Annotated in this window: 35 protein-coding genes and 1 tRNA gene; 12 read left to right on the top strand and 24 right to left on the bottom strand. The window is 38.5% G+C overall.

Going from position 1 to position 44792, the window contains the following annotated elements; translation table 11 throughout:
- From J7K93_05370 to J7K93_05315, 12 genes are all read left to right on the top strand, one after another.
- Nucleotides 1-233, top strand: a 233-nt coding sequence (locus J7K93_05370; protein MCD6116422.1) for a chemotaxis protein CheW, incomplete at its 5' end; no start/stop codon positions are given.
- Between the two features lie 6 nt (nucleotides 234-239).
- Nucleotides 240-842, top strand: a complete 603-nt coding sequence (locus J7K93_05365; GenBank protein MCD6116421.1) for a chemotaxis protein CheR — start codon at nucleotides 240-242, stop codon at nucleotides 840-842.
- The gene (locus J7K93_05360) at nucleotides 842-1471 is read left to right on the top strand and encodes a hypothetical protein (protein MCD6116420.1); all 630 of its coding nucleotides are present in this window, start codon (nucleotides 842-844) and stop codon (nucleotides 1469-1471) included. Before J7K93_05365 ends, J7K93_05360 begins: the two co-directional genes overlap by 1 nt.
- Before the next feature lie 82 nt (nucleotides 1472-1553).
- Entirely contained in the window at nucleotides 1554-2201 is a 648-nt protein-coding gene (locus J7K93_05355) for an MBL fold metallo-hydrolase (GenBank protein MCD6116419.1), read from the top strand.
- On the top strand, nucleotides 2182-2961 hold the full coding sequence (locus J7K93_05350; GenBank protein ID MCD6116418.1) for a histone deacetylase family protein: 780 nt from the start codon (nucleotides 2182-2184) through the stop codon (nucleotides 2959-2961). The genes J7K93_05355 and J7K93_05350 overlap by 20 nt, the downstream gene beginning before the upstream one ends.
- A gap of 10 nt (nucleotides 2962-2971) precedes the next feature.
- On the top strand, nucleotides 2972-3286 hold the full coding sequence (locus J7K93_05345; GenBank protein ID MCD6116417.1) for a hypothetical protein: 315 nt from the start codon (nucleotides 2972-2974) through the stop codon (nucleotides 3284-3286).
- A gap of 102 nt (nucleotides 3287-3388) precedes the next feature.
- On the top strand, nucleotides 3389-5095 hold the full coding sequence (locus J7K93_05340; protein MCD6116416.1) for a hypothetical protein: 1707 nt from the start codon (nucleotides 3389-3391) through the stop codon (nucleotides 5093-5095).
- Nucleotides 5096-5151: 56 nt separating this feature from the next.
- The gene (locus J7K93_05335; GenBank protein MCD6116415.1) at nucleotides 5152-5694 is read left to right on the top strand and encodes a chemotaxis protein CheW; all 543 of its coding nucleotides are present in this window, start codon (nucleotides 5152-5154) and stop codon (nucleotides 5692-5694) included.
- A gap of 413 nt (nucleotides 5695-6107) precedes the next feature.
- Complete coding sequence (locus tag J7K93_05330) at nucleotides 6108-6962, top strand: protein-glutamate O-methyltransferase (protein ID MCD6116414.1); 855 nt, start codon at nucleotides 6108-6110, stop codon at nucleotides 6960-6962.
- Between the two features lie 90 nt (nucleotides 6963-7052).
- Entirely contained in the window at nucleotides 7053-8120 is a 1068-nt protein-coding gene (locus tag J7K93_05325) for a chemotaxis response regulator protein-glutamate methylesterase (protein ID MCD6116413.1), read from the top strand.
- A gap of 18 nt (nucleotides 8121-8138) precedes the next feature.
- Nucleotides 8139-9023, top strand: a complete 885-nt coding sequence (locus J7K93_05320; GenBank protein ID MCD6116412.1) for a HAMP domain-containing histidine kinase — start codon at nucleotides 8139-8141, stop codon at nucleotides 9021-9023.
- A gap of 8 nt (nucleotides 9024-9031) precedes the next feature.
- Nucleotides 9032-9493 (top strand): chemotaxis protein CheD, encoded by a 462-nt coding sequence (locus J7K93_05315; GenBank protein ID MCD6116411.1) that lies wholly within the window; start codon nucleotides 9032-9034, stop codon nucleotides 9491-9493.
- A gap of 67 nt (nucleotides 9494-9560) precedes the next feature.
- Here J7K93_05315 and J7K93_05310 read toward each other — a convergent pair whose 3' ends face one another.
- The 24 genes from J7K93_05310 to aspS all read right to left on the bottom strand — a co-directional run.
- The gene (locus J7K93_05310) at nucleotides 9561-10889 is read right to left on the bottom strand and encodes a cyclic nucleotide-binding domain-containing protein (GenBank protein ID MCD6116410.1); all 1329 of its coding nucleotides are present in this window, start codon (nucleotides 10887-10889) and stop codon (nucleotides 9561-9563) included.
- A gap of 81 nt (nucleotides 10890-10970) precedes the next feature.
- On the bottom strand, nucleotides 10971-11822 hold the full coding sequence (locus J7K93_05305) for a 2-oxoacid:ferredoxin oxidoreductase subunit beta (protein MCD6116409.1): 852 nt from the start codon (nucleotides 11820-11822) through the stop codon (nucleotides 10971-10973).
- Nucleotides 11797-13629, bottom strand: a complete 1833-nt coding sequence (locus tag J7K93_05300; GenBank protein ID MCD6116408.1) for a 2-oxoacid:acceptor oxidoreductase subunit alpha — start codon at nucleotides 13627-13629, stop codon at nucleotides 11797-11799. The genes J7K93_05305 and J7K93_05300 overlap by 26 nt, the downstream gene beginning before the upstream one ends.
- 23 nt (nucleotides 13630-13652) lie before the next feature.
- Nucleotides 13653-15767, bottom strand: coding sequence for an oligopeptide transporter, OPT family (locus J7K93_05295; GenBank protein ID MCD6116407.1), 2115 nt, complete (start codon nucleotides 15765-15767; stop codon nucleotides 13653-13655).
- A 198-nt stretch (nucleotides 15768-15965) separates the two neighbouring features.
- Nucleotides 15966-17210: a hypothetical protein gene (locus tag J7K93_05290; protein ID MCD6116406.1), complete on the bottom strand. Its 1245-nt coding sequence runs from the start codon at nucleotides 17208-17210 to the stop codon at nucleotides 15966-15968.
- A gap of 2 nt (nucleotides 17211-17212) precedes the next feature.
- Nucleotides 17213-20233 (bottom strand): hypothetical protein, encoded by a 3021-nt coding sequence (locus J7K93_05285; protein MCD6116405.1) that lies wholly within the window; start codon nucleotides 20231-20233, stop codon nucleotides 17213-17215.
- Nucleotides 20234-20408: 175 nt separating this feature from the next.
- Nucleotides 20409-21824 carry a GWxTD domain-containing protein gene (locus J7K93_05280; GenBank protein ID MCD6116404.1) on the bottom strand — a complete coding sequence of 472 codons (1416 nt, stop codon included), beginning with the start codon at nucleotides 21822-21824 and terminating at the stop codon, nucleotides 20409-20411.
- A 121-nt stretch (nucleotides 21825-21945) separates the two neighbouring features.
- Nucleotides 21946-22986 (bottom strand): PorV/PorQ family protein, encoded by a 1041-nt coding sequence (locus J7K93_05275; GenBank protein ID MCD6116403.1) that lies wholly within the window; start codon nucleotides 22984-22986, stop codon nucleotides 21946-21948.
- Between the two features lie 61 nt (nucleotides 22987-23047).
- Complete coding sequence (locus J7K93_05270; GenBank protein ID MCD6116402.1) at nucleotides 23048-26317, bottom strand: T9SS type A sorting domain-containing protein; 3270 nt, start codon at nucleotides 26315-26317, stop codon at nucleotides 23048-23050.
- A 111-nt stretch (nucleotides 26318-26428) separates the two neighbouring features.
- Nucleotides 26429-29416, bottom strand: coding sequence for a TonB-dependent receptor (locus J7K93_05265; protein ID MCD6116401.1), 2988 nt, complete (start codon nucleotides 29414-29416; stop codon nucleotides 26429-26431).
- 33 nt (nucleotides 29417-29449) lie between these two features.
- Entirely contained in the window at nucleotides 29450-30091 is a 642-nt protein-coding gene (locus tag J7K93_05260) for a hypothetical protein (GenBank protein MCD6116400.1), read from the bottom strand.
- A 981-nt stretch (nucleotides 30092-31072) separates the two neighbouring features.
- A complete protein-coding gene (gene clpX, locus J7K93_05255) occupies nucleotides 31073-32317 on the bottom strand; it encodes an ATP-dependent Clp protease ATP-binding subunit ClpX (GenBank protein MCD6116399.1) in 1245 nt (414 codons plus the stop codon).
- Nucleotides 32314-32925 (bottom strand): ATP-dependent Clp endopeptidase proteolytic subunit ClpP, encoded by a 612-nt coding sequence (gene clpP, locus J7K93_05250; protein ID MCD6116398.1) that lies wholly within the window; start codon nucleotides 32923-32925, stop codon nucleotides 32314-32316. Before clpP ends, clpX begins: the two co-directional genes overlap by 4 nt.
- A 29-nt stretch (nucleotides 32926-32954) precedes the next feature.
- The gene (gene tig, locus J7K93_05245; protein ID MCD6116397.1) at nucleotides 32955-34217 is read right to left on the bottom strand and encodes a trigger factor; all 1263 of its coding nucleotides are present in this window, start codon (nucleotides 34215-34217) and stop codon (nucleotides 32955-32957) included.
- 31 nt (nucleotides 34218-34248) lie between these two features.
- A tRNA-Leu gene (locus J7K93_05240) sits at nucleotides 34249-34331 on the bottom strand.
- A gap of 260 nt (nucleotides 34332-34591) precedes the next feature.
- On the bottom strand, nucleotides 34592-35245 hold the full coding sequence (locus tag J7K93_05235; protein MCD6116396.1) for a TrkA family potassium uptake protein: 654 nt from the start codon (nucleotides 35243-35245) through the stop codon (nucleotides 34592-34594).
- A 66-nt stretch (nucleotides 35246-35311) separates the two neighbouring features.
- Nucleotides 35312-36691: a hypothetical protein gene (locus J7K93_05230; protein MCD6116395.1), complete on the bottom strand. Its 1380-nt coding sequence runs from the start codon at nucleotides 36689-36691 to the stop codon at nucleotides 35312-35314.
- Nucleotides 36669-37973, bottom strand: a complete 1305-nt coding sequence (locus tag J7K93_05225) for an HlyC/CorC family transporter (protein ID MCD6116394.1) — start codon at nucleotides 37971-37973, stop codon at nucleotides 36669-36671. Before J7K93_05225 ends, J7K93_05230 begins: the two co-directional genes overlap by 23 nt.
- A gap of 120 nt (nucleotides 37974-38093) precedes the next feature.
- The gene (gene ybeY, locus J7K93_05220; protein MCD6116393.1) at nucleotides 38094-38540 is read right to left on the bottom strand and encodes an rRNA maturation RNase YbeY; all 447 of its coding nucleotides are present in this window, start codon (nucleotides 38538-38540) and stop codon (nucleotides 38094-38096) included.
- Nucleotides 38530-40812, bottom strand: a complete 2283-nt coding sequence (locus J7K93_05215) for an HDIG domain-containing protein (GenBank protein ID MCD6116392.1) — start codon at nucleotides 40810-40812, stop codon at nucleotides 38530-38532. Before J7K93_05215 ends, ybeY begins: the two co-directional genes overlap by 11 nt.
- Nucleotides 40809-41792 carry a PhoH family protein gene (locus tag J7K93_05210; protein ID MCD6116391.1) on the bottom strand — a complete coding sequence of 328 codons (984 nt, stop codon included), beginning with the start codon at nucleotides 41790-41792 and terminating at the stop codon, nucleotides 40809-40811. Before J7K93_05210 ends, J7K93_05215 begins: the two co-directional genes overlap by 4 nt.
- Before the next feature lie 173 nt (nucleotides 41793-41965).
- A complete protein-coding gene (locus J7K93_05205) occupies nucleotides 41966-42823 on the bottom strand; it encodes a LysM peptidoglycan-binding domain-containing protein (GenBank protein MCD6116390.1) in 858 nt (285 codons plus the stop codon).
- A 42-nt stretch (nucleotides 42824-42865) separates the two neighbouring features.
- Nucleotides 42866-43129, bottom strand: a complete 264-nt coding sequence (locus J7K93_05200; GenBank protein MCD6116389.1) for a hypothetical protein — start codon at nucleotides 43127-43129, stop codon at nucleotides 42866-42868.
- 125 nt (nucleotides 43130-43254) lie between these two features.
- The coding region (gene aspS / locus J7K93_05195; GenBank protein MCD6116388.1) for an aspartate--tRNA ligase at nucleotides 43255-44792 on the bottom strand (1538 nt) is incomplete at its 5' end.

Below are 44792 nucleotides of genomic sequence, written 5' to 3'. Positions count from 1 at the left end.
CTAAAATCAACGGGCAGCGAGTGGGCTTTGCTGTTGACCATATCATCGGCAAACAACAGATTGTAATCAAAACATTGGGCAATATGTACCGGGATGTAGAGGGATTATCAGGAGCAACTATTCTCGGGGATGGCACAGTCGCACTAATTTTAGATGTTCAACGGCTGGTGGAAAAGGTATTAGAAACAAAAAATAAAAAACTGGCGTTTTCATGTTTTGAAAATGAGGAATAAAGGATTATGGCATTTACATATTTTTTTAGAGATTTACATACACTTGAGCTGGGAGTAAAAAATATGGCCCCATTGGTGGCTGGGCGCAGTAATGTAAAAATTTGGGATGCCGGCTGTGCAATGGGACCGGAGCCTTATACTCTCGCTATCCTTTTTGCCGAAAACATGGGGAGATTTGCTTTTAAAAACCTTCAGATTTATGCAACAGATATTGATGGAAGCAACCTTTTTGAAAAAATAATTATCGATGGTGTCTATCCATGGGAGGAGCTTAAGCGGATACCAAAAGATTTGTTTGAAAAATATTTTAAACCAAATGGAAAAGCAGGACACTATCAGATTGATCATTTAATTAAAGACCGTGTTCAGTACCAAAGGCATGATTTGCTAACATTAGAACCGGTTGGTGAAAATTTCAGTATGATTGTTTGTAAAAATGTTTTACTTCATTTGAAATACGAAGAGCGGATTAAAGTTATCAAAATGTTTCATAATACACTGACTCCGGGAGGCTTTTTTATCACAGAACAGACACAGAGACTTCCCAAAGAAGCAGTTCATCTTTTTACACGGGTAACATCTGACGCTCAGTTATTCCGAAAGGTATAATGGAAATTATAAATTCAAAACTTAAACAAATTTTTTCAGAAGAATGGTCTGAAATTTTGGATATTTATAAAATCTTTGTGCAATCAATCGGATGTACGGATATTGCTGATAACCTTCTGTTTTCATTAGTCGAAATCGGTGTCAGATTCGGAGAACGACTATCAAAATTGACGGTGCCGGGATTTATTGAAATTGGGTGCGGCCTGGCAATTCCTTCATTGACACTTTCCAAATTGGGCCAAGTAAATGGAACAGCAATTGATATTGACAACAAGTCTCTCATTTATGCCGAAGATATCAGAAAGATGGTGAAGTGTGACCTCAAATTTCAATGTGCGGACGTATTTGAGAAAAAACCTGTATTGCAAAAAGGAGAAATATTAGTTGCCGAAAAACCGGCGAGTTACAAAAACAATATTCTGGAAATTGAATATAAAATAAGAAATTATTGCACAATTGAGGGTTTTAATCTTGCATTGATACCATCATATATGGGCACTGATACTATAGATTCATATTCTGATAGATGTGCGATGTATGAAAAAAAATTTAAACAGACAGGGTTTGAAGTTGAAAATCAACAGATATTAGAAATGCTGCCGTTCAGGTGGTTAATAGCAGTAAGGTAGCTGTTTGCTAAAAATTACCCGCGTGGAACCAGGAGAAAATATAAAACAGTTAAGATATAAATAAAAAAGTGAATGAAAAAATATGAAAATTACAAACTTAACAACTGCGAGTAAAATATATACAAGCAATGTCTACCTTGTTACGGGTACATGGAATTCTCTTGATGATATTAACACACTTGTTGATGTCGGCAGAGATTCATTAGTAATTGAAAAAATAAATAATGCCAGAACCGGAGTAGCCAAGCCAAAGGTAGAACAGGTAATTCTGACTCATTCTCATTACGACCATGCCGAGCTGCTGCCGCTGATTTGTGAAACATACAAACCTGTTGTTTACGGATTTACTCCTTTCCCGTCTCAATGCCAGCATCACAGAAATAAAAACGATTGCTCTAATTATAAAAAATTATATGACGGAGTAACCTTGAAACTTGGAGACAGGCTATTTGAAGTAATCTATACACCGGGGCATAGCAGCGATTCAATCTGTCTGTATTGTGAGGAAGATGGCGTTTTGTTTGCCGGTGATTCAAATATAATAATTGATTCGGTTGATGGAACTTATGAAAAAGGTTTTATTAGCGCGATGGAAAAACTTGTTCGCAGGGATGTCCGTGCTATCTATTTTGGGCACGGCAGTCCTATGTTTCAGAATTGTAATGCACGTCTGCGTTCTTCATTACTTAATGTGAAAAAGGCTGTTAATAATGCAAATTGTTTTTCATGAAAATTTTAAACATTCTGATTATGCTTCAAATAGCGCTTCAATACCGGATCGTATGGAAAGTATTATAGAAGCTTTAAAAGAAGAAAAACAGTATAAAATTATAACTCCCGAACCAGCTTCTTATCAGGATATATCACTAGCTCATTCACGGGATTATATTGAAGAAATCAAAAAGAAATCGAAGCTATTTAACATGGCCTCTCTATCTGCAGGCGGTGCATTACTAGCAGCTAAGATTGCTCTTAAAGATCAACCCGCATTTGCCTGCATACGGCCGCCGGGTCATCATGCCTCAAAAGATTCCGCATGGGGTTATTGTGTGTTCTGCAATATAGGCATAGCGCTTTTGAAATTGAAAGAAGATGGATTTATTAACAGCGCATTCCTGCTGGATTTTGATGCTCATACCGGAGATGGAAATATTAATGTGCTTTCAGGTTGGAAGGAGGCAAAAATTCTGAATCCGTATGCTGATAACAATAAAGACTATCTGAAAATTATTGAAGAAACTACTGCTGATATTCAGCATGTTGATATTGTTGCAGTTTCTGCCGGCTTCGATTCTTATGAAAAAGATGTGGGAAAAAAATTGACAACTTTTGATTTTTATCAGATCGGCAGAATTTTAAATAAATTCACAAAAAGAATGGGCCATAAACGGCGCTTTGCCATATTAGAGGGTGGATATTATCTACCGGACCTCGGTAGAAATGTATTGGCATTCTGCCAGGGGTTCGAATTATCCGGATTAAAATTATAAGGGAAAAAGAATGTCTGAAAAATTGACTTTTAAACTACTATCCCGTGAACAGCATAATTCTGATTTTGATTGGATGAACATTGATCGTGGTGAGACCCGGGTGGGCAAGGTCAGAGGTTTAATTGAGGGTAAAAAACTGACCATTAACTCGATAAATATTTTTCCGGAATTTGAAAGACACGGTTATGCTAAAGAAACGATTGAGATGTTTAAAAAATCGTTTGATACCATCATTGCAGACCGTGTAAGATTCACAGCAAAAGGATTTTGGGGAAAGATGAACTTTGTTGATGGCGGTAGCGGCAATTGGATTTGGAGAAAATAAAATTTAGTTTTATTAGCTTTTGTATACATTTTAATTATCAATAAAGATGGAGGAAAATTGTATGAACACCTTATTACGAAAGACTGATTGAAGATAAATTGAATGATTTATATCCAATTTATAAGTATTAATCTAAATTTAAAGGAGAACACAATGTTTGGATTACGAAAAAAAACAAACAATAATTTTCACAAACAACTGGGTGAGTTGGCCTCAGAAGTCGGAATGCTCACCAAAGCTGCGATCGAAGGCAAGCTTGATGTCCGGGGTGATGCCAGCAAATTCCAGGGTGAATTTGCTGCAATCGTAAAAGGTGTCAATGATACTCTGGATGCTGTCATTTCTCCTTTGAACGTGACGGCCGAGTATGTAGACCGCATCTCCAAGGGTGACATTCCTGAGAAAATAACTGATGATTATAAAGGTGATTTTAACGAAGTCAAGAACAACCTGAACGTCTGCATAGATGCTTTGAATGGATTGATCGATGAGTCAGCCCGTCTCGCAAATGCGGCAGTAGAGGGCAAACTTGATGTTCGTGGCGAAGCCGACAAGTATATGGGCGATTTTGGCAAGATCATCCAGGGCGTAAACAACACACTTGACGCAATTATCGGTCCTTTGAACGTGACAGCCGAGTATGTAGACCGCATCTCCAAGGGTGACATTCCTGAGAAGATAACTGATGATTATAAGGGTGAATTCAATAGGATTATAAACAACCTGAATATGCTTATCTACGCTGATAATGAAGTAATATCTTTGGCACAAAAAATTGCCGCTGGAGACCTGACTCAAAAAACAGAAAAACGATCTTCAGAGGATAAACTGATGATTGCCCTGCAAGAAATGCTGGAGAATATCTCAAACGTTATAGGAGAAGTTCGCTCTGCCGGTGAAAATGTAGCTGCAGGCAGTGAGGAATTGAGCTCCACTGCTCAACAGTTGTCCCAGGGAAGCACAGAACAAGCAGCTTCCACTGAAGAAGCTTCATCATCCATGGAAGAGATGGATTCTAATATTCAGCAGAATGCTGATAATGCACAACAAACCGAAAAGATTGCAGTGCAAGCTGCAAAAGATGCAATTGAAAGCGGCGGCTCAGTAAAAGAAGCAGTAAGTGCAATGGTTAATATTGCTGAAAAGATAAATATTATCAATGAGATAGCGCGTCAGACAAATATGCTGGCCCTAAACGCGGCCATAGAAGCTGCCAGAGCAGGTGAGGCAGGTAAGGGTTTTGCAGTTGTTGCTGCAGAAATACGTAAGTTAGCAGAGCACAGTGGTACTGCAGCAAATGAAATCAGTGATTTAGCAGGTAACACTGTTGATGTAGCTAAAAAAGCCGGAGAAATGCTTGACAAACTGGTACCAGATATTCAGAAAACAGCAGAACTTGTTCAGGAAATCAGCGCCTCCAGTGCAGAGCAGCGTACTGGAAGTGAACAGGTTAATCAAGCTATCCAGCAGCTTGACAAAGTGATACAGCAGAATGCATCGGCTTCAGAAGAAATGGCATCAACTTCCGAAGAACTTGCCGCTCAGGCGCAGCAGCTTCAGGCAACCATTGAATTTTTCAAGATTAGAGACAATGTCATTAGACAAAAGCAAACTAATAAAATGGAAATAAACAAACAAAAACATACAATTAATGTATCACATATAACTGGAAGAAATGGTAAAAAAACCAGAATAAAAACAGGTGAAAAAGAAGAATCAGGAGTTGTCATTGATATTGATAGTAATGGCAATGGCAATGGCAATGGCAATGAATATGATAATAAGGATAAGGAATTTGAAAAATTTTAAAACAGACAAAAAATTGAGAATTAAATATTGTCTTTAATTTTAATGGAGAAATTATTATGAATGTTGAAGGGCTTAGTAAACTCAACCAATACATTACGTTCAGGTTGGATAAAGAGACTTATGCCTTTGATATTGCCACAGTACAGTCTGTACTGGATTTTGACAAAATAACAAAAGTGCCTAAAACACCTGACTTTATGCGTGGCGTGATCAACCTGCGTGGTAGTGTTGTACCCATTGTAGACATGAAGAGAAAATTTGGAATGGGTTGTATAGAAAAAACAGTCGACACATGTATAATTATTGTCGAAGTAGAATTAGATGGAGATTTTACTGTTCTTGGCTGTTTAGTAGATTCTGTAAATGAAGTAATAGACCTTCTTCCTGATGATATTGAGCCTGCCCCTAAAATAGGAACACGGCTAAATACGGAATTTATCACTGGAATGGGCAAAAATGAAGAAGGATTTATAATTCTACTTAACCTGAATAAAATCTTTTCTGCTGATGAACTTACTATAGTTCAGGAAGCTGGTAGTTCAGGTAAAAGTAAAAAGAAAAAAGAAAAAAAAGTAGAAGCTGTTGCTGAAACAACTTAATCTGAATTAAGCACAAGGGGCTATCAAAAAAACATTTTTAAGATGTTTAAAACTTAGCAGGACTGGAAGAAAGACTTAATCTGAAAAAACAGCTTTAAGATAGCCCCTGAACATCAAGTTTAAAACAGATAGCTGATTGTATATGTCTGGTATCGTATAAGTTTTTTAACAATCAGAGGGAAAGGATATATACAAGTAGTGATTAAAAGAAACTAATAGGATGAATTATACAACTACGCGAACTAAAGAAATGTTAAAACTTTTAGTTAGGAGAATATCCCAGTTTTTATGATCAGACATACAGACAGAGTAAAATATGTAATTAGGCAGAATTCATAACTGTAAAAGATTAGTACATGACACGGAATCATGTGTAACCAAAGAATTATTGTATAAACAATAGAGTATATACAATGTATAAAGCCAAAACTACAATAATTAGAGATGTTGTACTTTCTGAAAATATTTTTAAAAAATTAGGAAGTTTTATCCAATCTGAGTGTGGAATTAAAATGCCTCCAGGAAAAAGGTTGATGGTTCAAAGCAGGCTTATGAAGAGACTCCGTGCTCTGGAGATAAGCTCCTTTGAAGAGTACTGGGCATTTATTCAGAGTACAGAAGATAAAGATGAAGTTATAAACCTAATAAATGCTGTTTCTACCAACAAAACAGATTTCTTTAGAGAACCAGACCATTTTAAATATCTGATTGACACCGTCCTCCCAGAGCTCATTAAAAACCGGCCATCAGAAATACGGGAGCCTTTTAAATTCTGGAGTGCAGGCTGTTCTACAGGGGAAGAACCCTACACTTTGGCAATGGTACTAAGTGATTTTGCAGAAAAAAACAGAAGTTTTAAATTTAAAATACTTGCTACAGACATATCAACTAAAGTAATAGAACATGGTCGTATTGCCATATACAGTAAAGAACGAATAGACCCAATACCAATGAAGATGAAACAGAAGTATTTGTTAAAAAGTAAAGACCCGGCAAATAAAGTTGTACGTATAATTCCAGAGTTAAGGTCAAAAGTGATATTCCGGAGACTAAACTTTCTTGATAATTTTCGACTAAAAGAAAAAGTTGAAGTTATTTTTTGCAGGAATGTAGTAATCTATTTTGATAGAGATATACAAAAAAAATTGGTTGAGAAATTTTATGAACAGCTTATCCCTGGTGGTTTTCTCTTTATGGGGCATTCTGAAACAATAAATGGTCTTAACACCAAGTTTAAAACTGTTGCTCCAACTGTTTATCAAAAATAAAATCATTCAACATGAGAAATAGTTGTGTGATAATATAAAGAATAAAATGTTCATTTGAACTTACCAGTCATTAACAAATACGGTGATGATATGAACAAAAAGATAAGAGTATTGGTTGTCGATGATTCAGCAGTAGTACGTCAGATATTGAGTGATCTAATCAATTCCGATCCAGAACTGGAAGTAATTGCTGCTGCATCTGATCCCTATTTTGCTGTGCAAAAAATTAAAAAGGAATGCCCCGATGTAATCACTTTGGATGTGGAAATGCCCAAGATGGACGGCATTACTTTTCTAAAGAAAATTATGTCACAACATCCAATACCAGTCGTTATGGTTTCCAGTCTGACTGGTGATGGTACAGATACTGCACTTCAGGCCATGAGGTATGGAGCTGTAGATATTATTACTAAACCCCAAATTGGTATTAAAGGGTTTTTTGAAGAATCGAAAATACACATTTGCGATACAATAAAGGCAGCTTCCCATGTGAATTTGAAAAAACTTGTAAAAGTACAAAAAATAGTGCCTAAACTCTCGGCTGATGCTGTAATACCAGCGATAACAGGACATGCAATGGCCAAGACAACTGAAAAGGTGATTGTTGTTGGTGCGTCAACAGGTGGAACAGAAGCATTACGTGTCTTTCTACAAGCAATGCCAATGGATTCGCCAGGTATAGTTATAGTTCAGCATATGCCTGAAAAATTCACTAAATCTTTTGCTGAAAGGCTGGACAGCCTTTGTGCCATCACTGTTAAAGAAGCTGAAAACGGCAACAGTGTCCTGCGCGGACACGCCTTGATTGCGCCTGGGAATAAACATATGCTGTTAAAAAGGAGTGGTGCTCGTTACTATGTTGAAGTTAAAGACGGACCGCTAGTGAACCGACACCGCCCCTCAGTTGATGTGCTTTTCAGGTCAGCAGCCAGATATGGCGGAAAGAATGTAATTGGTGTAATTATGACAGGTATGGGTGATGATGGTGCTAAAGGCATGCTGGAGATGAAAGAGGCAGGTGCATATAATTTTGCTCAAAATGAACAATCATGCATTGTTTTTGGTATGCCAAAAGAGGCAATAGCAGCAGGTGGTGTTGATAAAATTGTGTCTCTTGAGTCAATTGCATCCCATGTTATCAAAAGAGCCAAAAGTTAAGGCTTTCGGAGGTTTAAAATGCAACATATTAGTGATAATGACTTACTTCAGGAGTTAAACCGGAGATTTGAGGAAAACAACAGAACAATTGCTAAACTGAATGAAGTAAAAGAAAAACTCCTGATTATGAACCAAAAATTGGCCGATTCAGAAGCATTAAAGGGTAATTTTCTTTCCAATATAAGAAATGAAATTAATAATCCTCTTACTGCAATTCTGGGTATGGCCCAATATCTCATGGGAAACAATGAAATTGATACTAAAACTGTAAGTGAGATGAGCAGGATGATCTATGCTGAAGCATTTGACCTGGATTTTCAATTAAGAACAATATTTGCTGCTGCGGAGATAGAGGCTGGAGAGGCCTATCTTCACATTTCCAAAGTAAATATTACAGAGCTGATTTTAAGAACTGTTCAAAGTTTTAAACATATTGCTTTAAAAAAGCAAGTGGAAATAAAGTGTGATATTAATTTACCTGAGCAACAAGGGCAGCCATTTTTATTTACAACAGATTCTGAAAAAATACATTTGATATTTTCAAATCTTTTAAGCAATGCCATTGAGTATGGACAAACAAGTGATAAAATAGACATCAAGGTCTGGCTGCAGAACAACAATCTTACTATTTCTGTTAAGGATTACGGAATAGGTATTAACAAAGCAGACCATGAAAAGATTTTTGACCGCTTTGTGCAGCTCGATCAGGGAATAACCAAAGCACACAAAGGGCACGGCTTGGGGTTGTCAGTTGTAAAAAATACAATTGATTTTTTAGAAGGCACTTTAACTCTGGAAAGTGAAAAAAATAAAGGATGTCATTTCCTTGTTTCCATTCCAGAAGCTCAAGCTTTAGATAGCGATGAGGGTTTTTCCCTGGATGCTAATGAAGAATTATTTTAAAAAACAAAATGCCTTTAATTAAAGAACATTATCTTTATGGGGGGGCAATTTTTGCTGATCCACATCCTTATATTGTATCAACTGTATTGGGATCCTGTGTGGCTGTGTGCCTCTACGACCCAGTAAACCGAATGGGTGGTATTAACCATTATCAGCTTGATTTGTGGAATGGTACAGGGCTTGCATCACCAAAGTTTGGAAATATTGCTATTCAAAAACTTTTTGAAAAAATGTTAAAAATGGGATCAAGACAGTCTGATCTTCAAGCTAAAATATTTGGAGGTGCTTCTGTAATTGGCAACACCCAAAATTTATTTCAAATTGGAGAGAGAAATTGTGAAATTGCATTCAGTATGTTGAAAGAACTAAATATTCCTATAATTGCTTCTGATGTTGGTGGTAATCAAGGTCGGAAAATAAAATTCAACACCGAAACGGGTATTGTACTTATGAAAAAAATTAAAAAATAATTGATATTACTGAGCCATCATAACACCAAAACAAAAGAAATTCTCCTGCTCAAAAATGGGTATCGCCTTACAATATCGGCATGCTGATTGTAAAAACAGTTTTCCCCGGCCTGCTCTTTACACCTATATCACCGTTATAACTCTTTACAATTCTTTCAACTATTGTCAGGCCGAGGCCAAGTCCGAACGCAATACCTTTCTCCTTTGTTGTTACATCAGGCTGCCATATCTTCGGCAGTAGATCATTTGGTATTCCAGGGCCGTTATCTTCAATAGTAACAACAATTTTATTATTTTGCAAATAAGTGGATATAGACAATCTGCCGTTTTTTACCTTTTCCTGAGTTAAACTTTCCATTCCATTCTTAATAATATTTAACCATACCTGAACAAGTTCCCCCTTATTTGCATGAACCTTTGGGACATACTTAAAGTCCAATTTAACTTCCACTTTACGCAATGGGCTGCTTAATAAAGAAAGCGCTTGTCTAATTGATTCATTAATATCAACATCACTTCTTCTGGAACCCTTCTTCTCTGCAAGTGCACGTACTGATTTAACAACATGCACTGCATGTTTAGTAGCAATCTTGATATCATGAAAAGCGGAACCCATATCCCAAAAATTTAGAAGCTCTTCAATATCTTCTTGTTTTAAAGATTCATTTAAAAGAAAATCTACAGGGAGGCTCGTTTGTGCAATCTTGTTCGACAAACTTTCATTAAAGCCATACTTCGCTTCAATCTCTTTTGTCCTCTGCCTGACCTGCCTTGATGAAAACATTCTGCCTTTTTCTATTCCGATACGAAAATAATCAGCATACTGCTGGTTATTTTTGTCTATTAGTTCAGATATCTTTTTTCTCATCCACGCACAGTTTCTCCCAAATACTGATATTGCGTTGTTGAGTTCATGTGCAATTCCTGCTGCCATCTGCCCCAGGGATGAAAGCCTTTCAGCATCCTTCAACATCTTTAAAGCCTGCTCCTTCTCTGAAGCTATCTCAATCTCATGCTTTTGCCGCTGGAGCAGATTCTCAACAACTACAGGCATAAATTGCTCAAATAGATTCATTTCTCCGTGGTCAATATCATATTTCACATTTTGATCAATAAATGACACAGTACTATCCTGTACAGCAACAACAGTTGCAGAACTTTTGAATGTTTTCGAAAAAAAACTATAGACCCCGAGGAATTGATTCCTGTGAATTCTAAAAAGCTCCCTTTCACCGTTATTCCCTTCAATATAGCCTACAAACTCGCCCTCTTTTACAAAAAAAAGCCTGTCATTAAAAATTCCCTGCTTTAAAAACGTCTCACCTTTTTTTATTTTTATCACTCTTGTTTTGTCACTAAAAAATGCATCTATCAACACTTTTAGCTCTTTGTACATTCCAAAGCCCTCTTATAAAGAATGCCGTTTCCCTCCTATAAGAAACGGCATTCTCAATTAAAATCCAACTGTTTTTATGTATCAGACATAACTTGTAAGAAGCTGCTGAACAGTCATTTCATTATCATGTTCAACACTAACAGATTGTTCGATAATATTTGACAGCCTTTCATCAAGAGTAGGTTTCTGTTTTTGATAAAAAATGCCTGTATAAATAGATTCCGTATCATAAGCAAGTTTCATAGCGTTTATTTTATCATTACGATCATGATCTTCAGGTATGGGTTTGATAACTTCTTTTAAATAGTCATAACCCAAAACAGGGAAAGTAACACATGGAGACATTACATAAACTATAGAAAATCCCTTGTGAGTTATGGCTTCTTTTAAAATGCCCTCCATCTCATTTATCTGAAGACTTGATATCTTTGCAATAAATGACACATCGTATGCAAGAAACATTGCCACTGCATTTAATGGCTCTTCATAAACTCCATAAGGCGATGTTTTTGTTTTCTGATCAAGCGGAGTTGTTGGTGATGACTGCCCCTTTGTAAGGCCGTAAATCCTATTATCAATAAGGATATACGTAATATCTATATTCCTCCTTGCTGCATGAGCAATATGGCCGCCTCCGATTCCAAGGCCGTCGCCATCCCCTCCAACACATAATACCGTAAGATCAGGACGTACTGCTTTTACACCCAATGCAGTAGGAACAGCTCTTCCATGTGTTCCATGGAGAGAATATGTATTCAAAAAATGTGAAAATCTCCCCGAACACCCTATTCCTGATACAGTAGCTATGTTCTCCGGTGCAATCTCAAGCCCTGCCAATGCTTTTTCCAGGGACTTAAGTATTCCATAATCTCCGCATCCCGGGCACCATACCGGTTTGATGCTGCTTTTATAGTCCTGTGATGTTATCTTCATCTATAACCCTCGCTACTTTTTCAATTCCAACCAAAATTTCTTCCGGAGAGATCGGGATTCCTTCACACTTATGAATCTCAATCGGTTTTATTCCGAACTTAGCCTTAATAAAATGTGCAAACTGTCCTGTATAATTCTCTTCCACAATTATAACTTGCTTAAGCCCCGAAAGAAAATGTTTGATCTGTCTTTCCGGCAGAGGCGAAATCTCTTTGGGATGGAGATGCCTGATTAATACACCCCTATCTTCAGCAAGATATCTTGCTTCTCTAATAGCTCCTTCTGTAGAGCCCCACCCTATTATTCCTATTTCCGCATCTTCAGATCCATAATATTCAGGCGGATTCTCCTCAAAAGCTTTTGACAAATATTGTAATTTTCTAAACCGCTTTTTGGTCATCTTGAGATGATTTTCAGGGCCGTAATCAGCACGTCCGTCTTCTCTGTGTTCAAGACCTGTTGCAAGATACTGCCCCCCTTTAGTTCCGGGGATAGTTACAGGGCTTACTCCTGTTTCTGTAAACTTAAATCTCTTGTAATCTTTCAACTCATCTTCAGATGGAGTAGATCTTGATACAATTTCCATCATTTCAGCCGAAGGTATCAGAGAACTTCTTAATACATCGTCTTTTAATATCTTTTTAATATTGCTGAAATCAGGAATTTTGACCGTTGCTTTTCTATAACCAATGGACTGGTCCGTCATAAGAATAACAGGCATCTGATATTTCTCTGCAATATTAAAAGCTCTGATTGTTTGATAAAAACAGTCCTCAACATTGGTAGGAGCCAGAATACATCGCGGTGATTCTCCTGCAGTACCGTATATTGCAAATTTCAAATCAGACTGTTCTGTTTTAGTCGGAAGCCCTGTACTTGGGCCGCCTCTCTGAACATCAACAATAACCATTGGGAGTTCAAGCATTGCCGCAAGATTAATCTGCTCTGCCATAAGCTGAAGGCCCGGGCCTGAAGTAGGAGTAATTACCTTTTCTCCTGCAAAAGATCCGCCGATAATAGCTGATATTGAAGCAATCTCATCTTCCATCTGTATTGCCCTGCCTCCGACTTTCGGCATAAGTTTTGTCAGCGTTTCAAAAATAGGTGTTGCCGGAGTAATGGGGTACCCTGCAACAAATCTGCACCCTGCTGCTATTGCGCCGAGAGCAACAGCTTCATTGCCTGTAAGCATCATATAAGTTGGCTTATCCTTATCGGAACCAAGGCGATACTTCTTTTCCCATTTATTTTTCTCGCCAGCCATATAACCCTGAGTCAGGGCTCTTATATTCTTCTCAATAACTTCACTTCCCTTTTTACCGTATCTGTCTCTTATAAGTTTTTCAAGTACAGATTTAGAAATATCAAACATGCTTCCCAGAGCACCAAGTGCAACAACATTCTTACCAAGATTACTTCCTGTTGATTCTTTTGCCAATTTTGTAAGTTCTATCGGATATACAGCAGCATCAAGATTATCATCAATTTCAACAACATCCGGGTCATAAATCAGCATACCGCCTTTTTTAAGACTATCTATTGTCCTGGTATATGCATTCTGGTTAAACACCACAAGGTAATCAACCTTACTGCCCATTGAATAAATTGTCCAGTCACGCACACGGATTTGAATCATTGAAAATCCGCCTCTCATCTCAGAGGGATAGGTGATGTACGTAAAAACATGGTATTCAGTTCTCGACACAGCTTTCGCAAACATCTCACCACAGCTTATTGAACCTTCACCGCCTTCTCCTCCGATACGAACCGTAAAATCGACATCGCTTTTAAACTTTCTTTTTTCCATCCTTACTGTCCCATCCTAAAGAATTAATTTTCTTTTTTTCTTTTTCCATTTGCATAAAAATAACAAAACAGACAAATACTTAAGAAAGCCGCAAGGCTTATAAGCTGGCCTGTAATTGAATCGAAATAGGCCCTGTGCCCGCTGACAGTCCATATAGCTTTATTTGTCCCTGATAGAACACTGCTTACATATTTTGCACCTACTGATATAAATCTAATGGGTTTGCCTATTTCATTAAGATTGAGAAGCGCACCCACAACACCCATTAATGCTCCTCCTGCGATAAAACCAGAGGCAATAAGTGTACCACGCTCTTTCGGGCTGTCCCCCTTTTCTTTCTTACTCTTCTTTGAGGCTCTTATTACCATCCATGAAACAGCTCCGCCTACAAGCAGAGGCATATTGATCTGTATAGGCAGATACATGCCAAGAGCGAAAGCAAGTGAAGACACCCCTATCATCTCCAGTACAATCGCAATTAATGCACCAAGTGCATACAGAAGATATGGAATCTGAGATTTAATCATAAGAGACTTGATTATTACTGCCATCAAATTGCCCTGAGGCGCTGCAATTGCAGGATTCGGCACTCCGCCTTCCAATATGCTTCCTCCTATTGTAAATCCGTATGCTTTATGAATCAGCAAAATTGCAAGAGATACAGAAATTGCAGAGACAATAACACCAAGGAATTTCCATCTCTGCTGATTTCTCGGAGTACTTCCAAGCCAGTAACCAATTTTTAAATCAGTTACAAATGCGCCTGATGTTGACAGAGCAGTACAAACAACGCAGCCCATAATTAAGGCAACAGTCATCCCTGTTTTACCATCAAGCCCGATTGCAATAAGAATTATTGAAGAGATTATTAAAGTTATTAAAGTCATTCCAGATACAGGATTAACACCAACAATCGCAGTTGCACGTGCCGCCACAGGAGTAAAAAGAAAACTCAATATAGCAACTATAAGTAACCCTATACCTGCAACTTTTAGGGCAAAACCCGTTGTCCCGGCAGGTGATGCAAAAATCCAGAACGCAGCAAAAATAAAAACCATAACTGCAACTATAAGTATTATAACATTCTTAATGTTCATGTCAATATTTGTTCTGGGAACTGCTCCCTGTTCCGAACTTTTACCGTGTACAATTTCTTTTAACCCTATTGAGAAGGAAGATACAATAATTTTGCCCATTTTTGCAATTCCAAGAAACCCTGCCATTGCAATTGCACCTATTCCGATTTTCTGAACATATTCGGAAAAAATCTGCACTTCATTCATTTGCCCTATGGGTATTGAACCAGGGGGCAGTATTGAGGGGATATGCTGGCCAAAATAGTACACAAGCGGTATAAAAACGAGGAATGAAAGTATTGATCCTGCTGAAATAATTGAGGCATATTTAATACCTATTATATAACCAAGCCCGAAAAGAGCAGCCGTTCCGTCTAACTTAAAAACCAATTTGGCTTTATGTGCAATAGCAGCACCTGCCTTGCCAAAAAGTACATCAGTTCGCAACTGCTTAGGCCATACATGCATTGCTTCAACGAAAAAATCGTAGACCCCGCCAAGAATCATTGAAACCACAAGTACTTTTGCAGATTTGCCGCCTGACTCTCCTGTAGCAAGAATCTCTGTAGTCGCAGTCGCTTCCGGAAAAGGAAGTTTACCATGTTCTTCCGCAACAAAATATTTTCTTAATGGGATTAAGAAAAGTATACCGAGAAAACCGCCAAGACTTCCTGCAATAAATGTATGGAAAATAGTTATCTTAAGTCCAAGAATGTAAAGAGCTGGAAGTGTAAATATTGCACCTGCAACAACAACGCCTGATGCTGCTCCAATGGACTGAATAATCACATTTTCCAATATAGTGTTTTTTCTTGCAAACATCCCTGACATACCAACTGCAAGAATTGCAATAGGTATAGCAGCCTCAAAAACCTGGCCTGCAACAAGTCCAAGATAGCATGCTGAAAATGAAAAAAGCACTGCCATAATTACTCCGGTCAATACTGAACGGAGCGTTACCTCATAAACTGATTTGTCTGCCGGTATAAAAGGGGTGTAAACTTCTCCCTTTTTTAACGGACGGTATGCATTCTCCGGAAGAACCTTTCTCTCTTCTGCCATTATTCCCTCCCTTATTCAATGAAAAAACGCCAGTATCCCCAATAGATACAGGCGCTAAACGCATATCTCCAAAATCTTTAAAACTGGCAACATATTTTGATTTAGTTGCGACTCATTCACCTATCTTTTCCCCTGTAAATGCAGACAACCATTTTAATGAAATATAGCCTTTATGTCAAGTAAAAACTTAACTATATGCTATTTTTTCACAATCTTTTTCTTTCGGTAAGTTTTTACCTGCTCCATAAAAATTTCCAGGTCTCCTTCCAAATCAAAAGGCACTCCGTCAAAATAAAAAATCCTTACAGGCATGCTGCTGCAAAATCTGCTTATATTAGGATAAACAACCTCTGTAACAATTCCATTCATGCATGTAAAGGGACTTATATCTACTACTCCGTCGCACCCTTCTTTATAAAAAGATATGGCTTTACCCGAATTCAGAGTCATTTCTCCAAGCGCCATTCTTGCAGGCAGAAATCCCTCACTATTCAATAGTATTTCTTCTGTTTTTGCCTCTCTTCTATCTGAAAAGAACTTTTTAACAGGTTCTTTTAATCCATACTCATCAATTTTTTGAACTGTATGTCTTATTTTTATCTTTGCCATTTGAAAAGAAAATCTATTCCCCTTTTCTATTAATTTTCTTTTCTCCTCAAAATTTGTATACCACACCCATTCCGATATATCGGCAATCCAGGCTTCTGCACCTATCTTTTCCAATTTTCGTATGAGATACTGGTTGCTGAAATCATTAAATCTAAGATAAATCTCACCTACAATACCTACAAGGGGCAGAGTTCCCAAATTTTGTTTTACAGGCATTTTAAGATAACTGTCTCTTGCATTTTCAAGAACACCCTGCATTTCAGTCATCTGCTTCCTGAGAGTATATTCAGGATTACTTAAAACTTCTGCCATGTTATTTAAAGTTTTTCTGTGAATTTTATCTGCAGCGCCCTCTTCTTTCTCATAAGGCCTGACCATGTAAAGCATCTTCCTTGTAATATCCGCAGCAACTATTGATCTCCATGCTGTTCTTAAAAACCAGTTAACCTTTCCTGCAAAATCTTCATATCCGTTGCTGCTTGTAGGAGAAAAAACAACTGCTTCTTCATAACCAAGTTCTTTTATAATGGTTTTTAAAAGTGGTGAATACTGGCCGAATCTGCACGGCCCGTTTGATGTAGGCATTAAAAATGCATTTTTTTCAGGTATGAAATCATCCGCAAGAATAATTTTTAGAAAATTTCCAAGAGTAACTCTCTGTGGAAGGCACTCTTCTCCAGTTGTGAATTTTGCAGCTAGTTCCAGAGTACTCTCATCAGACTGAGGCGACGGCTGTGCTTCCACTCCCTGTGACCGGAAAGCTGCTGCTGTGAGCTCTGCGCCTTCATCGCTCATTCTCGGTATGTATAATTTTCTGCCTTTTAATACATTCATAATTAAACAATACTCTTACTTTCAAGATAAGCTTCTATTCTTGTCATAACTCCCGCATCATTTGCATGGCTGTCAAGCTGCAGAAAAAGATATGGGCCTCCGGCTGCTTCTTCCATGTAGTGCCGTATGTAAGAATCAGGCCCGCATTTAAAGTTACTTATAAAAATAATGTGGCTGTCTTTCAAATTACGTGTATATTTTGCAGCCTGCATAATTTTTCGTCCGTAATTCCAGAACATGTGGTCATTAATTTCATCTATATTTTGATCCTGGAATGGCAGGAAATCCATAGGTACAACAGGCACCCCGTATATATTGGACAATTTATCCGGTATGTGCAGATTCAGTTCAAAATCGTACATATTATACGGCCTGCCTACAAGTACAATAAATGGCTGGCCTGCATCATATATCTTTTTTAATGCTTTATCACCTTCTACAAGGAGCATTTTGGATAAATTCCCCTGTGCTGAATATGCAGATTTTACTGCTCTTCTATTTTCTCCTCTTTTAACACCGAACTTCCGGATAAAATCAAAAAGCTGTTTTTCAACAAAATCACGCCCTTCCCTGAACTGAATGTTCGGGTAGAGCAGCCTTTCTTTAAATCCGCTTAATGCAGGAGTATTTACGGCAACAAGTGATAATGTCTGGCCCCATGGGCATATATATGAAGATACTCCGTCCGTCGGGTCTTCTTCATTTATTACATTGGGATAAAAAACAAAAGCATCGCTGTTTTTAAAACCGTTGTACAGGTGCCCTAATGAAATCTGAACAGGAAAGCACGGATCTGCTGCTGATATCTCTATCCCTTTATTTCCAGTTGAATTGGAGCTTTTTTCACCTATAATTACTTCAAATCCCAATTCCTTAAAAAATGTATGCCAAAAAGGAAGTTTATCAATTATAAACAGAGTCTGCGGCAGAAATATTTTTTCTTTCTTTGTAATTTTTTTTCTGTTGTTTTTTTCTATTATCTCTTGAATCAAATCTTCTCTTTTTGTAAAAAGTGAATCTATTGGTGATTTTCTGCCGTTCTTTGATACTTTTCTGTATTTTACTGAACATTTATCGCCCCAGTAACTTTTTTCTCCCTCAACAGTAAATTCTTTAACAGTACAATTGTTTGAACATCCCTTACAAACGAATTCTCTTTCCTTGTAATCAACACCTCTTAAATCCCATCCACGGAAATTTGAGCTCTTTTTCTTATTCTTCTCCTTTGCAAGAAGAGCTGCTCCGATTGCACCGATTATTCCATTATAAGGAGGCACAATTATATCCTTTTCAAGTACAGTAGAAAATGCAGCGGCTACACTCCTGTTATATGCAGTTCCACCCTGAAAAAATATCGTATCTCCAATTCTTCGCTTTTTAACGACTCTGTTTAAATAGTTATGCACTACGGACAAAGCTATACCTGCTACAATATTTTCCAGAGGGATATCTTTCTGTAAATATAAATCTATCTCTTTCTCCATAAAAACCGTACATCGTTCCCCTATCTTCAGAGGTTGTTCAGCAGCCAAAGCAAGATTTGCAAATTCATTTTTAATACTTATTCCAAGCTTCTTTGCCTGCTCTTCAAGAAAAGACCCTGTACCTGCAGCACATGCATCATTAAGGCTGAAATCAACAACAACCCCATCAGACAGGGATATGAATTTTGAATCCTGCCCGCCTATCTCAAATATTGTATCTACTTTTTTCCCAATGTATCTGTCAGCTACAAACTGAGCACCTGTTTTGTGTGCAGTTATTTCATCCTTAACAGTATCAGCTCCTATAAGATGCCCAATAAGCTCTCTTCCGGATCCGGTTGTACCCACTCCATTTAATTTTATTTTACTGCCTGTTTCGGAAAGCATCTCCATAAGGCCGTTTTGTACAACTTCAACAGGCCTTCCTTTTGTCATCTTATATAATCCTGATATAAGATTGCCGTGTTCGTTTATAAGCGCAAAATTTGTGCTGATAGACCCTATATCCACACCGAGATAAAATTCAGTACCATCTAAATTGTGCGAATTTATTTCATCTTCAATAACCCGAACCCGCTTATTTGAAAGTTTTTTTGAATATGGGTAATATTTATTAACAGCATCATTATCTTTAATAGCAAGCTCTGTTTTATTGACAGCGCCGTCACTTAATCCAATTAACGCAGCACCTGCGGCACTGATCCATGCATGGTCTTCAGGCACAATTAAATCATCCGATTTCAAGTCAAAGTGTTCTTTAACCGCCTGGACAATTCCCTTATTAAAAGCAATCCCCCCTACAAAAGCAACCTTGGGAATTATCTTTTTCCCCTTTGTTATATTCCCGCTGAAATTTCTTACAATAGCATAGGCCAGCCCTTTAAGCACTTCATCAGGTTTATAACCTCTCTGCTGTGCATGTATCATATCAGATTTTGCAAAAACCGAGCACCTTCCAGCTATGGTGGGGTTTCGCTTTACATCAAGGATCATTCTTCCCGCCTCTTCAACAGAAACTTCGAGGCGTTCTGCCTGCTGATCAAAAAAAGCACCTGTTCCAGCAGCACACTCGCCGTTCTTTTCATAATCCTCAATTGTGAAACCATTCCTGCCAAATCTCTTTAAAAGAACATATTTTGATTTCTCTCCGCCAATTTCAAAAATTGTATTCACTTCAGGATAAAGTACTCCCACACCTTCTGCTACGGCCCTGAACTCATTAATATATTTTGCGCTAAGATATTTTAAAGCCTCTTTACCCCCTGCTCCTGTAACAAAAACAGATACTTTTTTATATTTGATAGATTTGGCTATACCTTTTATGATTTTTTCCACTTCAATTCTATGCCTGCCTGCATGCCTTATGTACGGAGAAAGATACAGATATAAAGATTCTTCAGACACGTTAATCAAACTTTTTCTGAGCCCATTTCTAAGCAGTTCATCCGAAATATTAATATCAGAATCAGATATAACAGCAGCCTTAATACTGACAGTCCCTATATCTATTCCGATGATTATTTTATTTAATGGGTTCATAGTCTGATAAATGTATAAATATTTTCTTTTAAATCAAGTATAATCAGCATAAATTGAACAAAACATTTAAAAAACTTATAATTTTTTATATTAACACGAAATCCTAAAATTAAAGCCATTAATTCGCAGAAACGAATTAATGGCTTTAAAGTTTTAATTATAATCTTATATTATTCTAATACTGATTATTCTGCATCATATTTCCCTGAGCGTTAAGCTCAATTAAATTTTCCCAATTAGCATTTTTTATTTCCCCGCGCTTTGTTGAATTCACAAGTGTAAAATTATTTGTTGAATTAAAACTTACAAACATAAATTCAACTCCGCCTTCAATATTATCATATCTCCAAATCTGAAATGCACGTCCACTTGCATTGGAATTATGGTGCTCAATATTATCGGGCTTTCCGTATAATATATAAACTCTGCCTCTGTCTGTCTGCCATCCGTCTATAAAATGCCCGAATTTTGCATTTGAATATGAAACCCTTTTAAGGTAAATTTTCCTGTATTCATTTACTACTGTTGAAAGGTCAGGGTCTCTTTTTTCCCAAAATTCCTTTAAAAATCTTATCTTTGCTTCCGAATTTCTAAGTTTTTTGATAATGTCTTTTTCTTGTTTTGTTGCAATATATACGAGACTTTTAATTTCAGTGTCTTCATCTATATCTCCGGCCAATTTCAATGCCCCTACACTTTCTTTTCTTCTCCTTGCAGATAGAACATTTTTTTCTTTTTTATTTCCTTCAGGATTATACAGAAAGAATTTTCTCCTGTTCTGTATAATTAATTTATTATCACAATCAAAAACCTGACAAACAAGCCAATAAGTTCCTGAAAACAGATCTTTTAAATCAATAGAACCATCAATCCTTTCCATCTTTCTCAAATCAACAATCTTTTCCTTTTTTGCGTATTTTTCTTTGTTTACCTCACTCTTATCATCATCAACATGATAGTAAATTTCTGCACTCTTGTTTTTCAACGTATCAAGCCCGTAAATCTCTATATAGAAATCAACACTTTTTTTTGATCCTCCATACATTCTTCCAGGATTCGGTTCAATATATAAATAACCTTTCTTAAAAAGGTCAGAATCTCCTTTTTCTATTTTTCTTGCCTGTGTGCAGAACATTATGTCGCTTATTTCAATTTTGTTCCCTTTATAAAATGGAACATTAAAATTAAAATCTACACTATCCGAATTTGCTATATTATTACTGTCAACTACTTTAAAAAATGCCTTGTACATTCCTTTTTTCATTTTGAATCGCAAAATATCAATTTTAGATTGATTACCTGAAGAAAGATTTTTCTTGTCATTAACAACCTTCCATGCAGTTCTGTAAATTATTTTATTGTCCTGAAAAAGCTCTAACTGTACAACTACCTGTCCCATTTCCTTACCGTTATTATCAGATTTATAAACCCACTCCGATGGATACAGTGCATAAGATAATTCTACAATATTTTCCTTGCCGGGCTCATAAAATACTGCATAATCAGCATCAATGTGCAGACTACTCTCCTGAGCAAATATTTTACTGAAAATAAAAATAATTATTGATATTCTCAGGGCACTATTTTTCAATTTCAAACTCCTTTTTAAATAATTATAAAAGGGATCAGGCCTAAAAGACCTGACCCCTTTTATCCTTTAAAGATTTTATCTCATTTAATAATCAAGATAAATCTTAAACTCCGTCAGATTTCTAGAACCCTAACTTAAGTGAAAATACATTTGAGCTAGAGAACATTTCAATCTGCCGCCATGCATAATCGAGATAAAGATCCATACCACCGGTCTTAAGATGTACACCACCGCCAAAAGTAAGCCCGTAGAGGTATTCAAAATCTTCTGGTTTATCCGGAGCCATTGTATAACCAACTCTTAGGAAGGCCATGTCTTTAAACGCAGCCTCTGCACCAAGTTTGCTCTCATCATCAGAGTAGTTGTTATTCTGGAACAGGTAACTTCCTGTTACAGATGCATTTTCTCCGATATTTCTTGAATATGAAAGACCAATCTCAAAAATTGAGGGCAAATCAAAGGAAGCAGCATCAATCTTCAGATAAGATATGGTTTTATCAGCATTAAAATCTTCAGCTTTTCTATACAATCCTGAACCGTCATACTTTAGCTGCGCACCAAGGTTTTTAATCACAATACCTGTGCTCAAACCTTCGATTCCGCCAAGATTTTTATACTGTATACCAATATCAACACCAACTCCTGATGCATTTACACGGCTGAATCTTTCGTTTATAAAATTAGCATTTACACCAACAAACACTCTGTCAGTCAATTGTCGTGCAAAAGATGCAGTGATAGTAAAAAATGTAGGTGTATAGGTTTCTCCGGTTCCATCGGGCATATCAGCAGTTGTTACATCAATTGCACCGATATTCAACACCTTCATGGATACTCCGAAGGTTCCCAACTGCCCGGCCTTTACACCAACTGCTCCGTAAGTAACACCGATATCAGCAATATATGGCATGTAGCTGAACATTGCCTGAGAATTACTTCCCATGGCTGCAAGTCCGGCTGGATTCCAGTAAATGGCTTCCACACCGGTACATACTGCAGAAGCAGCACCGCCCAGTGCGAGATATCGAGCACCTACAGGAATCAACAGCTGAACACCGGAAGATGTGCCGGCTCTGTCACGTCCGCCTGCGAATGCAGCTGAACTGATAAGCACAACAACAATCAGCGCAACTGCAAGCACTCGACCAGTTTTATTTATCATAACATTTCTCCTCATTCTAATTTATTTATCCTGCCGTTTTATTAACAAAGTACATTGCAGCTTAGAATATCTCAATGAACTGCTGCTGCTGTACAAGCGAAAGCTTAAGTACTTTTACTTTGCCAATCTCCGGCATGTTAATACGGATAATATAAATACCGCTTGCAACTGGTAGATCATTGTGATTGCGCAGATTCCAGCGGCAGAATTGAGACGGATCATCCTTTTCAATTGTATTAACCAGCTGTCCCGCAAGGTTGAAAATATAAATTGTTGCTTTTTGCGGTAAGTGGTTGAAACTGACGAATTTGTCTACGTTTGTTGTCTCCCGCGGATTTATGCCGTAATACGGGTTCGGATATACATTGATTTTTTCAACATCAGCCTGAGCAGCATCTTTACTGAAATTTACTCCCTCTGTTGTAAAGGAGAAAACATCATTTGCTGTATTAGGCTTGTTTGTAATAAACCAAACCTTGTTACCAATCGGCAATGTTGCATTATCAAGGTACATAGTGAACAGAGTAGCAGTTATAAACGGTAGATTAATCGGCCCTGTTGCACTGCCCCAAGTTGTATTTGCAGAAGTATACAGATCATTATCCGTCTCATACTGTGCATTATTTGCAGGATCATAACTTATTCTGTTTCCAGATGCATCATATCCAACCCAGGCGTAAACAGGTTCGTATGAAGGTGCACCGAAAATAGCACCTGCCCAATGGGCTCCATCAACATTCCAGGTACCTGTTTCATCATAATCCCAGAAACCTGCAAACAGCCTTTGATCCTCACCTGTAGAGAAGAGATGACGATGTACACCGAAAGGTGCTATATAGGCTTCATTAGTAGCAGCATCAAAATGCACTGCCTCGGAGATGTAATCCCAGGTCAGAGAATTTTCTGCAAAATTATACTCTACATCATCCATTCCCCACAAACCAAATCTGTCAAAGCATCTGCCGCTGTTTGGCTCACCTGCTCTGTTTGAGATAATGTAACCTGTTGTTCCGAGACTTGGATGGTCAAACAAACCGAATTCTGTTACTGCATTATCAAGAACATTATTATCCTGGTCTGTTTCCCAAACTGCCTTTACACCGGCAGGCGGGCCTACTACCTTAACCTGAAGGCCGTCAACAGTCAGATAATTGTCATCTCCGGACTGATTTGTCTGTCCGCTGAGTTTTACCTCATCCAGCGTAGAGTCAACAATACTCCATGTATATCCGCCGTTTTCAGCATCTTCAGTAAATTTGACATTATAAACATGTCCAGTTGTTGCAGTAGGATCAACTACAGTTACCAGAACAGAACCATCGCTCGGGCCATAATGTACAGCAGCGACTGTATCGCCGACAGTATATGAGTAGCTGTAACCCGGATCCGGCATCTGAGGAATTGCAGTCTTTGTGTTTAAAGCACTCTCAAGGCTGTGAATAGGTACATTCTGATCACCATTATAAGAGTATGCTGTTACTGCAAAATAGTATCTCCTGCCGTTAACAAGAGGCTGGTCTGTAAAAGCATCCTTTGTTATTGTAATATTACGCTTAACACCAGTATTCTTGCCGATCTGCACAGGAAGCTGCAGAATCTGCCCTGACACAGGATCAAATTTTGAATCAAGAATAGTAGTAATTTCATTGGCAACATCATAGGTTGCAACCAACTTTGCATCTTCTTTTGTAGCAGCAGCATTGGGAAGCTGATAAACATTGTAACCTTCAAACAGATACCCTTTCTGTTCTGCTTCTGTAGCTTCAACTCCTGGCCCGTCCCAGCCCCAGTTAAGGAGAACCTTGTTGTCAAGGTTTGTAACCTTAAGCAGAGGTTGTTGAGGAGCTTTTGCAAGCTCAAACAGATTATCAAAAGCATACTGAGCTGAAATGTCATTATATTTCAGAACAGAAAGACTTGACAGCCTGTCAGCTCCAAGCCCTGTAAGCAGAGCAACAACAACTTCCTGTGTGTCGCCTACAGCCATATTAATCGGTCCGGTAACCATACCGAAACGCCTGTCAGATGCTGACATTAAAACACCATCAATATTATAATCACCTTTAACAGGGTCGCCCGAAAGCGGGAATTTTGTAGGATTACCGTAGTTATCCAAGAAAGGAGTTCCTGCTCTCGGCAATAGCCCGTTCATCAGATTGTACCACTGCAGAGTTCCATCATATACCTTTAAATCAGGATCGGATATTGAAGTTCCTGCAGCAAAATAGAGAAATCCTGTCATCCCAAAATTTTTATACCCCGGTTTTTCCTTCATCATGAATATTGCTTTATCATTCGGGTCATCTGATTTTACAACAGGGCCCTGAAGAAAATCATATCCTGCTGAAGGAGGAGCAAGGCCATAAGGTACAAATTTTGAATCCTGAGTTACTGAATTGTACACAAAACCAAGTCCTGCAGTAGTATCACAACCAACATAATCACTACTGTAATCACCAAGGTCAGGATCTGAAAAGACAGCTACAAACATACTGTCAATTGTTGCATCTGCAGGTGTGGAAGAAGTACCTTTATAGATAAACCTGTATCTCTTAAAGGCAACATTCCCAAGCGCATCTGTCCTGTTATAACCCCACAGGGTTACCTGAACTTCCATACCGATCGGAGGCGAGCCTGCAAGCTGAAAGCACTGGCTGGAATTTAGATCATTTGCAGTAAACCATATAACCTGATCAGCGCCTGCAAAGCCGGGAGTTTCGTCACCATCCATGATACCATTTCCATTAGCATCATTAAACGGTGCGCCTTTCTGCCACGGCCATTCATTCCAGTCTGTCTCATATTGAGCTCTTACAGCAGCAACATCAGCATCTGTAATGTTTGATAAGCCGGCATCCTGAAGTTCTGCAGCATCTCTTTTGAGATCAGCAGTTTTATAATCAGGCCTTATACGCCATATCCTTACATCCGGTGCATTGGGATCTTCTGCTACACCCTTTGAAACAATTGCACCTCTCTGCAGGCCTGTATTGTATGTTGTTCCGCCAACGCGAAGTTCAGGGCTCGAACCATCCTGTACAAAACCTCCCCAAACAAGGCCGTCGGTGTAAATAACACCGGCACCATATGTGCCCCGCGGAAATATAACACCACTTCCGTTTGTATTAGGATCATGCGCAGATATACCATCTGCGAACATCCAGTGGGCCAGCAGATTGATGTTGAGAAGTGTTCTAACAGGCGTACCTGTTGGTTTCAACATCTGCGTCTGCACAGCCGCATTATTGTTTTCCCGAGCTACTCCGATTCCTGCTGATACTAACAGCAGTACCGTGAGAAGACAGGGTATAACAAATTTTTTTAACCTCATCTTATCCTCCCACATAGGGTTATCTTTCCTTTCACAACTTTATAACAGATGTGAAAGTTCCCGGCTGTATTGGAAGTTTCCAGCCAGCCGATTCAGAATAAAATTTCTTTCTTACTGAAAATTAATCATTATACCAGCACGAATTCTTCGCGGAGTACTCCACAAATCGCTTCCATTGAACTGGCCCCAATAATGGAGGCGGTTCAAATCATTGAATAAATGATACATATATGCATATCCTGCACCGCCCTGAGACGCTATAACTTTGCTGCTCAGATTAGGATCATTCAGGAATCCGTCAACATCGCTTCCCGTACGGGGGTAGACATTGATAACATTCTTTGTATTAAGAACATTCTGTGCATATACATAGACATTAATATCAAATTTACCGATTGTGAATGTCTTGTCAAGCCTTGCATCGAGATTGAACTGCCAAGGTGTAATTGAAGCACCTATTGGTTCAAGTGGAGAACGGCTTCGTGCATCCGTATCAGGCAGAGTTGCTCCCTGAGTCGCATTATTCTGGCCGGCACCGCCTGTGCTAAGCGTGTATGGATGGCCTGAGCTGAATGTAAACATTACATTTAATCCTGCACGCTCAAGAACCGGGCCTCCGTCGCCTTTAGCAAAACGGTAATCAACTGTCAGGCTTCCTGTGTGTTTCTGATTAAAATACAGCGGAGAAATAAGAGTCATCTGAGATGTTGCCTGATCAAGAGAGGCACTTGCCTGATTCTGGTAAGAACCTGTACCGCGGGCATCAGCATAAGTATAATTTAACCAGCCCTGTACTCTGTTGGTTCTGCGCAGAGTCAAACGCAGCTCAAAACCCTTTGTAGTGGCAAAATCACCATTTTTGGTAACATCATAAGTAGTAACTTCCGCATCAGAAGCTGTAAAAATCCTTCTTGTCTGAAGCTGATCTTTAATATCTTTATAAAATACTGTTGCATCAAAAGAAGCCGAACTGCCGAGCATTTGGCCTATTCCTACCTCGTACTGTGTTGTACGTTCAGGCCTTGTAGAAAGTGCTGTCGGGTTAGTGTAGAAATAACCGCCATGCATAACACCAAAAATAGTTGACATACTTCTGTATGCCTGGCTCATCTGAGGCATCTGTACAAATTTACCCCACTGTACGTGGAATGTTGTGTTATCTGAAACAGGGAAACTAAAACCGAGTCTCGGGCTTACTGTCTGGAAAGCCTTGACTTCGTGCCAGTCTTTTTTCACGAGAGTTGCAGTCTTTGCATCAATCTGAGGATTGGCATAATCATTTGGTTCCCACTGATCCATCGAGTAATAATCGTACCGCAGACCTGCATTTATAACCAGGTCTTTGTACTCATATCTGTCCTGAATGTACGCAGAACCGATTGTAGGATGTTTTGCATTATTCCACGGATAGGTATCATCATTTAATTCATTACCAAGACGATCATAGCCATAAACATTCTGTGAAACGGTTCTGGCCCATGTCAAAAACTTATCTTTATCCATAGCAACATCAGGAGTATTTCTCAAGTAGGTAAGGTTGCCGATAAAGCTAAAATTTCTGAGAGTCCAGTATTTAAACTCACCGCCGAACTCGATCTGGTTATGTTTAAACTGGTGTGTAAAATCAAGCTTTCCGGATATATAATTTCTCTTCCAGTATGAGTACCAGCCCTGCCTTGTACCAGGCCTGTCAAACCCGAAACCGTTAAAATCATAATTTCTCGGTCCCCAGGTATATTTCTGATACTGCCATCCGAGAGCTTTATTAGCAACACTGTCCTGGTATGCCCACACATTGTCCTTAAAATCAGGATCCCATGCTTTTCCTCTTGCATCATAATAAGATGCACTTACTTCGTAGTAAGTTTTCGGGGAAAGTACATGTGTAATCTTTCCAGTGTATGTACCGTCACTGTACTGGTTTTCCTGAAAACGAGCAGTAGTAAACTGATTATAAAAACCGTCTGCTCCTGAAGTATAGGCTGAATATGTACCTATACCGGAAAAACGGAATTTAATACTTTTAAAATCACCTGTTATAACACTGTTATAATAGAAAGGATTTCTTGCTCTTCCGTTTTTATGTACACCGTACATATCAATTCTGTCAACTTCTTCGCCGACTTTACCGCCGCGAATACCTGTATCTGCAAGTTTAATTACAGAACCGTCAGGAAGAACTGTTTTGCCGTTTACAATTTCAAAAGGGCTCCAGAATCTTGGAGTATTATCCCTTGTAAATGTATTACGGCCTGCAAAGAAGAAACGGAAATTCTTCAGCTTCGGCACAGGGCCGCTTGCAGTAAAAGTATAATCAGAGTATCCGTATGTATAGGTATCTAAGAACTTTTCACCGTATTTTGCAAAATTATCAGTCTCAGCTCTCAAACTAAACTTATAGTTCGGTGAACCTGCCCTGATAGCCATTGCAACAATACCTGAGTTAGCTCCGCCGTATTTTGCGCTGTATCCGCCTGCCTGAATCTGCATCTCTTCAAGAGCTTCAGGAATAACCTGGCCTCTTGTATTACCTGATACAACGTCTCTTATACTTGCTCCGTCTACATATGTTTCAACTTCGTCGGCACGGCCGCCACGGATATAAATATTATTATCCTGAGCAACAATACCCGGCTGCAGAGTAGCAACTGCATTAACGCCGCGGACAGGCAGGTTTTTCATGTCTTCACCGTCGATAATTCTGCTGGCATTTGTTGAGGTTTTCTCAATCATAGGACGCTCTGCAGTAACCTGAACAGCTTCAGCCTGAATTGCCTTAGACGATAAAGCAAAATCCTGTCTGTAGGTGAGGCCTATACGTACCTTAATATTACTGATAATATAATCAGCATATCCCATATACATTGCTTTAACAGTATAAATGCCAACAGGTACATTTAGGACCATATACTCACCATCTATATTTGTTGCTGCACCGTAATTTGTCCCGACGACCACAACGTTGGCACCCACAAGGGGCTCCCCCGTCTCCTTGTCAAACACCTTACCGGAAATTCTACCAGAAGTCTGGGCAAAAATCGCAGCAGATGCAAAAACAAGGGTCACCAGAGCAACAATTAAAAAACATTTTCGATGCATCTTTTTCCCTCCAATGATTAAACTTGAATGATTTTACAGCTTATTGTTAAAAACCTCCGTTTTAACAGCATCTGCAGTTCCGTAAATAAGCAGTGTTGAACTTGTACCTGCAGCCAACGTCGGAGTTACTGTAGCCAGTGTATCAACTCCTGAAATCACATAGAATGAATGTGATTCTGACGCCAATAAAACATTTGGCTTTATATCTTTAAAACCATATATTGTTGCTGTTTTTGCGTCAACGCCAATTTTAAGATCATCCGTTGGCACTAACTGAACGATACTTACATGTACCATTGTATCTGCTACAACTTCGTTTGCATATGACCAGTGTTCTCTGTGTTTCAAGAACCTTCTGTCAGCAGCATTAACTTTCGGGACAACATAGTAAGTCCCTGAAAAATCCGTATCCACAACTAAACTGTCAACCATTGTGTCAGGATCCGCCGGGACATAAAAAGCATGTGTGCCAGCCTTTACACTTGTGTAAGAATTGGCCTGTCCGACTGATAGTGTGCCAACACTTGTACCATCGAAAAGTACTGACGTCTCGCCAACATCACTAGCTGCGTTGATGAAACGGATGGTGCCAGTAAAGTTTGGTAAGCCATGCCCTTCCGTTGGTATTTTTACGCAGCTTACTGCTAATACCGTTACTAAAACGATACTAAGCAATAATGCATAAAAATTTCTCATTTTCATAAACTCTCCTTCCTTTCAACATTTGAGTTTTTAAACCCACTAATACAATCTTCTGCAGGAAGTTTATTACAGAAGATTTTCCTCTCCATCCTCCACACCAAACAATCTCGTTTTCCTCTCCAGAACCACCTCCTTCCAGAAACAAAATTCACAGTTTTAAAAAATTTTTAATTTAAATACGAAAAACATTCATCCTTACACAGAATTTAATTTCTATGTGTAATTCAGAAATCTTTCTTTATAACTTGGAAATAAAATTGATAGCCCATACATCATTATTATATATAAGTATAATCAAAACTGAAACCCTTATGCAAATAACAAAAAACCACCCTAAACAGGGACATCATTAAGATGCCGCGTTACGGTATTAAACCTTTGATTACTACTTTTCTTAGGAAAGGATACCTCTTATTGTATCATTATGGTAGGTTTAATCTATAAAATCTCTTTGATTTTGTCAAGTCTTTTTTGTAAAAACCTGCATTGTAAGGACTTATTAAGGATTATTTTTATGAAATTTGATATTTTTTAATAAATTTCGCAGGCTAATACAATATTGCAGTACTGCTTAATCACTCTTTCTAAAAAAATCCAGAAAGAAAGTGAACCGCACTGCTCTTTCCCTGGAAAAATTCATCCGATTAACACATTAACAAAACAGATAAACTTACAGGCTTAGTATCCGTTTTTTAATTTATACAGACACCCTTCAGTATTTTACCAACAGTGTCATTCTAAATATTTTTTTAACGATCATCTATTAAGTAAAATATTACTGCAGCATAACTTTCACATATTCACTGTTTTCTGCCATAAACTTTACAACTTTATAACTTTATAACTTTATAGCTTTATAACTTTACAGCTTTCAACCCGAAATCTTCAGTTCTCTTAACAAAAAAAGGGTGCTTGACTGAAACACCCTTCACAACAGATATTTTATAAGCCTGTTTAAGCCGTAGCTCTCTTTGACTCCGATTTTTTTTCAATCAACTGGGGCTTTTTCCCCTTTGTAACAACATCTTTTGTAATAATGCACCGTTCTACATTCTTTTTTGACGGGATATCAAACATAATATCCATCATAATATTTTCCATGATAGACCTTAATGACCTTGCACCTGTTTTTTTCTTCATTGCCTCTTCCACAATAGCACTGAGAGAGTTTACCTTAAATTCCAGGTCTACTCCATCAAGCTCCAACAGGTGTTTATACTGTTTAATCAAAGCATCTCTCGGTTCAAGAAGTATCTTCATCAATGCCTCTTCGCCCAGCTCGTCAAGAGTTGTAATAACAGGCATCCTTCCGATCAGTTCAGGTATAAGCCCGAAATGCAGAAGATCGTCAGGCTCTGCAAATTTAAGTATCTCTCCGATACTCTTTTCCTGGCGAGATGTAACAGAAGCACCGAAACCCATTACCTTTCTACCAATACGTGATGCAATTATTTTCTCGAGCCCTACAAAAGAACCTCCGCATATAAAAAGAATGTTCTTTGTGTTAATATTTATCAGGCTCTGCTCAGGATGTTTTCTGCCGCCTTTGGGAGGCACAGATACAATGGATCCCTCCAGTAGTTTTAAAAGCCCCTGCTGTACCCCTTCTCCTGAAACATCTCTTGTAATGGATGAATTTTCATCTTTACGCGCAATCTTGTCTATCTCATCAATATATATAATTCCGTGTTCCGCTTTTTCCAGTTTATAGTCAGCAGCCTGAAGAAGCCTTACCAGTACATTTTCCACATCCTCGCCTACATATCCGGCTTCTGTCAATGTTGTGGCATCAGCAATTGCAAAAGGAACTTTTAAAAAGCGCGCCAGAGTCTGAGCAATCAGAGTCTTACCTGTTCCTGTGGGGCCTATCATAAGGATGTTGCTCTTTGCCAGTTCAACATCACCCACTTTCTGCTCGTTGTTTATCCGTTTGTAGTGATTATATACAGCAACTGATATGGCCTTCTTAGCCTGCTCCTGCCCTATTACATAATAATCAAGTTCAGCTTTTATTTCGGCAGGGGTAAGAAGAGGCTGTACAATGGAAAGAGATCTCCTGACCATGTCCGATTTAATAATCTCTTCAGCATAACGTACACACTCATTACAGATATTAACTCCAGGGCCTGTAACCATTGCATCAACTTCTTCAGAACTTCGGCCGCAGAATGAGCAGACATATTTATTCTCGCTCGTCACGATGTCCCCTTCTTTTTCTTCTTTTTGTCTGTTCTAACCAGAACTTCATCTATAATTCCGTACTCCTTTGCTTCCTGTGCAGACATGAAAAAATTTCTGTCAGTGTCACTCTCAATCTTTTTAAGGTTCTGGGCAGTATGTTTTACAAGAATACCGTTAAGCTGTTCCCTGAGCGTAAGTATCTCTCTCGTCTGAATCTCTATATCAGTAGCCTGACCCTGAGCTCCCCCAAGAGGCTGATGTATCATAATTCTCGAATGAGGAAGAGCTGAACGTTTACCATGTGTACCTGCAGCAAGAAGCAGTGCACCCATGCTTGACGCCTGGCCCATACAAATTGTAGCAATATCCGGCTTTACATACTGCATTGTATCATATATTGCAAGGCCTGATGATACATGCCCCCCCGGAGTATTAAGATAAATATAGATATCCTTGTCAGGATCTTCGGCTTCCAAAAATAAAAGTTGCGCAATAACAAGGCTTGAAACCACATCATCAATCGGAGATCCTATAAAAATTATTCTCTCTTTAAGCAGGCGGGAAAATATGTCAAAAGCACGTTCGCCTCTGCCTGTCTGCTCCACAACAATAGGCACTAAACTCATTTTGCCCCCGTTTGTTATTTAATGATTAACTACTTCTGCTTTTTCTGTTTTACTTCTTTAATCTTTGATTTACTCTTCAAAAAATCAATTACTTTGTTTACGAGAAGCTCTCTAACAACACGTTTGCGATTTGAGCTGTTTTTAATATATCTTCTGAATTTTTTTGCTTCTTCTTCAGATGTCTCTTCAATCTTCTTTGCATGCTCTTCCATATCTTCATCAGTGATTTCAATTGCTTCTTTTTCAGCTATCTTCTCATAAAGAATATCCCATTTAAGATTCCATTCAACAACCGGTTTATTGCTCTTTCTGAAATCATCCTCTGATATGTCTGTCTTTTCTTTTTGTTTGTAATCTTCCCATAAATTGTCAAGCCCTGCTTCAACAAGAGAAGGCGGGAGCTCAAAATCATTATGTTTGATAACTTCATCGATTATTCTTGTTTCAAGAGCTGATTCCGACCTGCTCTCATTTTCTTTTGTAAAAGTATCTCTTATGTGGGCCTTTAAAGCATCTATGTTGCCAAATGGGCCGAATTTCTTTACAAATTCATCATCCGGTTCAGGAAGTTTCTTTTCAAAAACAGCATCAACTGTTATGGAGAATTCCACTTTCTGCTGCTCTCCATCCTGTTTTGGCACAAGCAGGGAAAATCTCCGTTCATCTCCCTTTTTCACACCTTTAAGCTGATCCAATGAATCATTAATAATCGGCGGTTTTCCAAGTTCAAAAACCTGATCATCCCATTTTTTGCCGACAATCGGCATTCCGGACTCATCCACTTCCTGTACTGTCCCGCGTATAATAAATCCTTCCTGTGCAGCATCATCGGTTTCATTAATTGATGCAGCTTCTTCTCTCAGCTGCATTATCGTATTATCAACATCCTCATCAGTGACAGGAACAATATCCTTTTCAACCTTAAAGCCTGTATATTCATTTACATCTACTTCCGGCGTAACTTCAACTTCTGCCGAAAACTCCAGATCCCTGCCGTCATCATATTTAACATCTGTTATTTTCCCCGGAGCAACGATATCTATCTTGTTTTCAAGTATGGCTTTTTTAAAAAATTTATCAATGCAGTCATCAACAGCATCCGCTTTTAATGCTTCGCCAAAACGTTTTTCAATTAAAGATACAGGTACTTTGCCCTGCCTGAAGCCGTCTAACTTTGCTTTCTTTTGATACTCTTTAATTTTATCCTTTGTTTTGTTCTCTACTTCTCCGGAAGGAACCGTAACATCTAACTTTTTTTTCCATTCATTAACATCAGAAACAACAACTTTCACAGTTTTCTCCATTTGCATTTAAAAAATATCGTGCGAGAGGAGGGACTCGAACCCTCACGTCGAAACGACACTAGATCCTAAATCTAGCGCGTCTACCAGTTCCGCCACTCTCGCATAAGTAACGCTTAAGATACAATATTTTCAGCTAAAATCAAAAGTATTTTTAGTATTATGGCTATTTGAATAGTCCCGGTAAAATTTTTTCCTGAATACTATCCGGTAATTTACATTCGGGATATAGAGACATAAAAGATATAAAGGAATAGAGAAATAAAGGGTCGGGGGTGGACTATTCACTATTCCCTTTTTACTATAAAACTTTATAACTTTCAACTTGATAACTTTATGAACTAAACTATCACCCTGAAATATTTTCATTTAAGGTTTTTTATCTTTTCCAGATCTTCATCTCTCCCTATCATTACAAGAACATCACTGTCTTTTATTACATAATCAGCCATAGGTACAAGTACAACATTCTGGGGTACAAGCTCCTTAACAACAATCACCTGCACTCCGTACTTCCTTCTTAAATCAAGCTCTCCGAGAGACTTCCTTAAAAATGAAGCAGGCGGTGCAATCTCAAATATGCTGTATCCTTCAGCAAGAGGAATATGATCAAGAATATTCTCATGCACTAAAGTTCTTGCAGCCCTCTTTGCCATATCCCTTTCAGGGAAAATAACATCTGTAGCGCCAATCTTTTTCAGAATCTTTTCGTGCTCTTCAGACAGCGCTTTTGCAATAATATTCGGAATTTTAAGCTCCTTAAGATGGAGTGTAGTCAGGACACTTGATTCTATCTGGCCGAGGCTTACAACAACTCCGTCAAGTTCATCAAGGCCAAGTGTTTCCAAAACCGTCCGGTCAGTAGCGTCTGCAATAACCGCTTTGTTTACATAACGTTTTATTTTCTCTATTTTTTCTTCATCCAAATCAATTGTCATGATTTCTATACCCTGATTTACAAGTTCCAAAGAAAGAAAATATCCGAAACTTGAAAGGCCTATAATTGCAATACTTCTCACTTTTTACCTCCGAATCTGACTTTGCCAAGTAGTGAAGGGCAATTTATTTGAAATTTGCCGGAATTTTCACCCAACCATTATCTCGCCTTTTGCATACTTGTAGTTAACTCCATACTTCGGCCGTTCAAGAGCAACTGCAAGAGTAAGCGGGCCTAATCTCCCTATGAACATAAGCAAAATTATTAATATCCTCCCGATTTTTGTAAGCTCGGGAGTAATACCCATGGAAAGCCCCACTGTACCAAATGCTGAAATAGCTTCAAAAAAAAGGTTTATAAAATCCGGCCTGGTTGCACCCGGAGACTTACTCCAATCTTCGGAAAGAAGCAGGCCGTAAAAAATAAGGCCTATTATTAATACTGAACTCAGTACGATTGTAAAAGCCTTACTGGTCATCTGCGGCGATATTGTCCTGTTAAAAATATGAGGCTCATTACTGCCTCTCAATTTTGAAATGAACAGGTTAATGAAAATGCCCAAAGTAGTAACCTTTACACCGCCTCCGCACGACCCCGGAGCAGCTCCGATAAACATTAAAAACATTATTACAAACAATGCGCCGTTTGTTAAAGAACCTATATTCAGAGTATTAAAACCTGCTGTCCGGGCTGTAACAGACTGAAACATTGCAGTCATAAAGCGTATACCCGGACCAAGGCTTTTAAGGGAATGGCTGTACTCAACCCAGTAAATAAAAAATGTGCCTGTTACAATCAAAAAAAGAGATGTTGTTAATACGATCTTCGAATGGAAAGACAGGACATTTTTCCACGAACCAGGGCTGATGCCGAGCATTTTTTTAAGTTCAAGCAGCACAACAAAGCCGACACCGCCAAGAATAATAAGTACCATTATTGTACTGTTAATCCAGATGTCAGACCTGTATTGTATGAGGCTTGTCGAGTAAAGGCTGAACCCTGCATTACAAAATGCAGATACAGCATGAAATACTCCATGATAAATCGCTTTTTTTAACGGATAATATGAAAGCAATCTTACTGTAATTACTCCGGCTCCTATGGATTCCAACGTGAAAACAATAACCATAATTTTTACAATTAATCTTCCAATATTCTGAACAGGCGTGTGGATAAGGGTAGAACCTATAACATCCCTTTCCCGTAATGAGAGCCTTTTCCCGAGAAGATAAATAAAAAAAGTAGAAAACGTCATTATGCCGAGGCCGCCGAGCTGTATTAAAATCAGCACAACTATCTGTCCGAACATAGTAAACTCTCTGCCGATATCTACAACTGTAAGCCCTGTAACACAGGTCGCTGATACTGCTGTAAAAAGTGCATCAATAAAACTTAACCTGGTCCCCTTTACAGCCCAGGGTAATGAAAGAAGAATGGCTCCAACAATAATAATCACAAGAAAACTGAAGATTATCATATGTGTTGGTTTTGCAGTCTGCCCTATTCTATTGTTCTTCCTGCCTGCCACTTGTATTTTCCTTTTTCACTGTCACTTTAACCCGTTTGATCCGCTGCTTCTGAACTTTTTCTACTATCATCTCTACGTCTTTCCATATAACTTTCTCATCTTCAACAGGGATATGCCCCAAGTGGGCAAAAATAAAACCTCCGAGACTTTCATAACCCTCATCTGCAGGAATATCAAGATTTGTTTTATCATTCAGATCTTCTATGTCAATCTTACCTTCAACAACCCAGGTATTATCATCAACTTTACGGAGAAGGGGCTTTTCCATATCAAATTCGTCTCTTATCTCGCCTACAATCTCCTCAATTACATCCTCCATTGTCACAAGGCCTGCTATGCCGCCGTATTCATCAACAACAATTGCCATATGCATACGCTCTTTCTGGAATTCTTTTAACAGCTCGTCAATCCTTTTACTCTCCGGAATAAATAAGGCACGATGCAGCAAATTTTCTATCCTGGGCAGATTTCTCCCTGCTTTCATAAATGGAAGCAGGTCCTTTACGTACAAGAGGCCTTTAATATTATCAATATTCTCTTCATATACAGGTATTCGGGAATGCCCGTATTTTTTAATTATTGAAAGAACTTTTGTGATAGAAGTACTGATATCGAGACAAATCATATCCGTTCGGGGTATCATCACTTCTTTTGCCGTTGTTTCTCCAAACTCGAAAATAGAATGGATCATCTCCCTCTCTGCTATGTCAAGCGTACCCTTTTCAGTTCCTACGTCAATAAGAGCTTTAAGCTCTTCTTCGTTCATAAAGGGCATCTCCTTTTTTACTTTCAGAGATCGAAGAAGCACAGACATTACCCACTCAATTAAAACAGTAACCGGTGTGCCAGCTATCACAACGCCTTTAATCGGAAGAGAAACCTTATCGGCAAAACGTACCGGCTCCTTGACTGCAAATATTTTCGGTGAAACTTCACTGAACATTAAAAGGACAAAAGTCACAACTGCTATTTCAACAATAATACCCAGAGCACTTCCTGAGCCATTTCCAGGAATAACAGATGCAGAAAAAAAAGCTGCCGTTGTAGCGGCCCCTACATTAACAATAGTATTGCCGATCAATATTGTCATTAACAACCGCCGCGGCCTTTTAAGCAGCCATAAAATCCGGCTTTCCCCGCGTGATTGTTTTTTATCATCCTTAATTTTTGCTAACTCATCATCAGGGATTGAAAAAAACGCGGATTCCGAACCGGAAAAAAATGCAGACAACCCAACAAGAATTACAAAAACCGTTAAAAGCAGCCAAGAGTCTGTTTCCAAAATCCCAACTCCTCCTTTCATGCTTAATCAAAGATGTTCTTAATAAAGAAAAAATAGACATACTCACGTAAAAATCAAGCGAATTCATCTTTTTTATTAAAATGATAAATATATAATTTTTCAGATTAAACCTGATTTTTGCAGATAAAAATCTTCTTTATGCCTCATCTGTTCCCTTAAATCATCTGTGGAATCATCCCACCCTGCCAGATGAAGCATTCCGTGCACAACGAGTCTCATCACCTCGGTATTGAAAGCGCTTTTATAAATTTTTGACTGAATTTCAGCCTGCTCCACACTTATATAAATTTCACCCCGGATATTATCATCCTGTATAATCTCATCTTCATCCATTGAGAATGCTATTACATCCGTAGGCCTGTTTTTTTTTAAATAATTTCTGTTAAGTTGGGTTATTTTTTTATTATCACAAAAAATAATATTGATTTCACCGCTGCCCCTGTACTTTTCCGACTTTAAAATATCTTCTGCAGTACGTTTAATATCCCTGTTCTTAAGCGGGAAAGCATCTCTTACATTATCTAATATATAAATATTAATTCTCACTTATAGATAAATCCTTTGCTTTTCCCTTTGACAAATCCGGTGCAGACGGATATTCAAGCCTCGTATGATATATTCCTGCAAGAATCTTTAAAAATCCTTCTTTAATTCTTTCCAGATCCCTCAGAGTCAACGGCGATTCGTTCAGCTCCCCGTCACTGAATTTCTGGTCAACGATTTTTCCTACCAATCCCTTGAGCCTGCTGTGAGAAGGATCTTTTAGCGACCTTGAAGCAGCCTCTACAGAGTCAGCAAGCATCACTATTGCCGCCTCCTTTGTCTGGGGCCTCGGGCCGGAATAGCGGTAATCCTCTTCCGAAAGCCCTGCTTGATTTTCTTCTTTTGCCTTATTATAAAAATATGTCATCAGTGATGTACCCTGATGCTGTGCAATAATATCCTTAATTCTCTGAGGAAGTTTGTACTCCTCTGCAAGCTCAAGCCCTCTTTTCACATGATTGGCAAGTATCAATGCACTCATGCGTGTTGCAAGCTTTTCATGGGGATTCTTAACGCCTTTTTGATTTTCAATAAAATACTCTGATTTCTCTATTTTGCCCACGTCATGATAATATGACCCTACTCTTGCAAGAAGAGAATTTGCTTTGATTGCCTGGGCTGCAGCTTCGGCCAGATTTCCGACATTGATAGAATGGTAATAGGTGCCCGGAGCAGCAAGAGAAAGCCGTTTTAACAGCGGGTGGTTTAAATCTGATAATTCCAGAATTGAAAAATCAGTTGTAACTCCAAAGACCAACTCAATTAAAGGAAGAAGCCCGTATGCAACAACAGGTGTTATTAATCCTGTAAAAGCGCTGAACGGCAGCTGATGAAAAATTATCTTATAATGAATTGCCCTTAAAAAACTCATTGATATTATTGAAAAACCGTACGCTGCAATAAGATAAACTATTACAAGAACAAGCTGCCTTCTGTCCCTTACACGTTTTATTGTGATAACACCTACAATTCCAACAATAAAGGAGATTACGGTAAAATTAAATTCATTACCCCACAAACCTCCCACTAAAAGGCTCAACACAGCAGAGCTAATAAATCCCACATTCAGGCCGAATAGAGTTGTAAGAAGCATTGGGCCAAGTGCAGTCGGCACAAGATATTCAGACGCATTAAGGCTGTGAATAACAAAAGTCATAGTCGCCACAAGAAGGATAATCAAAGCAACAAGAACCATCAATTTCGTGTTTTTAAAAATCTCAGGTTTGTCAGATTTAAGAAACAGCCCGAAAATCATAATAATAGAAAAAACAAAAAACATTCTTCCGATAAAGGGCGTTACACTTTTTAAACCGCCTTCCTGTTTTCTCTTTTCTGCTGTTACAGTTGCAAGAGATACAAGTTTTTTTCGTATATCCACTGTTATACGTTCGTTTCTGTCAACAATTTTCTCATTCTGATATACAAATCCGCTGCTTCTCGGCACAGTTGCCCGTGCTTCCTGCATTCTTTCTTCATGGAGCTTTTTAAGATAAATAAGGTCAGGCCTGATAAAATAACTTGCCAGCTTGTATCCGGCCCGCGCCATTTCAATATCATTTGCATATATTGTAGTAAATCTTTCAGCAGCCTTGGGAAGCGCTTCAGATATATCATAATAATCCTGCAAAGGAAAAACTTTTTCCCTGCCTCCGGAAGCTATCATGATATTATGATCATTATTATCAATGCTATTTTTATCAACACTAAGCACTCCCACAGCAAGAACGTCTCTGACAATATTGATCACCATTTTCTGAAGTTTTTGTATGTCGCGTTTTTTGAATCCCCTGTCAACCTTAATAAACATTGACCACAGCTTGTCGCTTTTGGCACTTACAGGATACTTTTCTGAAATAGAATCAATTAAAACAGACACATCCATACGGCTTCGCTGATATTTAAATCTCGCAGAATAGATTTCAGAAAAAAAATCGTTGATTCTGTTTTTAATCTCTCCAAAATTGTTTTTCTTTAAAAAAACGGGGTAAACCTTTTCTACTGCTTTTTTAATATCATGATTATACTCATCTTCTGTTTTTAAAATCTCGAAGCTGAACGGAGCAACAATTCTTCTCGCTGATATGCTGCCCTCAACCATATCAGCAAACTGAGGTGTCTGTCCCTTGGGGAACATAAGGGTGATAAGCACAACAAGTATAATAAAAATAATATATCTTATGCTTTTATTGTAATGGCGGGTAGCAGCTTCTCTTTTTTCTTTTTTGAACTTTTTTAAAACTTTCATAAATCTTTTTACAGTTTTCAGATTTATCATGAAGAAGGCTCCTCCCCTTTGTTCTGCCCGTTATAATCCTCGTATGCTTTAATAATCTCTTTAACAAGACGATGACGGACAACATCCTCTTTTTTCAAAGATACAAATTTTATGCCTTCAATTCCCTGCAGAATTTCCTGAATCTGTACAAGCCCTGATACGGTTTTTACAGGCAGGTCAATCTGCGTTGTATCGCCGGTAACAACAGCCTGGGAATTTGCAGCAAGCCGGGTTAAAAACATCTTCATCTGCATAGGTGATGTATTCTGCGCCTCATCAAGAATAACAAAAGCGTTATTAAGTGTCCTGCCCCTCATGTACGCGAGAGGGATTATCTCAATTATTTTCTGATCAAGATATTTGTTTATTTTTTCCGAAGAAAGCATATCAAAAAGAGCATCTGTAAGCGGCCTGAGATACGGATCAACTTTATCCATTAAATCACCGGGCAGATACCCCAGGCTTTCTCCAGCTTCAATGGCAGGCCTGCACAATATTATACGTGCAATCTCCTGATTTTTAAGCTTTTGAAGCGCAGTTGCAACTGCAAGATAGGTCTTGCCTGTTCCTGCAGGTCCCTCTGCAAAAACAATATCATTATTCAGCATCGCTGAAAAGTATATTCGCTGCCCTGAAGTTTTCGGACGTATCACTCCTTTTTTCCCGTAAAAAATAACCGGAATATTTTCCATGCCGGATTCTTCAGGCGCATCCACGCCTTCCTGTCCGGCAATATTCAGGACAGTCAATACATCATTTCTGTCAATCGCCTGGTTTCTGCTCGCAAGATAAATCATCTCCTTAAAGACTCTTTTAAGAGCAGCTATATCTTCTGGGCCGGCCTGTATTGAGACTTTATCCCCTCTTGCAACAATCCGGGCATCAGGGAATGCCTCTTCAATAATAAGAAGGAATTCATCATGTGCACCAAACAGTTTTACAAGTTCTACATTCTGAAGAGGAACTATTTCCTTTTTCATCTTAAGCCTTATTAATCCTGAAATACAATCAAGATGTTTTTAATAAGATAAAAGAAAAAAAGCTCCCGTCACCTTCTTATAGCTGAAGGAGCCGAGAGCTTTTATGTATTAATAATATTAAATCATCATGAGGTCACAACCAGTTCCCTTATAAGGGGCAGTTGACCAAAAAGTTATTCACCCTTTGGAATTGTCAATACCTGATAAGGATAAATCAGATTGGCATCACCAATGATGTCTTTATTGGCCTCATAGATCTTTGTCCATTTTGTCGGATCATTAAATACTTTAGCACATCCGGCAATCTTTGACAAATACTCACCCTTTACAACAAGGTGTTCATCTCTTCCGACACCGCGGGCAATATTAAAAATCTGCTCCGGGTAAATAAGATCGGGATTTTTAATCTGATCTTTGTTAACCGTGTAAATTCTTATCCACTGGTAAGCATTGCCGTAGATATCATCTTTTTTGGCAATCTTCCAGAGATAGTCGCCATTTACAACAGTGTATTTATCATAAATGTTTTCGGGAATCTTTGCCTTTAAAGCTGCGAGTTTGCCGTCAAGATCAGCAAGTTTTGTTTCCATCTCTGTTAAGAGCCCAATTTTGCTGCCCTTTGCTTCTGCAATCTTTGCTTCAATGGCATCAACCTTGTCTCTGCTTCTGAATAACTCTTCAGGTGAAAGGGAAGCAAGACCGTCAATTTCACTGTCTATACTTTCCAGATCTGTTTTGTATGCTTCGTAACCAGCCTTATCCGTGCCGACCAAAGTATAAACAGAATTCCATTCATTGTCAATCTCGGTCTCAACGCCTGCAATCTGATTGTTCAAGTCTTCAATTACTTTGTTGAGGGAATCAATTTTCGCGGTTGCCACTGCTTCTCTCTTCTGCCACTCAGCTAATTGAACTTTGTACTCACCGGTCTTGATTTTTCTTGCATCCTGACTGAAAACAGGTGAGCTGAGTGCGAGAAGCAGAACAAAAATCAACGCGAGAACAGTAATAACATTACCATTTACTTTCATTCTCCAATCCTCCTTACTCAATAAAAGCCGTCTAACTCCGTTTTAGAGTTTAGACTGTACTTTACCCTTCTCTTCTTTTACTTTCTGCAGTTCCATCTGCTTCTCTGACAATTTTTTCTCAAGTGATGCTTTTTTCTGATCTGTATCTTGAGCAGTTTTCTCTGCTGACAAAGCAGCAGCTTTTGTCTCGTCTAGCGTCTTAAGCTGTTCGTCGTTGGCATACCGAGTACATCCAACAAGAACGAAAGAAGCAAGCACAACAACGGAAAAGAACGCAACGAAAACTTTCCTAACGCCTCTTAACATTCCCTACACCTCCTTTTTACTTTTACCATTTTGGTAGCTTAAATCGAATCAAATTAATTATAACAAATATTTCGTTTATTGTCAAGGGAAAATTAACTGCCATTATCTGCTTAATTTATATCTATTTACTCATTTTTGACGATAGAAATACCAAGCTCCTTCAATTGTTTATCATCAACTGCTGAAGGAGCACCGTCCATTAATGAAAAAGCGCTGGTAGTCTTTGGAAAAGGAATTACATTTCGTATTGATCCTTCTCCTGCAAGCATTGCAACCAATCTGTCGAATCCGAATGCTATTCCTCCGTGAGGCGGAGCTCCGTAAGTAAGTGCATCAACGAGGAATCCGAACTTATGTTTAATTGTATTCTCATCCATTCCAAGAGCACGGAAAAGTTTCTCCTGAACATCACTTCTGTAATTCCTTATGCTCCCGCCTGCGATTTCAGTTCCGTTAAGCACCAGGTCATACGCTCTTGCCATTACTTTTTCCGGCGCACTCTCCAGCTTCTCAACATCTTCTTCTTTCGGGGATGTAAAAGGATGGTGCATTGCAACAAGCCTCTTGTCTTCTTCATCAAATTCAAAAAGCGGGAAATCAACAACCCAGGTAAAAGCGAATTCATTCTCAGGAATGATTCCTATATCCCCTGCAATCTTTTTCCTAAGGCTTCCAAGAGAAACTCTGCACACCTGTTTTTCCGCTGCAATAATAAATACAACTCCTTTATCCCCTCCTCCGAAAGTCTTCCATATTGTAAGGAGGAGATCATTGCCGATGTGTTTTTTTATCGGCGAAACCAGCTCTCCGTCACGCATCTGTATTGTGATCAAACCCTTTGCACCGTATCTCCTGGCAAATGCTGTCAAATCATCTGTGCCTTTTCTTGATATACTATCCATATCAGGAGAATAAATACCTTTAACAGCTCCTCCGTTTTCAAGCACACTCGTAAATATGCTGAAATCAGAATCTTTAACTGTTTCAGAAAGATCGTGAAGTTTCATATCAAACCTGATATCCGGTGCATCAGACCCGTACATATCCATTGCAGAATTGTAAGACAGGCGCCGGAACGGAATTTCAAGGTCTATATCAAGCGTCTCTTTAAAAAGCCGCTTCATAAGTTTTTCTACAATTTCAATTATATCATCCTCTTCAATAAACGACATCTCAACATCTATCTGCGTGAATTCAGGCTGTCTGTCTGCTCTTAAATCTTCATCCCTGAAACAGCGGACTATCTGAAAATATCTGTCAAAAGAAGATATCATTAATATCTGTTTGTAAGTCTGGGGAGACTGAGGAAGCGCATAAAATTTACCGGGATGGTTCCTGCTTGGTACAAGATAATCCCGTGCGCCCTCAGGTGTGCTTTTCATGAGAAACGGAGTCTCTATTTCAAGAAAATCATTTTCATCAAAAAATCTTCTTACAATTTGTGCGGCTTTGTGCCTTAATATAATGTTCTTCTGCATCTGCGGACGTCTTAAGTCAAGATATCGGAATGTAAGTTTAAGCTCCTCTGTGGCATCAACTTCATCACTTATCAGAAAAGGAAGGGGTTTTGAAGGATTAAATATTATCAAGTCATCTGCATAAACTTCTATTTCTCCTGTATCCATGGATTTGTTAATCATGTTTTCCGGCCTTAATGATACCT

This window comes from bacterium (genome assembly GCA_021158245.1).
In the GTDB taxonomy this organism is placed as follows: Bacteria; Zhuqueibacterota; QNDG01; order QNDG01; family QNDG01; genus QNDG01.
The sequence above is the reverse complement of the archived record's forward strand: the minus strand, read 5'-3'. Positions and strand labels throughout refer to the sequence as shown.

What these genes read in the sequence shown, in the direction of transcription:
- J7K93_05345 (MCD6116417.1), top strand. Translation starts at nt 2,972, where the DNA reads ATGTCTGAAAAATTGACTTTTAAACTACTATCCCGTGAACAGCATAAT.
- J7K93_05355 (MCD6116419.1), top strand. Translation starts at nt 1,554, where the DNA reads ATGAAAATTACAAACTTAACAACTGCGAGTAAAATATATACAAGCAAT.
- J7K93_05285 (MCD6116405.1), bottom strand. Translation starts at nt 20,233, where the DNA reads ATGAACCCATTAAATAAAATAATCATCGGAATAGATATAGGGACTGTC.
- J7K93_05325 (MCD6116413.1), top strand. Translation starts at nt 7,053, where the DNA reads ATGAACAAAAAGATAAGAGTATTGGTTGTCGATGATTCAGCAGTAGTA.
- J7K93_05335 (MCD6116415.1), top strand. Translation starts at nt 5,152, where the DNA reads ATGAATGTTGAAGGGCTTAGTAAACTCAACCAATACATTACGTTCAGG.
- J7K93_05295 (MCD6116407.1), bottom strand. Translation starts at nt 15,767, where the DNA reads ATGGCAGAAGAGAGAAAGGTTCTTCCGGAGAATGCATACCGTCCGTTA.
- J7K93_05315 (MCD6116411.1), top strand. Translation starts at nt 9,032, where the DNA reads ATGCCTTTAATTAAAGAACATTATCTTTATGGGGGGGCAATTTTTGCT.
- J7K93_05350 (MCD6116418.1), top strand. Translation starts at nt 2,182, where the DNA reads ATGCAAATTGTTTTTCATGAAAATTTTAAACATTCTGATTATGCTTCA.
- J7K93_05330 (MCD6116414.1), top strand. Translation starts at nt 6,108, where the DNA reads ATGTATAAAGCCAAAACTACAATAATTAGAGATGTTGTACTTTCTGAA.
- J7K93_05305 (MCD6116409.1), bottom strand. Translation starts at nt 11,822, where the DNA reads ATGAAGATAACATCACAGGACTATAAAAGCAGCATCAAACCGGTATGG.
- J7K93_05200 (MCD6116389.1), bottom strand. Translation starts at nt 43,129, where the DNA reads ATGTTAAGAGGCGTTAGGAAAGTTTTCGTTGCGTTCTTTTCCGTTGTT.
- J7K93_05215 (MCD6116392.1), bottom strand. Translation starts at nt 40,812, where the DNA reads ATGATAAATCTGAAAACTGTAAAAAGATTTATGAAAGTTTTAAAAAAG.
- J7K93_05265 (MCD6116401.1), bottom strand. Translation starts at nt 29,416, where the DNA reads ATGCATCGAAAATGTTTTTTAATTGTTGCTCTGGTGACCCTTGTTTTT.
- J7K93_05270 (MCD6116402.1), bottom strand. Translation starts at nt 26,317, where the DNA reads ATGAGGTTAAAAAAATTTGTTATACCCTGTCTTCTCACGGTACTGCTG.
- J7K93_05205 (MCD6116390.1), bottom strand. Translation starts at nt 42,823, where the DNA reads ATGAAAGTAAATGGTAATGTTATTACTGTTCTCGCGTTGATTTTTGTT.
- J7K93_05365 (MCD6116421.1), top strand. Translation starts at nt 240, where the DNA reads ATGGCATTTACATATTTTTTTAGAGATTTACATACACTTGAGCTGGGA.
- J7K93_05275 (MCD6116403.1), bottom strand. Translation starts at nt 22,986, where the DNA reads ATGATAAATAAAACTGGTCGAGTGCTTGCAGTTGCGCTGATTGTTGTT.
- J7K93_05320 (MCD6116412.1), top strand. Translation starts at nt 8,139, where the DNA reads ATGCAACATATTAGTGATAATGACTTACTTCAGGAGTTAAACCGGAGA.
- J7K93_05340 (MCD6116416.1), top strand. Translation starts at nt 3,389, where the DNA reads ATGATTTATATCCAATTTATAAGTATTAATCTAAATTTAAAGGAGAAC.
- J7K93_05290 (MCD6116406.1), bottom strand. Translation starts at nt 17,210, where the DNA reads ATGAATGTATTAAAAGGCAGAAAATTATACATACCGAGAATGAGCGAT.
- J7K93_05310 (MCD6116410.1), bottom strand. Translation starts at nt 10,889, where the DNA reads ATGTACAAAGAGCTAAAAGTGTTGATAGATGCATTTTTTAGTGACAAA.
- J7K93_05360 (MCD6116420.1), top strand. Translation starts at nt 842, where the DNA reads ATGGAAATTATAAATTCAAAACTTAAACAAATTTTTTCAGAAGAATGG.
- J7K93_05300 (MCD6116408.1), bottom strand. Translation starts at nt 13,629, where the DNA reads ATGGAAAAAAGAAAGTTTAAAAGCGATGTCGATTTTACGGTTCGTATC.
- J7K93_05210 (MCD6116391.1), bottom strand. Translation starts at nt 41,792, where the DNA reads ATGAAAAAGGAAATAGTTCCTCTTCAGAATGTAGAACTTGTAAAACTG.
- clpP (MCD6116398.1), bottom strand. Translation starts at nt 32,925, where the DNA reads ATGAGTTTAGTGCCTATTGTTGTGGAGCAGACAGGCAGAGGCGAACGT.